Consider the following 55,745-nt stretch of genomic DNA (forward strand, 5'->3'; position numbering starts at 1 on the left):
CACCGGGATCTCGCACGCACGCCCGTCGTCAACCCGAAAAGGCTTCCTCCCTCTCCAGTCGACGAGTTGCAGCGCAGGATCTTCCCCGCGTCAATTCCTACGTAGGGCTCCAGCGTCGCGATGCCTTGCATCCCAAGCACCCCCGGCAGACCCACCGAATTGGTCGTGTACCCGCCCGAACTACCCGACAGGCCATAACGCAAATAAGGCCGCACGGTCTGCGGCCCCCCAATCAGCATCTGGGCACCCGAATAAAGCCGCTGCCGCGACCACTGCATCCGGGATACGCTATGAATCGATAGATCGGTGCGACCGACCGTCACGACGTCATCGACACTCACCCCGCCTTGTAGGACCACGAAACGCGCTAGCGGCAGTCCCGGGTAAGGTAGGTCCGCAGTGGCACCAAACCACCGCGTACCCTGCACCAACCCCAAATCGCTCGTCATCGCGCCCCCACTTAGCGTGCGCCGCGCCGTTGTGCCGAACTCCAGCATGGTCAATCGCGGGCTCTGCAATGGGAGCACCTGCGCATCGAAATCGTTTTCATATCGGGCAATATCAAGCTTGGCATGCGCTTCCAACTTCAAGGTCTGGTCGCGCCACATCGTGTAAGCTAGTTGTGCGTACCGGCTCGCATAGCTGCCCGTGCCTAGCACACCGAGCCCCGACGACAGGCCAATGATCTGCCCGTACTCTCCGCTACGCCAACCGAGCGTCATCAATGTCGGCCCGAGAGGCATGCTGTAGCTCGCCGAATAATTACCAGCGTGCGCCGCACGCTGCCGAAACGGCAGCGTGTGTGACGCAGTCACGCTCACCTGATCCGCGAGCCCCAACGCATTGTCGATTGTCGCGCTCGCCGAAGTCTCCAGACGACCACTCGAGGCATTACCGTAGTTATCCAAGGCCAGTCCCAACTGCCACGGTGCGCGCGCATGATTCATCAACTTCACCACGCTCTGCCCCAGGGCATCACCTGGCTCAATATCAGCGCTGACACTAAACGACGGCAAGCGATTGAGCTGTTCGACCCCCTGCTCGATCGCGCGCAGGTTGAGTATATGACCGACACTGAACGGGAATATCTGCGTCGGATGAATACCTCGCCAGCCAGGGTGTTCCACCCGATATCCCTGGATCGTTCCCTCGACCACGAGGACGCGCAACTCGCCAGGCGAGGCGAAAGGTTCGATCTGTCGGTAGGCGTGGGTCGTGATAAATCCGCGACTCAAATACCAGCGTGTTATCTGTCCGACCGCGGCTTCGACCTCGGAGTTCGTCAAGCAGTGTCCCAGCACTTGGGCTCTGATCGAGTCACGCGCAGCCGGCTCCAAGTGGGCCGCACCATCGATCCGCAGCGTATCGAATCGCGTGCATTGCGCCCCGCCCCCCACTGTCACCGGCATCCCGGTGGCCAGCCCCAGCGTCAACACTCCCAACTCGGCGCCCGACGTCACGGAGGAGACAGCGCTTGAAAGAATCAATGTTATATGGACTCCGAATCGAATGAATGATCCCTTGCCCAATTTCTCCTCCTCTAGCCTTACCGCCCTGTCTGTCGCAGACTGCCTGCCGCAGCCCACCCTCCCGACCAAGTGACGGCAACCTACTCCTGAATAGTCGCCGATTTGACCAGTTCTGCGACGTGCTGGGCAATCGCCTTGCGCATCGCCTCGACCTGCATCTCAGACTGCAACTGCATCTTCACCTGGTCAAACGACGCCATCTGCGTGGGCCGCTTCGACACCAGCTTCACAATCGTGTAACCCTCACCCGTCTTGATCGGCTGGGGAGTAATGTTCCCGACCGACAAATGCTCCAACGCTTGCGCAACCGGGAGCGGCAACCAACCGGTATGCCCTTGCACAGCCGGCGACTTGAAGCTCACCCACGCCAACGGCTGGCCAGCGGTTCCGTCCTTCGCAGCTCCGTATTGTCGCGCCACCGCATCGAAGGTCTCACCGGCCGTCAATTGCTGCATCGCCTTCGAAGCCGACTCCAGATCATCCAGAACAACCATCGCTAACTGGTACTCATCCTTGCCTGCCTCGGCAGCAAGCTGCTCGTACCGGCTCTTGACCTGTGACTCGGCGACCGGAGCAGTGTGAATACTCTCGCTCAGATAGAGTTGGACCTCGGCATTTTTTCTCGCCTCGAAAACCACTTTCTTGACTTCGTCCCGTTCGCCGTAATGCTTGCGCTCGGCCTCCTGATGCAAAATTTCCAGCGCCACAAGCGCTTGCAGCATCTGCCGACGCGTCTGCGGATTGTCCGGTTGCCGAGTGGCTTTTAGCGCCTGATCGATATCGCTGCTGGTAACGGTCACCCCATTGACCACAGCGGCCGCACCAGCGGGCAGCGCCTCGCTCTTCGCCGCTTCCTGCGAGAACCCGACCGAGGTCACACTTATGCCCCCAACCATCACAGCACCCGCCACCATCCATTTTTCAAACCACGTCTTTGCGCGCATCGTTCATTCCTCTTCAATTTCACTTTGACGCCGTGGGTAAGCTTTCACGACACTCTGCTATTTTTAACACTTAGGTATGGAACACAATAGTCATAACCGAACCAGGCAACGTAGGCGCATCTGAGAAAGTCCACGGTCTAGGCCATGCGCGACGGAATGACGCAAGCAGTAGCGGCGCTCCGCTACTCGGCTTGTCACAAAATGCAGCCGCGAAGACGAAGAAAACCCAATTCGGCGAGGATTTCTGGCAAGCGCTCGCAATTGCACGCAAACCGGCAAAAAAGACTAACCCAGACAAAGCTGCTTTCGACCACCTAACGCCGTAGCAGCAACAGCACAACCTTCTTCGCCTCGGACCCGAACCATTCGATGATCTGCAGCCTTCGTGACACGCGACCTGCATCACGCCTCCGCCAATATGGCACTGATCTGCCAAGACGAGCTTTCATAATCCAGCGCGTTACGCGCCGAACCGGCAGTGCGAACTGTATATTTGATCAAGCTTCTGCTTACAGGCAGCGTGATGAGCTGCGCCAACAGATGCCCAAAACCGGAACTACCATCAACTGCACTTTGCTGCCACGATTTCGTTTTTGGCCGTCTTACGGAGCGATTTAGCCAATCTCGCGCGTCAATTGCAACGTAGGTTTATTGGGAATTACTGCGCCGAATTACCCCCCGAGATCCCCGCGCCACACGAACGAGTGAACACCGATATCTAGACCATCACTTCAAGCTCATGCAAAACCATTACTCGGTTTGCTTATACTTGCGCCACATAGAGGAATTTACCGGGGACAGGCTTCGACGCACTCGACCAAACCAACTAGCGCAGTCGACTTAAAAGCAGCGCAACTCGCATTGCCGTTGCGGCGCCATAATATGTGACACGACGAAACCCTATTTGAAACTTTATCTTTTGTCCGTTACATTAACGAAGCAAAGTTCTCATTTTTCTCTCATTTTTCAACCGGGACACTGACGAAAAAAGCATAACGCACTAAAAAAATCCACGGCTGCCATTGGCAGCCGTGGTTCGCACATGCGAGTTGACCCGAATTACGCTTTTGAGGAGACAACTCAAAAGCAGCTAGATAATGTCAGACCGGCCATCTGTAGAGCAATTCAACAAATTTCACAGAGCTCACACGAGCTCGCTCCCTCTTGCGATCACAGGGGCGTACGATCTTTTCGCACCATCTCAAGCTTACAAATTGGCGCCGGTAGCTTCACGATGAAAACCGAGTCAAGGCCATCGATGAATTGAACGTTTTCCGCTTCTTGATTGCATACAACGCATCCTAGTGCTACTAAACTGAAATTTGAGCTCTTGGTTGAAGGGTGCCGCTGCATGAATCCGGACGCGCCGCGGCGACGTTTGCGCGCGACAATCGGGACAACGCCTCTGTTGACAATTCTGATTCCCGCCGAGATTCTCGATTTTACCTAGAAGAGCGGAGGGACAAGAGCAGTACGCACGAGCCGAAGGCGAACTACCGCGTCAAAAATTGGGCGGCGTACAACGCCTGACTGATCAAAAGAGGTAAACCCGCTACGTGGATCAACGAGAACACCCTTGCGAGCACGCCCGACGTCAAGCCGACGAGTGGTCGTGCGCGCTCGTACAGCGATGCACCGATTTAGGCCTTGTTTCGTCTGCAAATGCAAGCCCTACAGTGCTTTGCGCAGAACCTGCGAGATCTGGCCTTCGCCAGTTTGCCGGTACCGAAATACACGCCGCTCTGTCGCCGCGCACAAAAGCCTGACGCATAACTGCCGATCGTTCGCAAGGGGTACCCTATTCATTTGATGGGTGACAGCACGGGCGTGAACGTCTGCGGCGAAAGCGAATGGAGGTCCGCGCAGAATCAATTTTCTCATTTTCGAGAAATTTTAATTATAGTCAACTTAACATTATTTAAACATGGCGCCGCATTTGACGCGCTTATCATTGCAACGATTGGAACGCAGCCAAGGTTATACTCAATAACCGCAGCCGAGAATTTTTGCTCCGCATCAAATTATATGAAATCAAAAAAGTCACATCATAATATGATCGTGACACGAAAACCGGCATGTCACACGCCGACTTTTTGAGTCAAAAAGCCACAATTTGACTCAAATTAAACATTATGTGGCTATATTTTTAACGGAGACTCACAATGAATTTAGCTGATAATGTTTCTGCGGGATGTAACGCATACCAGATTTCGATTCCTGTTGCCCATGTGCCGGTGGATTCGATAATTGCTGCACCACTGATTGGGACAGTGCAGATTACGGCTTCGTCTGCACAGGGGCAACCAAATACCGGCGGCTGGAGCTCTGTTTCTACGAAAGATCAATACGTCAAACAAGCTGCGATCGCGGCAATCGTTCAAGAGCATAACAAGACTGGTCATAATATTTCGCTGCTGTCGATTAACTCGGCCCAGCAACAGGTCGTCTCAGGAGAGAACTACCAGCTCTCGATGACAGTGATGGATAACGGTATTAAGGAAAACGTGACTGCGACTATTTGGTCTCAGCCGTGGCTTCATAAAGAGACCTTGACCAGTTGGCAAGAAACGCCAGCAAAACACCCTCAACTGGCTCAGACGATTCAAGCAATGGCAAGCTTTGGTACAGCGCCGGCGTTGACGGCTATGTCGCCCGGTCAAACGGTTATCTCTGCGTCTACTCTACTTGCCACCTCCAACCACTAAACCGGGAATGCATTCAGCATGCGGCCATCACACCGCATGCTGACATGCGTACCCGCCGTCTCAAGCCGTCGATACGATGAATTTTTCTACAAGCGCCAATTCGGACCTCGGCGTCGACGGTCTCGTGTTTCTTGCCCGCTTTCATGGTTTGAGCACGAATTCCGCTCAGATACGCCATGAAGCCGCACATCCGCACGGCCTATTCAATGAGAACGCACTGGTACTAGCGGCACGGCGCCTCGGTCTGAAGGCACGTGTGGTTAGCGCGAAGGCCGCGCGACTTGCGCATCTCCCGTTACCCGCGCTCATGCTGTCTGGGGACGGGCATCACTTTGTGCTGTTGCGTTGCGATGATACCAGCGCCCTAGTGCTTGAACCGCACAAAGATGGGCCCGATATCATCCCGCTGGATAGCCTCAAAGCGCGCTGGAGCGGCCGGGTATTGCTGGTCGCGTCGCGGGCCTCGCTGGCGGGAGAACTTGCGCACTTCGATTTTTCCTGGTTCATCCCGGCGATTGTCAAGTACCGATGGTTGTTACTGGAAGTGCTCGGCGTATCGCTTCTGCTTCAGCTATTCGGACTTGTCTCGCCGCTGATGTTCCAGATTGTCACCGACAAGGTCCTGGTCAATCACACTTTCAGCACGCTGAACGTCGCCTGTATTGCGCTATTTATCTGCTCGACGTTCGAGGTGTTGCTCGGTGGCCTGCGCACCTACGTCTTTTCCCATACAACGAATCGCATCGATGTCGAACTCGGCGCGCGACTGTTTCGGCACCTCTTTGCATTACCGCTCAGTTACTTTGCCGCGCGTCGCGTCGGCGATACTGTCGCCCGTGTGCGCGAGCTGGAGAACATCCGCAATTTTCTGACTGGCCAGGCGCTGACTGCGGTCATCGACATCGCGTTTTCGTTCGTCTTCATCGGCGTGATGTGTCTTTACAGCGTGCGGCTGACGCTGATCATCGTCGCCTCGCTGCCGCTCTATGCGGCTATTTCGAGTGGTCTTGTACCGCCGCTTCGCAAGCGCCTGGACGAAAAATTCTCGCGCGGCGCCGACAACCAGTCATTCCTGGTCGAGGCGGTCACCGGCGTCGAAACCGTCAAATCGATGGCTGTCGAGCCGCAATTCATCCGCCGCTGGGAGGCCCAACTGGCGGCCTATGTCGCCGCGGGCTTTCGCGTCACGCAGCTCGGCAATGTCGGCCAGCAGCTGATCCAGTACGTCGGTAAGCTGGTCACGCTCGCAACCCTCTACTTCGGCGCCCGTCTGGTCATTGACGGCAGGCTGACGGTCGGTGGCCTCATCGCCTTCAACATGATGTCACAACACGTGGCTGGACCGGTATTACGGCTCGCCCAACTCTGGCAGGATTTTCAGCAGACCGGTATCTCGATGAAGCGCCTCGGCGACATCCTCAATACCCGCACCGAGATTCCGGCGAGTCAACAGGTCCCGCCCGCGTTGCTGGGCCACATTTCTCTCGATCGCGTCCGCTTCCGTTACCGGCCGGACGCGCCAACCGCGCTGGAAAATGTGTCGCTCGAGATCAGCGCCGGGCAAGTGATCGGTATCGTCGGGCGCTCGGGTTCAGGCAAAAGCACGCTGACCAAGCTGTTGCAGCGTCTGTATCTGCCGGAACACGGCTCAATCCGTATCGACGGGATTGACCTGGCATTGGCCGACCCGGCGTGGTTGCGCCGTCAGATCGGCGTCGTGCTCCAGGAGAATTTCCTGTTCAACCGCTCGATTCGCGAGAACATCGCGCTGGCCGATCCGGGTGCGCCGCTCGACGCCGTGATACGGGCGGCCGAACTCGCCGGCGCGCATGACTTCATCTGTGAGATGCCGCAGGCGTACGACACGATCGTCGGTGAACACGGGGCGAGCCTCTCCGGCGGCCAGCGTCAGCGGCTGGCGATCGCGCGGGCGCTGCTGACCAATCCGCGCATCCTGATCTTCGACGAGGCGACCAGCGCGCTGGATTTCGAGACGGAGCGGGTGATTCAGAACAACATGCGCCAGATCTGCGCGGGACGTACGGTGATCATCATCGCGCACCGCCTCACTGCGGTTCGGCACGCAGACCGGATTTACGCAATGGACCGCGGACAGGTGGTCGAACACGGCGATCACGACGATCTGATCGCGCGCGGCGGCTATTACGCCCACCTTGTTTCCCTCCAGAACGCGACAAGCTCATGAAGGATTTCGGTTTCTCCGCCATCGCGGCGCTTGCGCGGCGATATGCGGAAGTATTTGGCGCGGTCTGGGCCAACCGCGCCCAATTCGATGCGTCCCCGCGCTTGCCGTATGAGCTAGCGTTTCAGCCCGCCCATCTCGAGCTGGTCGAAACGCCCGTGCACCCCGCACCCCGGTGGACGATCCGCCTCATTGCGGCATTGGTGATACTCGGATTGATGGTTGCCATTTTTGGGAAGCTCGACATTGTGGCGACCGCAAAAGGCAAACTGGTCCCGAATGCGCGGGTCAAGATCATCCAGCCGGCGCTTACTGGCGTCGTGCGCGAAATCGCCGTCAAGGATGGGCAACGCGTCACTGCCGGTCAGACATTGATGACGCTGGACACGACGCAGGCAATAGCGGACGAAGATAAGGCAAAGGCGTCCAAATTCGACTCGGCGCTGGCAGCCGCTCGCGCGCAGGCGCTGCTCCGTGCGTTGCAGTCGAACGACACGCCGGAGATCATTCAGATCGAGGGCGCACCCTCTGACCGCCTGTCGGAAGCGCAGCGTTTAGCCGAGGGGGCTTGGCTGGAATTCCGCGACAAGCTGACCTCGGCACGTGCCGAGCTCGCGAAACGCGAGGCCGGGCTCGACAGCACGCGCGCCGAAATCGCGAAGCTCTCCGCCACAGCCCCGCTCGCGCGTGATCAGGCGAACGATTATCGCGCGCTGGCGGCCGATCAGTACGTCGCAAAGCATGACTGGCTGGACAAGGAACAGACCGCGATCGACCAGGAGCATGAGCTGGCCGCGCAACGCGGTCACGCGCGCGAACTCGCCGCCGGCATCGCCGAGCAGCGCGCCGATATCGAGGCAGCCGTCTCGCAGTTTCGTCGCGAACAGCTCGATGCGCTCGAAAAGGCCAACGAGCAGCTCACGCAGAGCCGGAACGACGAGACGAAAGCGCATACCCGGGCGGCATTGATGAACTTGACTGCGCCAGTGGCCGGCACCGTTCAGCAGCTCGCCGTCCACACGCTCGGCGGTGTGGTCACGACGGCCCAGGCGGTAATGGAACTGGTGCCGGACGACACGCTGGAAGTCGATGCGACGATCGAAAACAAGGACATCGGGTTCGTGAAGGTCGGCCAGCGTGCGGCGGTCAAGATCGAGGCATTTCCGTATACGCGCTACGGGCTGCTGGAGGGAGAAGTCATCTCGGTGGCGAATGACGCCGCCCAAGACAAGAAGCAGGGGCTGGTTTTCACGGCACGCATTCGCCTGAAGACCAACCAGATGCGAATCGACGACCGCTGGATTGCGTTGACGCCCGGTATGGCAGTGACAGCGGACATCAAGACGGGCAAGCAGCGCGTCGCGCAGTACTTCCTTGGCCCACTGGTCGAAGGTGCGAAGGAGAGCCTGCATGAGCGGTAAGCAGCGCATGCGATGGGTGGCGGCCGGCCTCATCCTGGCAAGCCTGCCGGCGCTGGCGTTCGACCCGTTACTCGCGGAACGGACTGTCCCGGATACACCTGGCGCCGGGATCATCGCCGGGCCGCACGCGTGCCACTTCGGGGCGCTGGACAAGCCGCTATTGCTCCCGGAGGCCGTCGCGCGCACGTTGTGTCACAACCCGAAGACGCGCGCCGCATGGGCGGCAGTGAAGGTGCAGGCGGCGGCCGTCGGCGTGGCGCGCGCGGCCTTCCTGCCGACCGTGTCCGGCAACTGGCAAGGCGTGCGCGATAACGCGGTGACTGACGTGACCGGCCACCCGGAACTCAGCTCCAATACGGCCGCAACGGTCCGCTCGCAGAGCGTTGAGTTGAACTGGCTGCTGTTCGACTTTGGTGGGCGCAATGCCGCTTTGCGCAATGCGGCGGACTTGCTGGCCGCCGCGCGAGCAACGCAAGACGCGACGCTGCAGGAGGCGTTCGCGACAGTCGCGAAGGACTACGATGCCGCGCAGGCCGCGCAAGGCGCGCTCGACGCGGCCCGGGATATCGAACGGATGACGGCCGACAGCGCAACGGTGGCGCAGGCACGCGTCGACCGCGGCGTCGCGCCGATTACCGATGCGCTTCAGGCGCAGACGCAGCATGAACAGGCCGTGTCGGATCGGACCAAGGCCGAAGGCGACCTCCAAGCGGCGCTCGGCACGCTCGTCACCGACATGGGCCTTGACCCGTACGCGTCGGTATTGGTGCCGTCGGTCACAGCGACGCTGTTGCCGAATCGCGAGTGGAGCGAGCCGGTCGCGCACCTGATCGATGACGTCAAGCAAACCCATCCGAGCGTGCGCGCCGCACAGGCGCAATTCGAGGCGGCGCTGGCCAAGGTCGACCAGACGCGTGCGGCTGGGCTGCCGAGCGTTAGTCTGGTCGCCAAGTACAGCCGCAACAACCAGCCGGCCAGCCTCGGGCTCGGAATCCCGACCTATCCAGCGACCGGGCACGATGCCTACGTCGGCCTGCAGGTGAGCATCCCGTTCTTCGAGGGCTTCGGACGGCATTACCAGATTGCGCAAGCGCGCGCGGAGGCCGAGCGGCAGCAGGACCTGCTGGATGGCGCGCGCGAGCAAGTGGCGCTCGATGTATGGCTGGCCTGGCAGACATTGCGAACGGCGAGCGCGAACGCAACCCAGAGCGACACGTTGCTCACGATCGCGCGGCGGGCGTTCGACGCCGCCCAGCACCGCTATCGGGCCGGCGTCGGCAATATCTTGGAGCTGTTGAACACCCAGACCGCCCTGGCGAGCGCGCAACAAAAGCGCATACAGGCCTTGGCCGACTGGCATAGCGCCCGACTGATGCTCGCGTCCCGCTTGGGGCGGCTCGACATGGACAGCGTCAACCACGAGGAGCGTATTGATGGATCCCAATAGCATCAAACCGGCGGCGTGTAACGAACGGGGGCGACTGCGATGATCAATCGGCTGCCGCTTCGGGCACCCAGTCGCCGCACGCTTGGCAAAGACATGCTGCTGCCAATGCCCAAGGTCAATGTCGACAGCGTCATGATCGAGGTCCATCTTGCTTTGAGCGCGCTATGTGCAGGGAAAGGCACGATGGAGCTCAAGGATCGCATGACAGTCGCTGTTTATATGACCTACTTCCTACGTGATGCGACGCCCGATCCCGACAACCTCGATCGGTACTTCGAGGCCGAAGCGGCGCTGGTTCGTTGCACCGCCCGCGGTAACGCTGGTCAGTCTTGGTCATTGCCGAAGGAGGATGCCGTCGCTATGCGCGAAATCGTGGTCCTGTACGACACGTTAACGTCGACACTGCCGCTGTTTCGGCTCGCACAGGCATGGAAACGTCTGGAAAAGTTCGCGAGCGATGGTCGTCCGTCTCCTCTGCCTGCGAAAAAACCGGGCGCGTAATTGGTCGCATGCTGGCTATCGGCAGCGGCGTAACGAAACTGCATAATCAAGGTACGTAAAACTGCACAACGAAATCGCCCCGCCGCCCGCTGCACTGCCCGTCCTGGGCAGCCCGGAGAGCGCAGTGCATGCGCGCATAAAAACCGTTCACTTTTGCGGGCAGGTGGGGCGGGGTCACAATTGAGCGCGCCAGGTCGAAACACGCATCCTTCGAGGCAGCAGGGCGTGTGCCGCATGGCCACTGTGACTTACAGCGGGCCCATCACGCGGCCGCCGTGTCGAGGCTATCGGTTGCCGATTAAAGTGACTGCAGGCCCCCCTGCGCTCGCTTATATCCCGATCAGCGATACGCAGAGCTTCCAGTTGTACAGTGTCACCCTGTCGACGTCCAGCTTTCGCGCCACCGCCTGTGCACTTCCTTCCCGTGTGCACAGTTCGTACACTGCGGCCTGCTTGGACGCCAATGACACGGCCGGTCTGCCCGCCTTGCTAACCATGCATTTCTTGGTTTCCGGATAGCGCTCACGAACCCACCTCGACAGTATCTCGCGACAGGGATAGCCCAATACCCTGAGGGTGAAGGTAATGCAGCGCCCGTGGTTGACGTAATGCTCGAGTGCCGAGTTCTTCTGCTCCTCTGAGTACTTCGGCTTTACGCGAACATACCCCTTCTGCAGATCGCCACTCTTTTCGAATTCGTCACACCACGCCTTGAGAGAATTCTTCGTCGGGTAACCCAACTGGCGAATGGTTGCCTTGATGCGCTTCCCGAGCTTCAGGTACAGCCCGACCGCCCGAACACGCTCTTCGTATGAATACATGGACTACCTCCAAAGTAGTCCAAGATTTTGGACGCATCCCAAAGTGGGGAGTATCTATCCGACGCTGACACGCGCCGTACGGACGTACGTCGGTAGCCGCTTTTCGGAAACGTGGTGAACGCATCGCGCACTCCATGTAAGCTATGCACACGTTTTGCTACACCAAAGGTGCGAGTGACGGATAGGGGAAACCGCTAAGGCTAGACGACGCGCTGCCGGAGAGAACGAATACTACGAAACACGTGTCAAATGATACGGATTGAAATCGGAGTGGTGTCGGACAGGAAGAGCGGCCTTCTCAGTGGGCTTTCCGCACCAAAGAACGAGCCTCATTCAAGAAATTCGTGAAACATCAATATATGAATCGCGAAATGCCTTTTCGAAACAATACGTTAGGCGAGGCACATCTCGTTGTACGATGTTCCACGAGATTCCGATATCCATGCCGTCGACCGCCTCAGATTTCCAACATTGCCTTCTCCACATCGAGATTTTCCACTCTTCTTTCCGAAATCGGAGAAGCGAATCTTGTTCATCTGAGACCGGCGGACTACGTTCACGTTCCGTGTGAATCGGCTCCCGACGGGTCGGTGAAAGTTTTACTTCATCGAACGGCGGTCACCAAGGCCGGCGCGCGGCATCGTATCGAATAAAGCAGTTTCCGTAGCCCCAGCAAACCCCTATGCCGACCGCCAACGATACAGACGTGCTCGATGTCGAGTTCCGCGAGCGGCTGGCTGCGGCGCGCCCATGCCGACCGCCCCGGCCGAAAGGCCGCCGCCTCGGCCTGCAGCACCTGGCCTTCTTTCGCGGCTATCTGGAAGAGCTAGATCTCACCGAGTTGGCCGACCAGTATCTCACATTCGGGCACGATGTCTGCAAAGCGGCCCCGACCCGCACCTGGCCTGGCCGGTCACTGCCTTCGTCGCCGCGGCCCGCAAACGCGGGGACTTTGCGACCGCCCGACTGCTGGCGATCCGGCCGGCCGCCCTCGCCGCAACGCCTGCGGCCGACGCTCCGGCTCTGGCCATGCCGTCGGTGGAGGACTTCGCCGCCGAGCACGATCCGGACGGTTTCTATACCGGGAAAGAGCTGCTCGACTTGTTCGCCGCCCGGCATGCCGGCGCGGAACCCGACGCCGGCGCGACCCTGCGTCGGCAGCAGATCAACGCCCGCCTGCGCGCGCGGCAGATAGCGGCGCTTGGTGGTCGAAGATCCGCTCCCCGCACCACGTGATCGATTGGTTCGATACCGCCATGGCGCTACGCCTCGCCGACGTCGGCCTCACCACGATCGGCAAGCTGGTCGAGACGATCAACGCAGTCGGCTGCAGCTGGCACCGACGCGTGCCGTGTCTGGGCGACGTAGGCGTGCGCCGCATCGTCGCGTGGCTGGCGCACTACGGGAACGTCGCCGGACTGCAACTGGCCGCCGGCGCGCAAACCCACGCGTCCGAAGGCATCCTGCCGGGGCCACAGCTCGCCGTAGGCCGCCCCGTCACCGCGATCGTGCCACGCGTACTGTTCTCGCTGCCGCCCGAGCAGAACGGCTAGCACGGCGTGCACCGCACTCTCGTCAAGAATAGCAGCCGCACGAACAACGACCGAGAGGCAATCGATTTCTGGCTCGCCGGATAGGGGAACCCGCATATGCGCCAACGCTACCGCACCGAAGCCGAGCGCCTGCTGCTCTGGGCGATCTTCGTGAAGCGCAAGGCGCTGTCGAGCCTCGCCACTCACGATGCGCGGGAATACATCAACGACTTCCTAACCGATCCGCAGCCTGCGAACCAATGGGTCATGACGGGCACCGACCATCGCGGTGATCTGGGCTGGCGGCCGTTCCGCCGACCGTTATCGGTCAAGAGCCGGCAGGACGCGCTGTCCGCGCGCAAGAAGTTCTTCGGTGAGCCGGTCGGCGCGCAGTACCTGGCTGACAACGCCTTCGCGAAGGTGCGTGTTCGCTGGGTCGAGGCACGACGCCGCCAGCAATGAGCGGCGCGGCGAACGAACGCTTCGTGCCGCTGGTGCCGGCAGTGCTCGACTTAATGGGCGACTATCTCGACCGCGTGGCCTGCCGCGTGATCCCTTCGCTCGCCCGGCTCCTACTCCGTTGATCGCGGCGCTGCTGTCGCATGCCGAGATCGGCCGGATACGAAGCGTAGCGAGGGCCAGCGAAACCGATTCGGCGCCCGAACTCGCGACGTGGGCGCGGCAAACCCGACCGATCCATCCGATCCAGCTTTATAAAGCGGTTAGGTAATTCTTCGCGAAGGCAACTGGCGCCCCGCTGCACGAGGACTCGCCCCATGCGGGGGTCTTCAGCGCGGCCAGTCCGCAGTGGCTGCGTCACACGTTCGTGTTGCACGCGCTCGCCAATGGCATGGGCCTGAAAGCGCGCGGAATTTTGACGGTCACGATTCGCTCGACACCATATCGATCTATGCGACTGCGGAGCTTGGTCGTCAGTACAGGAAGGCTAAGGTCTTCCTCAGACTGGCGGCGAACGAACGATTATTCCTGACTCGTGTGCAGATTGAATACGCGCCCCCATTGCCTTGGAGATAATGTGCATGGCAGCCCAGCACCGCGAACCTTTCCGTCGACCGTCAGGCAAATGACTTCTCCCAGATTAAGCCGGAGATCGGTCTGTCAGCGTTACCAAACTCCCAGATGATCCCCGAGTTTCCGCCCTAGTAACCCTCAATGTCCCAGATAGTCTGGGACATTGAGGCATTCGGTAACCTCCCGACAGTCGCGGGCTCCAGCCACGAACTCAGTATATAAGACCGGCGAGAGGAGCTATTCTTGGCACTCGGCTATGGAATTTGTTCACCAAAGTCTCTCCGGTGTGTCCCAAGTTGGGACAGCCTAGATCGCCCGCACTATCAACATCGCTGTCCCAACTTGGGACAGCGGTCTGTCCGACGACTACGCAACAAAGTCCGGACGAAAAAAACCGCTTCTTGCCGGTTTCTGATCCGGTAGCTAGCTTGCTGTACCGAATAACTCTGCTAGCAAACTCCGAATTCGCTCTTCCTGTCGAGCGTCAAGCATGCCGGGCTTGATTTTCACGGTAAAACCGCTCGAATCTTTAGTAATCGATCCTGCCTGGTTCTTGCCTGCAAAAATCTTCTCGATGTTCCGATCGCGTACCGAAGTCTCCTTGCCGCCACTCTCTACCGCCTGTCTAATGTTCCGCCCGAACTTCGTCTGATCTAACTCGCCCGAAACGACATCAGCCCAGTGAGTCTTTGCCGCAGCAACAGCGACATCTCCATGCTTCTTCAGAACCGATACAACGGCCTCCGCCGCAGTCGCGCCGAGGAGGTTCGGTTGGAGATCAAGATCCTTGATGATGAACTCGGGAAGGTCGGCAAACGACAGGAGGCGATACAGGTCCGACCGTGCCATACCGAGCGCAGCGGCCATCTGCGTTCGATTCGGAAATTCCCTCTCAGTCTGCCGAATCGACAATGAAATTTCATAGTCACTCAACCCATCTCGGACAATATTCTCGGCAAGCGCCAGCATCGCCATGTCTTGATCGGAAATCTCAACCTGGACGACTCGAATTGACTCCTTCCCGATAAGTCTATGAGCGCGCCACCGGCGTTCACCTGCAACAATCTCATAGCCATCTGAAACCGCCCTGACAACAATCGGTTGAATCAGCCCGCTCGCTCGAATGCTCGATGCCAGCTCGTTCAGCTTCGCCTCGTTGAAAACCCGACGCGGTTGCCAAGGGTTGGGGCGAATATCCGCCACCGACACCTCAGCTGGAGCAGCAGCCGCAGCGGCCTTCTCCAGTTCAGCGATTCGCTCCTGTGCCGTGGCAAGCGCGCTAGCCATTCCCGGCCCAGTTCGTGGAGCCGTTGGCTTCCGGTCTGGGCTCAGGTCAATATCTTTCGCGGAACGCAGCTCCGCGGTCTTCGCCATCATCTTTTCGCGGATGCTGCTCATTTCCCTTTCCTCCATTCCTCCACATACGAATCGTCAATCCAACGGCAGTAGTCCATCAACGGCTGTCGGACTCTCGCAACCGTCTTAGCCACGCTATCCGACCGACTGAGATCGAACACCGTTGAGAATGCCAAGGCGCCATTACTCATCACCGAGCTGGCCGGAATCTCTGTCGTATGCAACCAATCTCCATATGCGCGTTGCGCCCAAGACCGTACGACTGGGGCAGACGATGTGACGCCGTAGTCGACCTTCGAGAGGACAACGGAGATAAAGTCATATGTCTTCTCAACCTCGTGTGCAGCGAAGCCCTGCGCAACGTCCGCAAACAACGACCAAAACGACACAGATGAAATGAAATCCAAGCTCTCTGGGACCAACGGCATCACCATCGAGTCCGCCGCCATCAATCCGTTCAAGGTCATGTATGAGAGCGAAGGGGCTGTATCGAGCACAATGTAGTCGTAATGCTTTCGAAGGGGCTCAAGACCTTGTCGAAGAACAGACCAGAACTGATAATTCGGCTTCGACTTCTGCATCGCTGGAAGAAAGTACTCCGCGTGGTGCAGAAAGTTGTGTGCCGGGATGAGATCGATCCCATCCCAATAGGTCGACTGAATTACTGCACCGAGCCCGCCCTCGACATTTTGGTCAAAGATGTACGGAAGCACGGTATCGTCCTCGGTGACGTCTTTCTCCGCATAAAGCCCGCAAAGCTCCGAAAGAGAGGCCTGAGGATCCAGATCGATCACCAACACTTTTCGACCACGAAGACTCAAACCTTGCGCAATGCACATGGTCATCGTCGTCTTTGTCGAGCCGCCCTTGAAGTTTGCGATGGTCAGCACTTTACCTTCGTGATCGCGCGTACCCGTTACGAGAGGAGTTTGGTAAATATCCGATACCTGCTGGACCCATGTTCGCACTTCAGCGAGCGAGAAGAGTCTTGTCCGTCCAGTCCCATTGGCCACGCCTGGTGGCAATGTTCCACCTTCCTTTGAGGCTTCATAGTGAACCTTTGCTCGATCGATTCCGCAAAGTTCGGCAAGTTCCGATGTCGTGAAGACCGGCGCAGTTTTTCGGGGCCGGGGTGCAAGAATCTGATCTCGTAGCTCGTTCGTCATGACCGCCAATCGATCGGCAAATTCGCCGAGCCTGGGAAGATTCACACGTCGGTCAATTTCAGGCAGCTCACTTAATTTCATTGTGTCTAGAACCTCCGTGATAAACGGAAAGAGTATGTTTCTACGGTTTTGACGATTATCTCCGCAAAACCGTAGAATACGCGGTAGCTTCCCCGATGACCAGTGAATTCGTCACCGGGTACCAAAGAGCCAGTGACTCGACAGCAAATACAATATTGAACGGGGCAGAGGTAGCGCCACTCGGCCGGCATCCGCAAGCCTTCAGCGCATCAGACGACAAAGTGCCAACGTAAGCAACTGGCGTTCATCGACAGCACAAAACACCTCACCTTTCGATTGCTACCGAAAGCTGTAGCTGCATGTCCACGACAGAGCCACACAAAAAACCTCACCTTTCACAGCCCCTTTTGGTGGTTATTTTGAACGTTGGATGCTGAAAAGCGCATCGCATGGCAACCGTGCGGGCCTCGTTTTTGACGAGAAGCACAAGAGGTGCTGTGACGCAGCCCTATTTTTTGAGACATGTTTGGTGTTTCTGTGGTGGGTTTTTATCTAAAACATAAACCAACCAACAACCCACAGCGATACAAGAATCTATTTAAATCAATAACTTAGTCAACCTTGGGTGAGGCGAATTGTGCTGATGGTGCTGTGAATTGATCCGCAAGGTGTGACGATTTCCCCGCAAAGGTGAGGTAAAAAGGCGCGCAAGGTGAGATGTTTAGGCGGGAAGGTGAGGTGATTTGGCGGTTGAGGTGAGGGATGTTGTGACCAGGTAGCAGGGAAGGTGAGGTAATCTGTGTTGACAGGTCACTATCGCCCGCATAACCTACCGGCCAACATCACAACCGATCTGGAGCGACGACCGAATGACCGAAGTAGGGCAACTCGCCACGTCGAGGCAACTCGCGTTGGCGCTATTCGAAGATGCCACTGCCGAGGGACTAGCGGTTGACGCAGCTCGCTCTGATGTCGGGTTCGCGCGAAAGAACATCCTTATCCGGATCGTAGACCTTGGTGTTTCGGCGCGTCGTCTGATTGATGCGGCTTACTTTATCGTTGCTCAGGAAGATCGCGTCCACGACCTGTACGACGTTGAATTGGACTACTTCAAGTGGTTGATGCGGTATTCAAGTCGTAACAATGCCCATCTCGAGCAGGTCATTACCGAAGCGCAAAAGGCACTGATTCAAGCGACCACCGCTCCGACGCCGGAGGGCGATAAGCCCTTTGGCTCAGTGCAGCTTATCGGCCGAGTTTCGTTCCAAGGGGGGAGATTCCAGTTCCGCATCCCAACTGACCTGATTTCGATAATCCGAGGTCCAGGCAAGTCCCATTGGCTAAGCCTGCGGATTACCTCACTGTTCACGCTAAGCTATGCGCGGGTCATGTATGACCATCTCCTTCCGTTTGCGGACGAGGGGGGCACCGATTGGCTGACTCTTGACGAACTTCGCGGTTGGCAGGGGGAAATGGGCGCCAATGCTCTTGTCTTCAAATACTTCAAGCGGGATTGGCTAGAGCCCGCGGTGAAGCAAATCAACGAACTTTCCGACATTACATTGGAGTACGAAACAAGAAACGAACCGGGATCGCGCAAGATCGGAAGACTGCGCTTTCGGATTGCTCGGAAGGACATTGCGGAGCGGGTGCTTCACACGTACGAGGAAGCTCAAGAGATCTATCGCGTCTTGAAGCAAGAGTTCGGGCTATCGAGCGATCAGCTGAACCAGATTGGCGCCAACCGCGGGACATATACCGACGATCGTCTCCGCCAAGCGATCGAGCGAACCCGGTTCAGCTTGAAGCTCGGAAAGGTATCCAAGAGTCCTGCGGGTTTCTTCATGAAGGCATTGAAGGAAGGATGGGTCGTCTCTGACGCAGAACGGGAAATGATAACCGTCCAACAGACGCTTGCGCTGGCAGAGCAGCGCGAGCTGGACGATAAAGTGAAGACCCAGTCCATTGCGGCGCTTAACACGGCCGCTCAAGAAACGAGCGCCAAAGATCGCATGCGAGAAGAGGCGCGCGCCGGCCGAGCCCAGTACGATGCAGCGGAGCAGAAGCAAAAGGACGAATGGCTGCGCACGTACCTCTCGTCATCAGGCGGGAAAATTATGCTGAGGCGCTTGAAGTTGAATCCAGAGATCGTTGATGAGGCAACGGTGCTTGGAGACGTCGATCTCGTAGGTGACTTTTCGCGATTCGTTTTCAACAAGACAAAGTCAAAAGCGAAAGCGCCGGGCTCGCGAGGTCGAGCGGCATAGCGATCGGCCTACTGTTCTCGAAGGGGCCATCCCTTCACCGACGATCTCAGTAGGTGACCTCTCCTACGATCTCGACGCCTACTCGTCTGCAAGACTCCGCCTGCAATCGTGTAGCAGCAGTATTCCTGTGCGCCCGCGGACACGTTCGTAAACGCGCCAGTATGTCCGTTCAGCCGAGTTAGAAAAATTTTGCTGGCCAGTCGGGCGAACCCGGGAAAGCTTGGGTTCATTTGGCGCGCAGGATTGCAGTAATGAGGTGGGCGATGTCGGGCACCTTCCGTAGCACCGAGGACAGTTCGTCTGACTCCACGACGAGGTGTGTACGGTTCGCTGATATGGAAACCGTTACTTCACCCGCACGCGGCGGAGCACCGGTAAGTAGCGCATGCTCGATCTCCTTGATGGATAAGCCAACGGGCATCTGTCGAACCCGCTCATCGACGATGGCGCTCCCCAAATGTTTCGAGATGAAATCAAGGCTGTTGGCTACGGAAAACGTGATCCGACCGTCACCGCCGACCGCATCGACAATAGCTCTCGGAAGCCGAGCAGCCGTCATGGACCGGGAAACGTTGGATGTGGACACTTTGAGATCTGCTGCCATCGCCGCTTGGCTTGACCAGAGACCCTGCTCGAGCATCGCCATATAGAACTGCCCGCGGCGCAATATCGAAGTCCCGTCCGCCCGCAATCGTCTGTGTATCGAAATGGCTGCTTCTCGGTCCGGTACGCTGTAAGCGCAGAAATCGTCGGTCATGGTGCGTGGTGATTACGGAAGTAATAAGGAAGAATCCTGGTGGTTATGCTGAGGAATCTCAACGATTGTTGTGTGTATTGAAATATGACCCTCAACCGGTTGAGGGGGAGGAGCGCCCGCTGCGCACTCGGGTCTTTCGGCTGGAGCGGCGTAAGCTTTTGTTTCTTAAACGAGTTCCCGCAGTGGGCCAACTGATCGCCGAACGTCGCGGCAAGCATTGCACGCGTGCAATTTCTGCAAGTTGCCATCTCGTAGAGGATTCGAACGGTACCTCACAAACGCATATGTGCAACCGGCAAAAGCTCACGATTTTGATAGAGCTTTTTGCCGAATACCCCTCAACCGGTTGAGCGCGCCAGCTGCGCGACCCGGCGCGGTCCGTCGTCTCGAAAAGGTCCCTGAAATCACGGCTCTTTTCCCAGGTGCCGTTGTCGCCTCGGCTGTTCCAATTGATCCGTCCCAATTGGAACTCCGTGATGCGACTCCCCAGACTCTTTCCCCGTAGCAAGAAGCAGGTCGCCCTGTCGCCGGCGCCCGGCCATTACTCGAACGAAGATCCCGAGACGATCATCTTCGATCAGGGGACCCGTCTGCGCGTCGAAGCCAATCACTGGAAGACCTTTTGTTTCGTCCTTGCGATCATCGCTGGTGGCGCCGTGTACACCCGGCAACCGCCGCCGTCGGTGGTGAGGGCCTACGGTGTCTCGTCCGATGCCGGCGGTAATCCGTTGGTCAAGCAACTGGCCGCGTACAACCCCGACGATCAAGCGAAACGCACGGCGATCAAACAGGACGTCGAGCACTGGTTCACGATCGAGCCGGTCCTCACCGACGATATCCGTACCTCACGCCTCGCCAAGAACATCAACGCCGTCAAAGCAAAGATGGTCGGTAACGCGAAGAACCAGTTCGCGTCTTGGATCAGCGAGGACAAACCGTTCGACCAGATCACCACCAATCCGAAGCTGGTCCGTGAGCCGAAGGTCACCAACGTCTCGTTGTTGGAGGATTCGACCGTCGTCGTCGAATTCACGACCTCGACCCGGCAATCGCCCACCGACAAGCCCGTCGATGTCCGCTTCGCGCTGACGATGCGCTACCAAATCATTCCTCCGACCGCGGAAGACGTACTCGGCACGAATCCGTACGGCCTTTACTACCCGTTCTTCACTTTGCAGAAAACCGGCGCATGAAACGACCACGTTCCCTCCTGATCTGGGGCACGCTCGCGTTGATCGCGGCGTCGGCCAATGCGTTCGCCGTAAAGACTGCCGCAAGTCCTGTGTCGCCGATTCCCGGTTTCGATGTCGGCAGCATTATCGGCGACGCGATGAGCCCCGTGAACCCGTACAACTCAGGCGCCGACCCCATCACGATGCCTGGCGACGCACGCATGGCCGTGTTCCCGTACAGCCGCGACCAGATCTATCGCGTGATGACGGCGCCGCTGAAGCTCACGACGATCGAGCTGGAGCGGGGCGAGAGCTTAATCAGCGAGCCGGCGATGGGCGATTCGGTGCAGTGGGTCATCGATACGGACGGCGCAAACCACGTGTACGTGAAGCCCACGAAACCTGGCCTCGTCAACACGCTCCACCTGAGCACGAACAAGCGCGAGTACGAGCTGACCCTTGTCTCGTCGCCGCTGGGCGGCCTGTTCTATCAGAACGTCCGCTTCAACTACCCGAATTCGCTGATGGCGAAAGTGCGCACGCGCGGGAATGCCGGCGGCGACGATCGCGATACCGACCACGCTGGCCAATCAGATTCCGGGCCGATCGGAGTCTCCCCGGACAAGCTGAACTTCGAATACACAGTTTCTGGCACGAGCTCGCTCAAGCCCGAAACGGTCTTCGACGATGGCACGTTCATCTGGATCCGGATGCCGCCGCGTACGCCGTTTGCCGTGCCGACCATCAACGACGGCGGCGACATCGTCAGCCCGAACTTTATCCGGCGCGGCCCGTACATCGTTATCCAGCGACTTGCAGATGAAGTGAAGCTCACGCGACCGGGCGAGGAGGTGACGATCACGCGCGGCCGTCGCGGCCTCTTTGGGTTCTGAGGTCGGTATGGCAAAGCAGATCGATCCGAGCAGCCCGGAGGAGAAGGCCTTGTTCAAGGGCAAGGTGCCCCGCAACGTCATGATTGCGGTCGGTGCGATTGCGGCCCTTGGTATTGGCTCGCTGGGCTTCTACACGCAGACCGTCGAAGCGAACAAGGCAGAGGCAGAAGCGCTGAAGGCAAAGCGAGAACGAGCGGCCGAAGCGGTCGACAAAAGCAACGCTGACAAAGCTGACGTCGACAAAATCATCGAGCAACAACAGGCCGAAGCCCGTCGGCGCGCGGCGGAAGCAGCGGCCGCCGCAAGCGCCGCCGCGTCCGCAAATGCGAAGAAGCCGACCTTGTCTGCAGACGCGGTCCTGCCGAGCGCAAGCGCGGGCGAGCTCAAGGCGGCAAACGACCAGGACACGATCTACGTCTCGCCGATCTTCCGCCCGGGTGTCAAGGTGAAGGACGCGCAGCCGCAGCAGCCTCAATTGCCGAACGGCATGATCTCGCCGCAACAGATGCTGCTTCAGCAGGCGGCCGCTCAAGACGCGGCGATGAAAGAAGCTACCGCGCAGGCTGGACTCGCATCACGCGGTGGGCAGGCGGCAGGAGCGATGACGACGCAACAACGCGACAACGCATTCATGCACGACGTCGCGCAGTTGAGCGAGGGCGACAAGGATTTCGCGCGGACCGGCTTTGTCGGTCAGTCGCACGGTTGCACGCTGTCGCCGCCGGCGAAGATTCCGGTTCTCTCGAACGAGGCGTTGAACTCGGATCGCCCCGGCACGGCGTCGCTGATCGTTGAAAGCGACGTGTACGCAAACAATGGCGATGGGCGTTGCCTCGTGATTCCGTGGGGCACAACGATCGTCGCGCCCTACAGCTCGGACATTCAGCCGGGCCAGGAGTCGATTCTCGTCGCCGGCGCGGAGATGCGCCTGCCGAACGGCAAGCACGTGCCGCTGTACGGCGCGCAAGGTGCCGACGGCGACGGCACGGCTGGCTTCAGTGGTGACGTAAACAACCACTTCTTCAAGATCTACTCGACCTCGTTCCTCACGGCCATTCTAGTTAAAGCGTTCTCTAACAGCGACCAGAGCACGACGACTGGCCCGCTCGGCGTCACCACTGTGGGCAGCACGGGTGGCCAGATCGCGGCGCAAACCGCGCAGTCGGTGCTCGACCGCTACAAAAACATCCCGCCGACAATCTCGTCGAAGCCGGGCAAACGGCACTTCATGATGAAGATCAATCGCGACATGGTGCTCGAGCCGTACCGGGAGCCGCGATGATCAAGCACTTGATTTTTGCGACCGCGATGGCATCGGCGAGTGCTTATGCGCATTCGGCCGTGATCGCGCAGGTCATCAGCCCCGTGAGTGTCGTCATCCAGGACGGCGCGGTGCGACGCGTCGCGATGCTGCCGGGGAAGCCGGTCTATTACTGCGGCCTCGATGCGTTCGTCGAATGGGCGTCTCCGCTGATCGGCCAGCCCGTGCGCAGCTCGAGTGACGCCGGCGTCACGGTCTCGATCGATGGGCGTGATGTCGCATTGGACGACCTGTTTATCGACCGCGGTTGGCTCCAACCGCTCGTACTGGATGACGGCGCGCAGGCGGCACTCGCCGAACGTCGAGGTGGATGGGCGTGCTCCCGTGCGGTCGTGCCGTTCGAGCTGCTGCACACCAACGTCGATCCTAAGATCCTCGCCGGCATCGCGCTGAACGAATCGAACTACCGCGGCCGTGCGTGGCCATGGACCCTGAACGTTGCGGGTCAGGGCTTCTTTTTCAAGTCGCGCGAAGAAGCCTACAAGGCGATCGAGACGCTGCTTGCGCGCGATCGCTGCGATTTCGACGTTGGCCTGATGCAGGTGAACTGGTGCTACCACGGCAAACGCTTTGCGTCGGCATGGGCTGCGCTCGCGCCCGCGACCAACGTCGCGGTAGCCGAGGCGATTCTGACCGAGAACTTTGCCCGAACTGACTCGGTGGCGAAGGCGGTCGCCTATTACCACAGCGCGAATCCCAATCTCGGTCGTTCGTACCTTGCACGGTTCGTTCGACACCTTTCCTTGATCGAGGCAGGCCTTTGAAGCACACGACCAAGATTTTCGCGTGCGCCGCATCGGCGATCGTGTGTGCGGCCGCATCGGCGGCGAATACCGACCCGTTCGACTTCGACTACGACATCCTCGGCGGCATCTCCGAGCGGCCGGCGCTGATTTTCAACGACGAGACGAAGACCTATATCCAGCCGCGCGCGGGGCAGGTCATCGTCGCCGAAGGTGGGCATACCGAAGGTCCGTACGTCGTCGTCGAGGGCACGCCGGCGTCGATCACGTACAAGGTCGGTACCCATTCGGCCACGGCCCGCTGGAAGAAGGCGAACACCTTCATCGGCGGCACCGGCGCACTGGCTGCGATGAAGGACGATCAACCGGCCGGTTTCGATGGCTTCACGAACCGATTGGTGCTGATCGGCACGCGCTCCGCGCTCGCGCCCGTCCGCGCGCTGCATGCGTCGATGCCGGTCGGTAACGTGGTCAAGTCGCTCGTCCCACAGGGCTGGACTGGTTCCGCGCAGAAGGACGTTGACCTGACGACCTCGGAGCTGTTCGCGACGCGCGACGGCGAGAACTGGCTGCAGGCGCTCGATCGCTTGATGACGCAAACCGGGCTGTACGCGGATGTCGATTTCGGTGAGCGACACGTGCGGCTGCATCGCGACGCGCCGAAGTCTGCGGCGTTGAACTATGCGTCGTCCGGCCATGATGCCGACGAGGCCGGTTTGAACCGCGTCGTCGCGCGTGTTACCGCGGAGCCTGCACCGGTGTCACGGCTGGCCGAACGCTTTGGCGCGCAGGCTATCCGTGATGGCGACGACACGCATATGCAGATCCGCTTCACGGCGAAGCCGGCAAAGACCGTCACGTTCAAGACACCGGACGGGAAGGCGCTGCGTACCAGCTGGGACGAGGTCAAGAACGTGATGACGATCGACCGCGCGGAACGTTTCATCGTGGCTGACGCGACAAACCACGTCGAAGTGACGCGGGACGCGAAGACTGTCTACGACTTCGACCAGCCGAACCCGGCAAAGCTCGAGGCCGTGTTCGATCGCGACGGCCGCACGTACTTCAAGTTCGCGGAATCGGTCGTGCGGGTCGGTGTTACGGATGCGCGGAACCTGGGCATCGGCGAGCAGAAGGGCCGCTACTTCATGTTCGAAGGCACGTCCGACCTGTTCACCGTGACAGCAGACGGCAACACGATCCACGTCAAGCGGCGTAAGGAAGTCACGTATCGCGAAGCGCCTGACGCGTCGCTGCAGGCGAGCGGGGGGCCGACGCCATGAAGCACATCGTCTCGATCGTCGCCACCGTGATGGTGATCGCCGCATTGCCCGCCCGCGCAGATTGCCTTGATGACGCGGCCGCCTTTCATCGTGTCAATCCGCGGCTGCTGCGCGTGATTGCGCAGCACGAGTCGGGCATGCGGGCCAATGCAGTGAACCGGAACACGAACGGCAGCGAAGACATCGGGCTCATGCAGATCAACACGTCCTGGCTCCCGACGCTTTCCCGCTACGGCATCCGTCGCGAGCACCTCTTCAACGGCTGCGTGAGCGCATATGTCGGGGCGTGGATTCTCGCGTCGAACGTGCGCCGGTTCGGGCCGAACTGGAAGGCAGTCGGTGCCTATAACGCGGTGACGCCGTCCAAGCAGCTCGTCTACGCCAGCGCGATCTATCGCCGCTTTATGCAACAGGGTCGGTAACCATGCAGAAGACACATTCGAATCAGGCGCGAGCACGCGCGATCGTAGCGGTAGCGCTTGCCGCCCTGAGCGTCGCGGCGATTGCGGCCCCCCAAGCAGCGACGAGCTCGATTGATGCGGACGGCTGGCAGGTGCTTGCGTCGACGCCGAAAGCGGCACCGGCAGCGGCCGACAGCACGAAGCGAGAGCCGTCCCTGCCGGCGCCGGCGACCGACGTCGCCGCTGTCGAGTTGCCGGGCGTGAGTGCCCCAGCCGCGAATGGCACGCTGACTTTCTCGGTGACGCCGGCTGACGTGAATTTGCGCGATGCGCTCGACCGTTGGCTGCAGCAGCAGGGCTGGCAATTGGCGTGGAAGATCGACGACGACCTGCCGCTCGAATTCAACGCGTCTTTCACGGGCGACTTCACCTCCGTCCTGCAGCAGGTGATGAAGGCGACGAACCACATGCGCACGCCGACGCGCGCGTGCCGCCACTCGAATAACGTCATCCGCGTGATCGCACGCGCGGGCAACTGCCAGGACTGAGAACCATGCGCGTTCACCTTTTGAAATCCACGGTCGCGATCGCGGCCGCCCTGATGGCCGCCGGTTGCGCCGTGACCCAGCAGGACGTCAACGACAGCTACGACGCGGCACATCGCACGATCTCCGATGCGCTTGGCAAGGGGCCGGCGCCGATGGCGCTTGTCGAGGACGTGCCGACCGCGTTCTTGGGTGACCGGCTGGTGCCGCTCGCCTACGAGGCGACGCTGCCTGCAGTGTTCCGCGACAAGACGGTTACGCTTCCCGCAAACCTCGGCATCAAGCAGATCGCCACGCTGATCTCGACCGCGACGGGATATCCGGTTCATCTGAGCCCGGACGTTTTCGTGCCGCGCGATTCGCTGGTGCCGGGCCAGACGGAGTCGAAAGGGCAGAACAACACCGCGCGAACCGAAGAGCCGGTCTACCGGCAGGCGTTCTCCGGCAAGGCCGGCATGTACATGCGGAACATGACGACCGACCTTGGGCTCGACTGGTCGTTCGACGGCAGCACGATCAACGTGAATCGGTTCGTTACCCGGATGTACCAGATCGCGGCGATCCCGGGCAAGGTGTCGATCAAGTCGACGATGAGCAAGGGCATGGACACGTCGACCGGCAACCAGTCCGGCAGCGGCGGTGGTGGCAGCTCGGGTGGCAACACCGGTTCGTTCTCCGCCCAGACGTCGACTGGCCGCGAAGGCGATTTCGATCAAATTGCGGCGATCACGGCGGAAATCGACAAGCTGAAATCGCCGATGGGTCGCGTGAGTGTGAATCCGCAAAGCCGGCTGGTGATGGTTTACGACACCAAGGAAGCGGCGGACAACATCGGGAAGCTGCTGAAGCATGAAAACGCGATCTCGACTCGCCAGGTGGCCATCACGGTCCGCACGATCCAAATCGCGTTGAACAGGGGAAGCCAGGCGGGCATGAACGCGGACGTCGTCTTCAATGCGATGCATGCCGGTCTCGCGCGCTACGCGATCAGCTTTACCTCCCCGACGTCGCTCGCGACGGGTGGTGGCTCGGTCGGCGTATCGGTGCTGCGCCCGGATGCGCCGTTCTCCGGTACCAATGCGGTCGTGAACGCCCTGAACCAGTACGGCCGCACGGTGCAGGACAACACGATGACCAAGATGACGCTCAATGGCCTGCCGGTGTCGGTGGCGTCGTTCAAAAGCGACGACTACCTGCGTTCGACCACGCCGTCGTCGGGTTCGTTGACGGCGACGTCTGGTGGTGTTCCGGGCCTGACGCCGGGCACGATTACCACGGGCGATTTCGTGAATGTCCTACCTGCGGTCAACGATCACAACCAGATCGTCCTCGCGTACTGGGCGGACAGCTCGAAACTCAACGGTCCGTTTACCAGCGCGGGCGCGGGATCCGGTCAGACTCAACAGCAGATCCAGCTCGCGCATACGGTTGGCACTAAGGACGACCAGACGATTGCACTGTCGGACGGGCAAACCATCGTGCTGTATGGCGCGATCACGGATCAGGCCGACAGCACGACGAATACCGGCATCGCCGGCCTCACGGGGAGCTGGAACAAGGCGAAGACGTTCCAGGTCATCATGCTGAAGGCGACGGTCGTCCCGTCAATGTGATCATGATGCACATCACGGAACCCCTGCCGACCGACAAGCGCGCACGCCTTGTGTTCGGGATCGACTGGCGGGCCTACCCGGTAAAGGGCGGGAAGGCCGAACGCCGGCGCTACGCGGATGCATTCGGCGCGACGCATTACGTCGAGTTCAAAGTCGGCTCCGACCTGATCGGCGGCTTTGCTATGCCGGATACCCCCGAAGTGAAAGGTTCTCGCCTGTACTCGGGTGCAGCGCGTGTCGCTCTCCATGAGCGCATCAAGAGCCGGGCCGCGGCCCTCGTCTTGCTGCAGGATGGTCCGCGCGTCTACCTGATGTTCGTAGTGCGCGGCGCGGTGCGCAACGACGAAGTGCTGTCTCCGGAGGCGGCGCAATCCCGGCGTCTGGAGATCGAGCAGGAATGCCTGAAGGGCAATCTGAAGCTCGACACCCTCGGTACGGGCGATCGAATCGGCGACGTCGATGAGCCCTTTCAGGCGAGCGAGCTGCTCGCGAACGGAAAGGTCGGTCGCATCACGAAGCTCCCGATGTCCGTGCCGACCATGGTTCCGATCATCGCGATCGTGGTCGGCGGGTTGTTCGGCGTTCCCAAGCTGATGGATGTGCTGTCTCCGCCTCCGCCGCCTCCTCGGGCCCCAACGTTCGCGGAACAGTACGCGACGGCCGTTCAAGAGGCATTCGCGCGCCTGCAACCGCGAGCATCCGAGCTCGGACCAGCGTTGCTTGCGGCCGTCGGCGGGAAGGAATCGGTCATCAAGGGTTGGCTGTTCCAGGAGGCCAACTGTCCGTCGGCGGGATTCTGCACGATGAAGTTTCGCCGGAATGGGGGGACCTTCGCGGGGTTTGCGCAAGCTGCGACCGCGGACATGCGTCCGGTCACTTTCGCGCGTGATGGTCTATCGCTCGAATGGCGAGGACCGGCTGTTCCGAAGGTCGCGTCCCTGAAGGAAAGTGAGTCGAAGAGCTGGCCCACTTTGCAGGCGTTTATCGACATGCTTCAGACGCCACCGCAACGCATGTCGTCGAAGGTCCTGGAGCTTCGCGCCTACGGCTACGTAGTCACGCTCGATGAACCGCGGTCGCTGATAGCGTCGCCTGGCGCCGTAGAAGGGGGGCGTGTCGGGCCGTTGCTCAAACAGGGTGGCTGGACGATCGAAGGCTTTCGATGGCAATCACCGTTGCTCGCCAAGCTGCCCCCGAACATGACGCTCGAGTCGCTGAAAGTCGACCTGCGTCTCAATGAAGGTGCGACAGCGGCCCCCAACAGGGAAACGGGCGAATCGTCGTATGGCGTTCACTTCACCGCGAAGGGTAAATACTATGTTTTCGATTAAGCACGCACTCGTCGCGGCGGGCGTTGGTATCGCCGCGTCCGCTCATGCCGGCCCTGTCGGTACCAGCCTGTCGATCGACGACATCGACCAACTGGCGCGCGCAAATCTCGCCCGCCAACTCGGCGGAGGTGCGCCCGGCGTTGGTATGTTGCCGCCCGGTGCGATGTCGCAGCCGCAGCCGGGCATCGTCGCAAGCGGTGTGACAGCTGACGCTCAGCCGAAGCCGGTAGAGAAACCTCTCCGCCAGCCGCGTGCGCATGCCGAGCCGGTTTCGTTCCTTGGTGCGTTTAACGACGAGACCGGAGGCCACGTTCTGTACTCGTTCCGCGATGCGATCTACCCGGCGCGCGTCGGCGCAACGTTGCTCAACGGCTGGAGCGTCAAGAGCGTCGACGGCTATGCGGTGACGGTGGCCGAGGGGAAGCGGACGTGGAAAGAGCCCATTCGCGGCGCCGCGCCGATCCAGTCGCCGGCAACGAACGCTGTTCGTTCGCTCGTGGATCTTGGTTCGCCGTTGCCCGCCGGCGCGCCGTTGCCAGGTATCCCGCTCGGAGGCACGCAATGAGCCTCTTTGCGGAGATGGAATCGCAGGAGCCGGAGAAGCGTGGTTTGCTCGGCCGGCTCAAGGCATTCAAAGCGGGCTTTACCGATAGCTCGTCGGGTGCAATGCCGATCGTCGGACGAGAGCCGGTGGACGGCGTTGAATCAGTCGTTGAAGTCGATGGTCCGCGCGAGCCGCGTTTCAAGACGACGAGCAAAGCAGTGAACCCGCGCCAGGCCGGTCAGGGTCAGCCGATGACGATGGGCATGATGCTGCGTCGCGCCCAGGATGAAATCGAAGACGTGTCGGTGTTCGAGGAGGACCCCGCGTCGCCTCGTGCTGGCGCCGTCGATGTCCCGCCGGTTTGCGATGTTGGGACTCAGAAACCCGACGAAGCGCGCACGACCGTCAATTCCGATGCCACGCGTTCCACAGTCGAGGTGAGGGTTGATTCGATGGCGTCGTCGGAACCCGGGGCGGACCCGGTGGCTGCGCGTACTGATGCGCCGGTGAATGGGGCACCACGTGCGCCCGAGCCGTCCGATTCTCTGGACGCGGAAGCAGTGAAGGACCGCGAAGCCGCATCGTCCCGACCGGCTGGTTACGACGATCGGCCGACAGTGCGCCGAATCGGCACGGACGTGGCCGAGGCGCCAGAGGTTTCGATCGAGACTGGTAGGCCGCGTTTGGTGCATGCAGACGCGCTAACGTTCAAGCGGGTGTTGTGCCAGCGCGATGAAAACGCTGCGCTGGCCGTCACCGAGTCGGCACGCCGCGAGTTCATTGCGGTCGAGCTGCAGGCTGGAATCTCGATCGTGGTGTCGACGCAGCGCTTCCACGAAAGCCAGTTGTACGCGACCTATCTGAAGGATCTCGCGCGCGCGGACATTTCCGTTCATGAGGAGATGGTCGCTAGCGAGGAGGTGATTGCTGCGCTCTACACCAAGGAGAAGCAGCGTGCGGCTACGGCTGTACCGGAATCGTCCCGGGCCATCGGCGCGTTTCGCGACGTAATCGAAGCAGCGAAGGCGTATGGGGCAGGTGACGTGCACTGGGAGTACCGGGATTTTTCCGATGCCGTTGAGCTCCGCTTCCGCGTCGACGGTGATCTGTATGCGTTTCGGAAGATGCCGAAGGCGCTGGCGGTACGTGCGCTCGCGGCCACCTATCAGGACCTCGTCCAACGCAACACCAACTCCGGCGAGTCGTTCCAGCCGACGGCACCGCAGTCAGCGATGATCCCGCTCGTGGCGCATACCGATCTTGTCAACATCCGGTGGCAGAGCGCGCCGCTCGTCGGCGGATTCGATGTCGCGCTGCGCTTGCTCGATGGCAATTTCAAGCGCGTGAAGGTACTCCTTCCACACGAGATGGGCCTGGAGACGAGCCAACTGGAGATTCTGGAGAGTCTCGGCAAGGTGACCGGTGGCGCCACGTTCCTGACCGGGGAAACCGGGTCGGCAAAGACGACGTTGCTGCGCGCGATGTCGTATCTGGTGCCGAATCGTGACCGCATCAAGCAGTTCGCGGTCAACGAGCCGTCCGAGGTGCCCGCGCCGTGGTTGTCCGACATTTCGATCCAGCGCAGGCCGAACGAGACGGAGGTGGACGCTAACCGAAAGATCGTCGAGGTGATTCGCACGTTGATGCGAATGGATCCCGACGATCTCACGATCGGCGAGGTGCGGGACTCCGTTCTTGCCGGTTTGGTCGCCGAACTCGCGCTGACGGGCCACCCGGTTCGCACGACGCTGCACGGAAACAGCATCCTCGGCGCGGTGATGCGATTGGTCGGTGGCCGGCTCAAGCTGCCGATGGATGAAGTGGCGTCTGGCAGCTTCCTGAATGCGGTTGGCAATCAGAAGCTGATCCCGATTCTTTGCCCGCACTGCAAGCGGCCAGCGCGCGACGTGCTGGCGCCGCAGCAGATCGCGACGCTCGAGCGCAAGTTCGGCCTCGACACCTCCACCATGGCGTGCCGGGACGAGGACGGGTGCGAGCACTGCCGCCGCCCGGGTCTGTTCACGCGCACCGGCAAAGTGGCGGCCGGCATCAAGGGGCAGACGCTCGCGATGGAACTGTACAGGCCGACGTCTGAGTTTCTCGAGCGTGTTTCCGTACGCGATTGGCGGGGCGCCGAGCAAGTGTGGCGCAGCAGCCGGAAGAGCAATTTCGCGGACGCCGACATGACGGGCAAGACCGTCTACGAGCACGCGCTGTACAAGGCCTCGCGTGGTCTCATCGATCCGCGGTTCATCGATGAATCGATGTGCAGCTTCGATGCATATCGCGTGGCCCCGGACGCGGATGGAGTGTTGCCATCGTGATCAAGTCGCTCATCTACTCCATCTTCATGGTGCTTCCGGCGAAGGAGCGTCTACGCCTCGCAACGCTTCGATTCCGAGCGATGCGCGAAATGTTCTTCCGGGAGACTCGTCTTGACATCGCTAAAAAGGGGCTGCGTAACAGCGAGACATTGCTCGAACGGCTGACGACGCTAGAGGTGCGCCATCGCTCACGAAAAAACCTCTCATGGCCGGTGTTCCAGAAGATCGCCCAACGTATGCGCGCCGGTGACGATTTTGCGACTGCCATCAAGCCGTCCATCCCGAACGACGAATTCGTGTTGCTCGAACTCGCGGGACAGTCGCCCCGCGACGATGCCGCGATTCGAGGGCTGGAGCTGGCCGAGATGGCAGCGCACGCGAAGCGCGTACTGTCGTCGACGACGTCGCTGCAGATGGCGTATCCGGCCTTCCTGCTGGTCTATCTCTATTCGTTCTGTGTGCTGTTCGGCGCGCACATTCTGCCGGCGACGCTGGACGTGAAGCCGCTTGAGAAGTGGTCCTCGTTCGGCCAGTTCATCTACGCGGTCGACACCTTCTGCGCCGACTACTGGTGGCTGACGTCTGCGGTCGTCGTGGGATTGGTGGTCGGGTATTTCCAAACGCTGAAGCATTGGACGGGCGAGTTTCGGAACCGCGTCGACGCAATGCCGCTGATGTGGCGCAATCGGCGAGATCTGCGTGCGGCGTTGCTGATCGTGTCGTTGGCGGGCCTGTTCGACTCGGGCCTCACCCTGCGCGCCGCGCTGGACAAGCTCACCAAGTCGGCTGACCCGTGGATGCGTTGGCACCTGCGCCGGATGAGCGCGCGGCTGACGGCGAACCCCGACCAACCGATGCTCGCACTCGATACCGGGATCTTCTCGGAAACCACCATCGACATTCTGACTGACGCGGCCGGGCGAGATCAGTTTGTCGAGGCGGTGAAGAATCTTGGGCAGACCTCCCTCGAGCGCGTCGTCGAGGCGGTACGACGGAACGCAAAGATCACGCACTACGTGCTGCTCGCTGGAGTCGTGCTGGCGTTCCTTGTCTTCGGCCTGGGATCGTATTTCGCAACCGGTGCTGTCGCTTTCGATAGCGCACCGCCCTCTATCAACCAGAATTTCTAGGAGCCCTGTTATGAACGAGATCAACAAGCAGCAGCCGCGCAAGCGCCCTTACATCGGAAAGGGCCGTCGCAAGCAGAAAGGGGAGCTGTCGATGATCGAGGCCGCCGGCGTGATGGCGGCCGGCGCACTGATAGCACTGGTCGTCTACATGGGCTGGGGATTCGTGATGGACCGCCTTCATGCGATGCAGTTCAAGAGCGAAGCGCAGTACTTCCGGAGCGGCATTCAGGACGCGACTGCGAGCGAGATCGACTTCTCGTCCGTCACGATGCAGTCGCTTACGCAGGGGCGTGCATTCGATACGGCGGGTCGACGGCTGAATAAGACCTCGGGCGCGCTGACGGGGCTTTTCGGTGGGAGCGTCTCAGCAGCGCCTGCAACGGTGACGGCGACGAATGACGCGGTTGCCGTGACTTATCCGGTGCCGGCGACCGTCTGTGCGCTTTCGGCGGATGCGGTCTCTGCTACTTACACGATGGTCAAGGTGAACAACACGACGATTTCGAGTCCGACGACGGCCTATAGCTCGAACGCGGCGACCACGGCGTGCTCGTCCGCGGGCGCGACCGCCAGCATCGTGATGTACGCGACGAAGAGCAACTAAGGACCGACAGATGCTCAGCATTATTGAAGTCGTGGTCGTGCTGGTCGCTGCTGGGCTCATGACGTTGCAAGCCATCCAGCACGACGTCGAGACGCGCCGGCATGACGTGTTGAGCGTCGAAGGGAAGAACCAGGCGACGATCAACGCCGCGTTGTCGAACTGGGTGACGGACAAGTACGGCACGTTGGTGGCACAGATGGTCGGCGGGAAGTCCACGCCGATCACACCGCCGACGTTTGCAGAACTGCGCGCTGGTCAGTACCTGAAGGCGGACTATGCAGCAGGGCCGTTCTGGGGCGGGTCTTACATGATCCAGATGAGCGTCGGCCCAGACGACTGCGGAACCGGCACGACGTCGTGCAAGGTCAGCTACGTCTTCTATTCGTCGCAGCCGGTGACGAGACGCGGAAGCCCGGACGTGGCCGGCGCTGGGGTCGTGGCGCAAGCAGCAGGAACCGGATTCGGGTTCTCGACGAGTCAGAACCCGGCGACGATCAAGGGACTGAACGGGCAGTGGACCGCGACGAATCCGGTTCCCGGCGCGCCAGCTGGCATCGTGATGGCGACGAACGGACCGTCGTCGGATGGGAACGCCGTCTTTATCCGGCGCGACGGCTCACTGAAGTGGACGGGCAGTCAGGACGTCAACGGCGTCGATCTGCACAACGTCGGCAACATCGACGCCACCGGGACGATCGCAGCGCCGACGCTTGCTGCTTCGAACGTTGCGGTCAGCAACGCGGTACGAAGCCCTGGGACGCTGGCCGTGCAGAACGCGGATGGGTCAGCGCCGGCGCCGATTGCGACAGGCGACAGCACCGTAAATGGTCAGCTGCAGGTGACGCAGACCATCACACCGGGCGCGGTTGCAACGCCGCGCGCGTGGTGCCCGACAAATGGCGCGATAGCACAAAACAGCGATGGACGTGGGCAGATGCTGTCGTGTCAGGACCACGCCTGGTTACCGATTGGTGGGCCGGCGCTCCGGCACGGATACTTCATGGTCCAGAACGGCTGGGGCGTTCCAGCGCCGAGTTGTGCAACCGGAGGAACACCGCAAATCGTTTTCAGCCCGGTGAGCTTCTACGTGAATCCGACGGCGACTGTGAACGTTTCAGCCTCGGGCAGCGGCCCGTGGACAGTGTTTATTACAGACGGGAACGGCAATGGGATCGGCGGCAGCGCAGTCGTTGAAACGTATTGCTCGTACTGAGGGGAGAGGCAAGTGAAAAGTTGGAAGAAGTGGTGCTTGGCCGTGCTGCTGTCAATTGGGGCGAGCAGCGCATTTGCAGACGGTTCGTGCCAGTCTGGGTTCAGTCTTCGGTCGTATCCGTTCTACGACAAGGCCGGTTCGTATATCGGCATGCGGCAGGCTTGCGCGCCGATCCCGTGTACGCCGGGCTATCAGGATTCGACGTGCGCCGCGCCGTTGCGTAATGGGGCAATTCCACAACCCCAGTGCCAATCCGGCGCGGGTTGGACGATGGTGGCTGCGGCCGTATGGCAAGGATCGCGATGGTCTGAGCCACAGTGCAATTACGTTGCTCCCCCGGGGTGTCCGAATGGCTGGGGAACGGCGAGCCCGGCGACGTGGACCGGTACAAGCTGGACCGCGCCTGTTTGCACGGCCCCAGCGCAGGACCCTTCGACCCGAGACTGGGCGACGATTTGCAACGATGCGTCTCGGACCTATTCGGGCGGAAGGTTCAAGGTCACGTTTCAGGTGGGAGATTTCCACCAATACCAGTTTGGCACTGGCGTTGTGACAATGATAGGCAGCCACTGGGGTAGCGGGCCATACTACGTAAACGGTGACTACCAAGGGACGGATTACGAATTTCTTTGTGCCGTTCGAATCGACAACGGGACGATCTACCAATTCTACGCAACCCCGATCTCCGGATATCAAGGCGGATAAAAAAAGCGCCCATCATGGGCGCTTTTGTACTCGGTCGGCTTGAATAATCAGCCGACTACGTTACCGGTCGTAAAGCTAAAGTTCCGTGAGAAAGCGGTGCCGTTGCTCGTCCCGGTGATCGTCACGCTGTAAGAAGTGTTCGGCAGCAGCGGGGACGTCGGATAGGCGACGGCCTGGTACTTCCCAAGCAGCTTGTTCGGATCGCTGTCGGAATTGAGTACCTGGACAGCGATGGCGCCCGACGGCCCCGTAATCGAAGCGGATTGCAGAATGATCACGTCGGTGAGATTGCCCATCACGCTGATCGGGGTCCCCCAGCCCGTGTTCGATACGTTCGGCGGCATCGGGATTTCACGGGTTTCCTTGTATGGTACGCCCGTCACACCGTCGCACGGGAAGGTTGCCGGTGCGTTCGAGATGCTTTTACTTGCGACGTTCAAGATGCTCATGGACAACCAAGAGGTCGTGAACTGGGAGGTACCACTGCTGGCTTGCGTCTGGTACTCACCTACGCCGACCGTGTCGATCGGGAACGTTGCGACATCAGAGTGATATACGCCGCCCAAGAGCGAATAGACCGCTTGCTGACCATACTGCGTGTCGCTGAAACTGCCGGTGCCCGTCGCAACACCGACGCTCACACCGAGGCCGATGGCTCCTGCAGGGAATTTAGCGGCTGCAGCGCGGTCGACATACGTCGCACCAGTAAAGCCCTGATTCGCCGACACTTCCGAATCGGTTACCGCGCCGTTGAGACCCATGTACTTCGCATGATTCTGCGCCGCTTGGTCGAGAACAGTATTTTGCTTGAGCGCCGGGAAGCCACACTGGGTGCGGTACTGGTTCAGGAGATTCAGCGCTGCTAGCTGCGCGCTACCGGCCGCGTATTGAGTGCTGTCGACCGTACCGGGGACCGTCGTCGACGGGGTGCCGGGGTTGGACGGGTTCGGATTGTTGCCAGTCGAGCCGGTGTTCGTGCTGCCACCATCGCCACCGCCACCGCAGGCCGCGAGCGCGAGCAGCGATGCCGCCGCAAGTGCGGAAAGGCTGATGGTCGTGATCTTCTTCATTGTTGGTCCTCGTATTGTTGTCGGGTGCGCACCTTGCGAGCCCTTGAATCCATCCTACCGATGCGGCGGCGAAGTCAAGTTCGCGCGGCCGACGGCCCAGTTTTTGAAATGGCTTGGGCGAGCCAAAAAACGCCAATTCTAAATTACGGTTAGATTTCGTCAGACTTAATGGCGAATCGCCAAAAAAATTCCCGCCATCGGGCGGGAGTCAAGCCGTGCCGTCATTTGGACTTGCGGCGCTTCCAGTGAAATATCCGCAGGCAGATGAAGGCCACGCCCAGCAACGCGGTCGATTTGTACGGAATTGCCTTTGAGACGGCGGGGACGGCTGCCGCGCCGACGTATATGCAGGTGAGGGCGACCAGGACCTTACCGAACCACGGTTTGGCGAGCATTCCAAGCATCGGGGTAGGCTGATTCCCAACCCAATCGGGATAGGCCTCATTGATCTGCTCGAGTTCGAACGACTCCGCGCTTGTCACCCGCTGCGCCTGATAGAACCGTTCATAACGCTCAAATCGGCCGTCACCGCGGCCGTCCAGCCAGGCGGCGTTGCTTTCGGCGACCAGGTAGGCGAGGTCGTCCATGTGCCCTCTAGTGAACGCAGGCTGCTGCCCAGGGCAGCGCGGCTCGGACGTCGACGATGACTCGGCCGTCTGCCTCGGAGTAGTACTGCTCGGTTTCGGCGTCATACCAAGCGAACTGCGGTCGGCGATCGCCGTTGATCACGATCAGGCTCGCCGGCAGGTCCGGAAGGGCGTGCAGAGCCGCGCGCTCGTCGTTAGTCGGCATTGCGCGACCTCGCCTTCGTGCTCCGCCGCTTCGCGCCAAGCTGCCCGGTGCAGGCCGGGCAGTCAAAGCTATGGTGCATCTCAATCTTGGTATCGTTGTTGCTGACGATGTATTCCGTCCGGCAGGTCCGGCACGGTGCGATCGTGAGCCGGTTGTCGGCGGCCATCGCCCGCGTCAGGTTGCAGCCGCGGTCGACGGAGATCGCGTGCTGCCCGCCGAAGATTTGCTGGTAGACGTCGTTGGTTGCGATAAGCGCTTGCGGTGCGTTGGCGCCGGACGCGAGCGCCGCGCGGTACAGCCACGTGAAGATCGTGCCGTGCAGGCGATTGGTCGGCGTCTCGACAAACCAGTTGAGCGAGTTCGGCGTGTTGCCGCACGGTGAGCTGGTGCCGTGCATCTCGACATACCGTTGACGCATCGCGTTCTGATTCAGGCGAAACAGGCTGGCGGCCGTCGACGCGCGGCATCCATATGCCATCAGGGCATGTGCGTACGTCTCGTTCTTCTCGCGGGGCAAGCGCAGTTCGCTCCAGCCGGCCTTGCCGGGCGCACTGTTCATCCTGATCGGCGACGTCGCCATGATCTGGTGCGCCACCATCTCGTCGGTCAGATCGCTGGCGGTGAACTGATACCAGAACGTCGGAGTGTTGAAGCGCCAGCGAAACAGCGGTAGGCCATTCATTCGACCGAGTGCGATACGCAGCTTGTAGGTCGGGACGGACGCGAGGTAGGTAACCACTTCGGTCGTCACCCCTAGAAGGGGGGCGGCAAGTACGCTGAGGTGAATGACGCTCGTGACCAGATCAAGGAAGATCCGGTTGTGCTGTTCGACCGAGTACTTCGCGAGCGCGTCCAGCGGCGGAACCTTGCGAATAAGCTGGTCGACCGCGACGGTCGTGGGTGTGTCGTCGACGAAGCAGCGCCAGTCCTCGACCGACTCGAGGGTCGGCGCGACCATCAGGAAAGGCGTGCGCAGGAGGTTGCGCAGCGACTCTTCGTTATGTTTGACGTGGTCGATCTCTTTGCGTTCGACGGCGAGAATGTCGTTGAAATCGCCATTCATTTCGAGCAGCCACTTCATCTGATCGACGAGGTCGAAGTTTGTCACCTGGATGCGCTCGGCCAACCAGCTGGGTACGTACAGTCGCTCGATCGAACGGTAGGTCTCGCGCGAGTTTTTCTTGTCCATTTTTCTGAGTCTCTCTTCTACTGCACAACAATAAAGCGTGGCCCCGCGCAAAGTCAGACGCGTGCGGCCGCCGTGACCTCACCGTGGAATTTGCCGATCAGGTCACTGAAGGCCTGGAACAGCGGCTTGAAACGGGCCGGGTTACCGTCTGCCGTCGCGAGCAGCTGCGCGCTGTGATAGTCCTGAACGAAGGAACTGAAGGTATCGATCAATCCACGGATCCTCTTTTCGAGTACCTCGCTCGCTTCGATCGACGCGCGGTGCTCCTGTGCACGCGCCTCGAGCTCGGAAAGTTCCGCTTGAGCCTGCTCCAGCTTCGCGCTCGCGGCCTCGAACTCGGCCAGCTTGGCGTTCATCGCATCTTGCAGGGTCGTGTAGGCTTCCGGCAGCGTCGGCACCGGGACCTCAGTCTTCACCGGGTTTGCTTTGAGCTTGACGATTTCGGAAGTGAGCTTTTCGACTTCACGTTCCTTGGTCGCGATCGTGTGCTGCAGTGTGCTGACCTGTTTGCCAGTCGAGGCGAGCGAAACCTGAGTTTCCTGCGCTTTTTCTTTCTCCCTGGCTTGCTCCTGTCGCACGTTGATGAGTTCGGCCGACAGGCGCTCGATCTCTTTCTGCGCGTCGTCCAGCCGGCCGAGGGAAGCATGCAGCTGTGAAGTTGCCTCCTCGATGCTGTTGTCCTTTCCGGCGATCTGGTCTTCCAGCGTCGCGATGAGCTTTTTGACTTCGCTCTTCGTGAGCGTCGGGTCATCGCGCTTCGCTTCGATTACTTTCTCGATGATGTCGTCGCCGATGTGGTTGTGCACCAGCAGAGACATATCGCTGTACGTCAACATTTCGACCGCGCCGATGTTGCTCGAAAACTTGTTGTAGACACGGATGTACAGGCTGACCGACGACTTCGACTTCTGGAAAACCTTGGTGAGGAAGGAGTAGACCAGCTCGGCGGCCCGGTTCCTGACCTTCTGGTTGTCGCCTTGCGTGCTGACGAAATGGCCGATGACGGAGGCATGGATGTGAGCGAAGTTGCCCCCGATCCGCATGTGCTCCTGCAGGATCTTGCGAGTCGAGTGAGCGACTTCCTCGCTTTCCTGAATGATTGTTCTAATCAGACTGTCCGGCAGACCGGTGAACGTCTCGCGAGCGGCGGTGGTGAGTTCGAGTTGGTCCGGCACATGGGCGAACGTGGCTTTCAGTTCGAGATCGCCGTCCGCCGACGTGGCATTGTCGGGAACGGTAGGGTTGAAGTTCTCGTCGTCTTCAGGTTTCTTCGACGGCTTTTTGGACAAAGCACTCTCCAGTAGAGGATGGGCCTTCCCTGGCACGGGTTCGGCGGATTGCCGGATCGGGTGATGCCCGTCCGACGGAAATGAGACCTGGCGGCCTGCACCAGCTTACGCGGCGCTTTTCAATGCCAAGGAGCGAAAGCTGCACGAAACAATGTGTCTTTCGCCAAATGGCGCGCGTCGACTATCTGAAACGAGAAGTTACAGATTGTTAGAAAATGTAAACCGGTGGTCATATGTTTACGGATGAATCTCCGGCAACTTTATGGCGGTGAGCCGATAGCGCCGCTCCGGTCGGGTCGTCCACGCTCAGGCGGCGCACGACGCCCCACGCAGCCTGCACGTTGATGTTCGGATTTCCGGACTTCGCGTGTCGATCCCGTTGGGTACGCAACCAGTAGCCCAGATCGCGCAGCGTGACGAGGGCAAGCGGGAGGTCGGGGGATAGCGAGCAGTTGTCGTTCGCGAAGACGCCGAGACCCTGGACGTTCCAGACGGTCGGCAACGTGCCGCGGAGGAAGGCAACCTTCGCCCGGTTTTGGGCGATCGGCGATCGACGCTCCTCGAGCTTGCCGCTCGGCAGGTTGCACACGACCGCATCGGCGCTGCTTCCAGGTGTGATGGCGCCGGCCCAGTTCTTGGTCTCGATCACGAAGATGCCGAACGGCGTGAGGACGAGATGGTCGACTTCGGCGGTCGGAAACTCGGTGCCTGGCGCGTGAAGCAACAGCAGCGCAGTGGGATGGACGTAGAAGTCATTGCCGCAGAGCTGAGACAGGACGCGGCGCAACTCGCCCAGCACGCGCGCCTCGCCAGCATCGCCCGATGCCTGGCTGCGGGTAGCCGGGAGCGTCGATTGGCGACGGGGATGTGCCTTCGGGTAGTGCTTGGCCAGTACCCAGGCACTGGCGACAACGATGAGAATCCAGAACATTTGGATGCGCCTCGATTGATGAAGTGACGCACCCAGTTTGTCTGGGATTTTTCGAAGTCAAGTTCCGGAGAAAGCTATACGATTTTCTGGAGCATTCTCGGTTTTGCCCCACAACTGGTTGCGTTCGGACAATGCGGCCAAAGCTGCACACGATTGGTGAGCATTCCGCGTGCACCGCACGGTGGTGCGGCTTACCCTACCTCTATCACGCGTTTCCGACGCATCGACCTACCTGAGCCAACCGGCTCTGCCATTTCGCGGCTAGCCCGCGCCTTCCCTGCAATCGGCCCTGAGTGATTTCGTGCGCTGACCAATGAGGTCGCGGACGAAAGCGCTTCGCGCCGATTTCCTTGCTCGTCCCGAGCATCGAAACCACCGGGCGTTGTCCGGACATCCCCTTGTTCGATTTTCTCTGGAGAGAAACATGTTGAAGTCCCTGTTCAGCGGCGCATTCAAATCGCCTGTCAAGCTCGTCGCTCTGTGCTTCGCGGCCTACATCGCTGCGCACTCGATCATCGTTCTCGTTTTTTTGGCTATTGCTGCAGTTCACCACTTCAAGAGCAGCGCGAAGGTTGCCCCGCGTCAGTCGGATCGTGACACTGCGGATCGCCACGATGTTGACGAAAGTCCGCGGCACGCGAAGAGCGGCCCTGTCACGACGGCGAAAGCCGAAGCTCCGGCGCCGGCAGTCTCGCAACGTCAGTATGCGAAATCCGCTGTTGTCATCCCCATCAAGGCTTCGTCGATCCGGACGAATGCCCAACACCTGAAAACGGGCACGAAGTAAGCCGCCCCTGTCTGCCCGCGCGAAGCAATTCGCGCGAGCGCCCCCATCTCTCACCGGGAACCACGTTCCCGGTAAGGGGAATGAGGTGCCCGGTTGATATCCGGAGCACGCTCATGAAACCGCAAGTAGCTGGCTGGCAGCTCGACATGTTCGGCGGTGATTCGCCGATTCTCATCACTCCACCCAAACCCGATCCTTTGCCGGATCCCGATCGCTGGGAACCGCACGTGCGGGAAAAGCTCGCCGAGGCCGTGGTTTTCTTCGCCCTCGACAGCCGGCATAGCGACAACGTCCCGGAGGCGTTGATCGACTGCGCCGAAATGCTCCATCAACGGCTGTGCAACCGGCCGGTGGACAAGGTCGATTACTACGCGACCCTCGGCTGGATTATGGAGCTTTGGACGGGAGCGATTCCGTACTCGGTCGTCTGCGCACTCGGCCGTGTCCGACCGCGCGCGATGCAGGACGCGATCCGCGACGTTCCGTTGCTTAACTATGACTTCAACCGACTCAACCGCTGGTGCAGCGGTCAACTGTCGCTGGAGGCGCAATGGGCGGCGTAGCCATGTTCTTCACGCGCGTGCTCGCTCAAGCCTTCCCTGGCAGTCCGCGGGCATCGGCGTCGACGGCCGAGCAGCCCTCGTCGGCATGTGCCAGCGCGAAGCCTGTTGGCACTGGCGCCGAAAATGAGACGCTCGTGACAATCGCGGGAATCGTCCATTTGTTCATCGACGAGGGCGACTGTGTCGTCGAGTTCGTACCGGCATTCGATGAGGCACCTGGCGACACGATGTTCGGCACGAAGATCCTTCCGGCGCTCGCGCCGCACTGGGCGATGTTGCAGCAGCACCCGGCCTCGCTTAAGGACGCGATCGCGACAGCGATCCGCCGCACAAGCGTACCGGCCACTGGCGCTATGGGCATCCCATCACCAACCACAGCTTTGGAAGCTCGATCGGCACGCTCGTCGGAGGGCGCGGAAACGCCAGCCGACGTTGAGCGCGAAGTCGGTCGCCAGACGTCTGGGGGTGAATCGGGTGGGTTCCGTTCTTCACGTCGAGGTAGCGATGCCGAAACCGGCCGTTCCGCTCCGGTCGAAGGCCGGATTAACGGCTGGGGCGAAGAAACCTTCCCCGACCGTCGACCAGGCAAGTCTCAGAGTTATCGGTCGTTTGCCCTTCGCCTCCAGACGAGAGGGGGCGAACAGGTATTGCAGGGCGAAGGCCTGAAGGAAGCGATCAGCGAGTGTGGTTGCCGCGTTGGCGACCGCGTATCGGTCAAGCGCCTGCGCAAGATCAAGGTGCCGGCGTTCCACAAGGCAGACGGTTCACCTATTTACAAAGATGGCCAGCAAGTCATGTGGGACAAGTGGCTGTGGTCGATTACCAAGTGAAGGAGTTCTAGATGGCATCTGTTAACAAAGTGATCATCGTCGGCAACCTTGGCGCCGATCCGGAAGTGCGATACCTGCCCAGTGGCGACGCGGTCGCGAACGCTCGAGTGGCCACGACCGATCGCTACAAGGACAAGGCGAGCGGCGACTACAAGGAAATGACCGAGTGGCATCGCGTCTCGTTCTTCGGCCGATTGGCCGAGATAGCGAGCGAGTACCTGAAGAAGGGTAGCTCGATCTACGTCGAAGGCCGGATCCGCACCCGCAAATGGCAAGGCCAGGACGGGCAGGATCGTTACTCGACCGAGATCGTCGCGGACCAGATGCAGATGCTCGGCGGTCGTACTGGCGGCAGTCGCGGTGACGGCGGTGGCCATGGTGGCGATAACGAGTTCGAGCAGGGTACGCGTCGTCATGCGAGCGCCCCGGCCTCGCGCCAGCCGTCCGGTCAGCCGCCGGCAAGCGCCGCGGCACGTCCGCAACACTCGGCGCCCCCGCCGGCTCAGACCCAGTCGTATGGAGGCGGCGGTGGATTCGCTGACATGGATGACGACATTCCGTTCGACTTTTGGTACCCGCGGAAAGCGTGGGCTGCCATCTGATCCCGGAAAAGCTCACCATTCTGCTAGTCGCTCCCGTTTTCTCTCACCTATAGCGTGCGACGTGCCTTCGGGCACGTCACACGCCGTATTCCTTCCCTCCCACATTTCCCTGTTCCGCTGACGTTGCTGAACCAAGCCGACGCGCCCGCGCGCGGCTTCGTTGAGCAAGCGTTTCTGCGCCTGTCTCAGGCATCGAACAACCCGCAGTCCAACTGGAGAGATCCGTGAACGTGAAGTGTTTTTGCCTTTCGTCCCGCTCTGGGCTCTCCATGACGCGTCGATTCGACGTGCCGTTGGAGTCCGCGGCGGTAGGAAGGTTTGTTGATCCATCTGTGCTGGCTATCCGACCGGTGGCGAATGCACGCGTTTTCGCCGTTGTGCGAACGGAGGACGAATCATGGGAGAGCTGAAGAAGCTGAATCTCGCGGCCATAGACTGGCCCAGTGTTTTTCCGCATTACATCGACAGTCGATTTTTGAACGGAAAAGGGCGTTGGTGGGCGTGCCCGCTTTGCGATGGGGAAGAGACCTTCCGGCTCTATCCAGCCGAGAAAGACCCCCGCGGTGGTTGGCATTGTGCGCGCTGCCTGAAAGGCGGTACCGGCGTACAGCTGATTCACGAGGTGACCGGGAAACCGTATCGAGAGATCTACTACGAGCTCGGAACCGGCAACTACAACGGTGGTATTCCGGTCGCGGTGGTCCGCAAGGCAAAGCCGGTCCCGGTCCGGCCTGAAAAAAGCGACGAGCAGAAGTGTCGTGAAATGCAGGCCGCGTGGGACGGCGCCGCTCCGGTGTCGGTTGATTCGCCCGCCTGGACATACCTATCGAAGCGCATTCCTGGGCTACGGCTCGAGTGGATCGGACGCGACGTGCGCTGCCACCCAGGCTTGGAGTACGTCGACGCCTTCGGCAAGAAGCGGGGGAAGTTTCCCGTGATGCTTCAGCGCGCGCGATCGCAAGCCGGGAAGCCGCGGCGTGTCCATCGCACCTACCTCACGGCCGACGGCGAGAAGGTTCCATTTCTCACGAAGAACGGGAAGCCTCGAGCGAAGCTGGAGATGAGCGCGCCGGCCGGCAGTTTCGGTTCGTCGGTGCGGCTCAACACGACGCGCTCTCGCACGCTAGCGCTGGTGGAGGGCGCCGAGACTGGTTTTGCGGTCGTCGCGCGATACGAGAATCGCATCGAGGTCCGCTGCCTGCTGAATTGCGGTGGCCTGGAGCATGCCGATATCAACTGGAACGACTACGACCACGTGATCATCTACGCGGATCGAGACAAGGTGGATCACCGGCGCGGATTCAGGCCGGGTGAACACCATGCGCAGCTTCTTGCTGAACGAATTCGTGCGCACGGCAAGCGCGTTTCGATCGTGAAGTCGGTGGTCGAGGGCGTGGATTTCTGTGACGTGTGGAAGTTGCAGTACCAACGGCGCGCGCAACAGCGTGACCATGTGCGCGCTAGGCAACTGGCGCGTGAGGAAACGCGGAAAAGGAACCTGACGCGGATCCGTACCAGTGGAATGTGCGCAGCAATGTGACTTTGGCGCCGGCAGTAGCCGGCATTCTTTTCATTCTTACCCGGTGGGGATACGTCCCCTCCGGGCCGTATTGCGCCGGGCGACATCACGAGGTGAATGATGGGCTCGTTTCGACTGGTGCTGGATGAGTTTGAAGTGATCGAGGTGCCGCCCAAGGTGGCCTCAGAGGGGGCAGCGGACTTTTCCGAAGGTCCTCGCTTCGACGTGATCGACCGGCTGCTCGAAGGCGACGATCGCTACATCCTCCGGGATGAAGCGTTCCAGCCGGCGGTCGATTTTTGCATGGCGTGGCTCGAAGAAAAAGAGAAGAGCCGAGCGCACTAAACCTGAAGACAAGCGACTTCCCTCGGGAAGTCGCTTTTTTTTGCTCAGTCGCCCACGATAACCAGGACGAGAAGGAGGATGAGCCTGAATACTCGCCACGCCCCGGCGGCCCAAAACGTGCCGATCGCGCCAACAAGAAGAAACAAACGGGCGATGTCGCCCGCGCCGTGGTTGTGCATGAAGGCGCCAGCCACGAAGATCAGCGAATAAACCAAGACCAGAACGAGGCGACGCAGGACAAACGGAAGGGCCCGGAATCCACGGATGACCGTGGACGCGGTGCTGGCGACGGAGTTCATTGCTCGTCCTTGGCATTGGCCATATGGGCGTGCCATGCCTCGACGCAGTATTCGGCAGCAATCGCGGCCGCCGCGATCGCCAGCCAAAAGTAGGGGGATGCGAGCTTGTGAATCAGTTCACCGTTGCGAATCCACTCGATCAGTTCCAGCATCTTCTTCTCCTTATCTATCGGTGCAAGACGTGGCACACGTTTTGAACACCTACCTCGTACAGCAATTCTCTCAGGTCTATACAAAAAGCAAGCCACGAAAAAGCCGACCGATGGGCTGTCACGCCCATACCCCGAGCTGATCGTGAAGCGAGTCAGCGAAGCCGGCGCCGTCAAGACTCCCATCGCCAACGCTGAGTACCTGAAATGCGTCGCTCTCGTCGGCGCCAGTCGCGCGCGCTTGCGTAGCCCGGGGTGATGCGGGCGCGACGAGCGGCGCGGCCACTGCAGGCGTTACGACGAGCGCCTGCCCGGTCAGTTCGTGACGAAGCGCTGATTCGGCCAACGCCTTGAGGACGGCGGCCCGGCGACGGGCAGACGGACACGCGCTCAACCGCTCGAACAGCAGCGGCGAAACGAGCTCGTTGATCGTGATTGTCATCTCGATCTTGTCGCTCATGCCCCCTCCTTACCGGCGTTCGCGAGCGACGTTCGATTCCCCGACCAGCAGGAACCCACGAACGTTCGCGAGGCACGGCGCATCGATGACTTCAATCCGCACGCGCGGAAACGCCCGCCGGAGGATGGCCGCATAGAGGGCTGCGCCGCCGCCGGACAGGATGATCGAACGTACGTTCGCCAGGCGGCCGACGTTATTCTGGATTTCCTTCACGACACCCGAGATCAGAGGCTGTGCCTGCTCGAGATAGGGGGCGAGGTCGATGTTGGTGCCGAAGAAGTAGAACGGCGTCTGCTCGCGCAGCGCTTTGTCGATCCGCTCGATGTCCTCGACCGCGTCGCCTTGGTCGCGTGCGATCAGCTGGGCGATCCGCTGATAGATCTGCGATGCGCCGCCCGGCATACCGCCGCTCCGCTTGTCGTCCATCGTGAAGCCGCTCGCGTAGACCCAATCGGTCGTGAAGTAGCCAACGTCGATGACGAGATGCTCGACGTCCCGCCCGAAGCCGCCTTGCCGGTTGCTGGACGCGAGGACAAGCGAGCCGAGCGGCTGCGGGATGACCATGACCTTGTCGATCGTCACGCGACCCGCGCCGAAATCCAGTTCACCGGTGAAGCGCTCCTTGAGTTCGGCCGCGTACTTCTTCATGTTGTGGACGGGCAGGCCGAGCACCAGGCGTTCGATCTGCGAAACGCCGGAGAAGTGGATAGCACCAAAGAGCAGAGCGGCGTAGTTGTCCGAGAGCACGTAGTCGTCGGCCAACGCGCGCCCGGTGTTGCCGTAGGCAGCGGTGAGCGAGACATCCGGCCCGACCTCGTACTCGACCTGGTCGATCACGATGGTAGCGACCTTGCGTGCGGTCAGGACACCCTCGCCGTACCCGGCGATGGAGCGGCTGGCCGCAAGCGGCGCAAGGGAAGGGAACATGCTGGCGGCGACGGAGCCGTTCGCAGCACGGTGAGCGTATTTCGTGTTGCCGTAGCCGACGTCGATTGCGAAGACTGCAGTTTTCAAGGGCGACTCCTTTGGTCAATGATTCATGGAAGGCAGATGCAACGTCGAACCTGGAGCCGAACTTCGATACAGCCACAGCACCAAAGTCCCAGATAAAGTCGGACATTGAAAACGGGCCGCTATCGAAGTCGGACATAAAGTGGGAGATTGCAACGGCGAGCCCTTGAATCTCCCGGATAAAGTCCGAGATTGCGTGATTCAGTCTATCGAGCGGTACGCAAAGTCAAGTTTTGGAAAGCGGCGCTCTTCCCGCCAGCTTTCGCGCGGCTGAGCGTGACAAAACCGCCTATTCTGGGCATCACCTACCGCGTCATCGACGCATCGAAACCGAGCGCCAAGCGCTCACACCCCTCCTTCCGGCCCGCTTTGGGCCTCCAACGCAGTGAAATGTCCGGGCCGCACATTGACGCGGCCTTTTTCTGAAGCAAATCAAGTACACAGTGGTCCACCTTGAGGACCCCTGGACAGTGCGATATCCATACGATCGGCGGCGGTTTGCCGCAATGGGACGCAATGAGGACATGTGGACACCGGACACCGGACAGTCCACGCAACCTCGATTGCGTCTACGCGCGCCCTTTCAGCGAACGAGCTGGGTGCGTTCAGGAAGCCCGATACACCGCGGCGGACATGAACGTGCTTGGGGGCGGGGGAAGTCTTGCGAACCGGAGAGACCGGCGTCGCGATTCCCTGATTGGAAGAACGAACGGTAGGCGCAGCCGTAACCCAAATGCGCAACAGGAATTGCCCGGCACGTAGCCCGGCGCCGGCGACCGCGAGGTTCGTCGACGCCGAGACGCGCAAGCGTCAGGCTGGCAGGGTAGCCACGAAGCTGGACTGGGCGGAGGCAATCCGCGCAGCGCGTCCGACAAGCGGGCGCGAAATGATCGGTGACGGTTTGCGCGAAGCGCGGGCCGCGCCGGTCATGGCAGCAGGATGGACGGTCGGAACGCATGTACTTCCCATGCGTCGGGCTGATCGGATGGAATCGCTAAAGGACGGGAAGCAGCAAGACCGCGCCGGCGGATACCGGCGGAGCCATACGCGCGAGCGAGGGCGAGAGAAGTAGCCGTTGTCGCATCAGGTAGGGACGCGCAACGGACGGTAAAGGTGAACGTCTATGGGGGCGCCGCGAGCGCTCCAGACCGACCAGCACCGATTGATGTGGGGAGCGTTTGCGCGAAGCGATGGACGCCGGCGGATTACGGATCGATCGCGTTAGCGGGATCGGCCGCGCACCGCTGCGCAGCGCAAAGCGGTTCTTGACCGAACGGCCGCGCATCGTACGATGGATTCGCGAATGGCGTCTGTGTCGGTCCTTGCGATCGTGGTGGACGATTTCGCGAAGCGCGATTGGCCGGCTGCCGCCGCGGCGAAAAGCGGGGCGCTTAGACGATCGATCGAAGATAGGAAATGGCGGGTGAATTCCGCCAGGTGTAAGCGGCATTGACCGCAAGGAGTACAAGGATGGCTGCGATCCTCAACGTTCGGGCTGTTGTGGGCCGCTATCGACTGTCGCCCGAGTTTCGCGACGCGTTGCTGGTGCTGTTCGATCAGCATGTCGCCGAGATTCACAGCACGACCCGGATCAGCAAACGATCACTGTCGATCAAGACGCAGGAATACCGGGCGACGGCGATCTGCAAGGCCTTCGTCGAATTGCGCGAGGGTGGTTTCGCGCTGCAAACGCCGTGGTCGCTGAAGACCAAGCACGTCGAGTACCTCGTTGACCGTTGGGTCAAGGATCAGCAGTCGGGCGGCACGATCGAGAACAAGCTCACCTACTTGCGAGCGCTTGCACAGTGGCTTGGCAAGGTGAACCTCGTCGGCACGCTCGGCGACTACGTCGATCGCCGAGAGGCGGGCCTCGAGCGCAGCTACGTGGCGACCGCGGATAAGTCGTGGGTGGCGAACGGGGTTGACGCGGTCGCGAAGATCGCAGAGATCGCGCAGACATGTCCGTACACCGCCGTGCAGCTCAAACTGCAGGCAGCGTTCGGGCTGCGTGTCGAGGAGAGCTTCATGCTGCGCCCGGTAGACGCGGTTCGGGATCCGCATATGCTTGCGGTGACTCGCGGAACGAAGGGCGGGCGGCCGCGCGAGGTACCGATCGAGAAGAAGATCGCGATCCTGGAGGAAGCGGCGCGCTTGAGCAACAGCGTTACGGGATCGACGATTCCCGTCGGCCGAACGCTGAAGCAGTGGCGAGACTGGTACTACTACGTGCTCGCCAAGCATGGCGTAACCAAAAGCGGCATCGGCGTGACGAGCCACGGCCTGCGTCACGAGTATCTGCAGGCGCTCTATGAACAGGTGGCCGAGGTGCCGGCGCCGATCAAGGGTTCGGCGGCACGTCCTGATCCTGCCGCACATGAGGATGCCAAGCGCCGGGTCGTCGAAGCCGCCGGCCACAGCCGTCCGTCGAAGGCAAACGCATATCTGTCGACGTTCGCCCGGCAGACCGAGCTGAAGAAACCGTTACCGAGCGACGCGGAAGCGAAGGCTGCGCTTGAGGCGGCTGCCGGCAACAAGAGCCGCGCTGCGGCGGCGCTCGGGATTTCGAGGCAGGCGCTGTATCGATTGCTTGCATCGCCATCGCCACGCCAGTGACGGTCGCCGCGGGTTGCTGCCGAGATCATCGTCGTGCTCGTGCGATGCGTACGAGGTCCGAGCGATAAACGCGGCGGATCGAAATGCGGGTTGGGCAACAGGGAGCGCCGTCTTGTCGAGGCTGGCGTTAGGAGGGGGCGTCGGAGAATGAGGCGAGAAATAGCCGGTGTAACGCCTGCTGGAGGGAAGGCGGGCTCGGTAACATAACCTTGTCTCTCAGGTTCTGGCACAGGCCCTCGGAAATCGCTAGAACCATCGTTAAGCCGGCGCAAGCCGGCTTTTTTTTATTCAATGCGCGCGCCGTCGAACATTGCGAACGACTGCGTCGAGTATTGGCTTGATGTGCTGTGCAAGCTTCGGGTGCGCATGGAGGAATCGCGCGAGCGGTGGCGATACCCGGTAGTACGTTCGGATCGCCCATCGGCCCGGCTTCGTGGTCCGGAGGACGTTGTCTCGGAATCCACGGAGAGCAAGGACCTCTGGTGCGTCGTAGTCGCCATAGACCGCGGACGCGATGAAGCACATGCCGAACCGTTTGAAGGTGGCTGCGCAGTACGGACATACCGAGCGCTCCGGCCGGCCTCGATGCGTGATGATCCGCGGGACCATCTTCTTTTTACATGCTATGCATTCGACGCGATCATCGCGATGTTGCGAGGCGGGTGCTCGCGATTGCCTCTCGACGATCCGCACTTTGGCCGCGCGCGGACCTCGGTTGTTTGAAGTCGCGTCGAACTCGACAATATCGCCGTCGCGTGGCGCTTCGGCCCCGATGACGTCGCTGACGTGAAAGAAATAGTCGGTGGCTGCTTCCCCGTGGATAAAGCCGTGGCCCTTATCCTTCGAGAACCACTTTATGGTTCCTCGCATGGTTCTGATTTTGTAGTTGGTTGGTCGAGTTCGTAATGATATCCGTCCGGCGCTTGGTCGCCCGACGTGTTGTGTCGTGCACCGCTACCACCGATCTCGGTCGGGCATGGCGTCTACCGCGATCGCGATCCTATCTTCAAACAGAAAATCTCGGTGCTCGTTCGGCGAGTGGATTTTCGGAAACTGGACATAGTCCTGGCCGTCGACCTCGATCCACTTCGCCAGCTGGACCAGTTTTCGATATCGTGAGGCGTCTTCCAGCACCGGTGCGATCGGCCACGTGTCGAAGGTGACGACAGTAGCATCGACGAGGCGCTGCGCCAGCATCTTGAAGATCGGACCGATCTCGTCCCAGTCTCCTTCTGCTCGGGACAACAGGTCGAGAACCAGCTGCGCGTCGCAGGCGCCGAGCTCTCTCTCGATTAGGTTTCGAAGGTCTTCAGCCGTTACCTTCGGTCGACTCAAGCGCCGGTTCCATGTTTCGGCACATCGGTCTTTCGCGGCCGCTTCGTCATCGCCGATCGCTTCCCACTGCGTCGACATGCCGCAATCAGTGCAGTAGATGCAGACCAGAGGCTCGGTCCGAGGCGCCTCAGGGGGGCGTGCTTGTACGTCACCGATGCGTGGTGGGCCGCCGAAGCGGCCGAACTGGCTAAAGTCGAATAGGCGGTTGTCGTCGCCATCAACGAGTCGTTGCGATCGGCCGACGGTCGGCCGGCCGCCACAGTGCTCACATGGATAGAGCTGTTCGATCATTTGTCGGAAGGTTGTAAGTTTCTCGTCGCCGGCATTATTGCTGGTTTTGCAGGTCGGCAATACCGAGAAAAGCGCGAATACTCTTTCCGGTAACTCTTTACCCGTCGAATTAATAGCGTGAAGCCCGCAGTTCCGCAACGCGAATAAGGGACAGGAGCGAGTCGGTGGACGTGTCGCATGTGTCGCTTGATTCGGAGGCTGCGACGACGATCTGGCCGGAATCGGTAGGAAATACTCGTTGCGCGGATTGAAGATCCTCGACGAACCAGAAATGCCATGCCCGCGCGTAGTGCCACCAGGTGCCGGCGCGATCCAGTTCGTCCCAGGACGCTCGGAACTCGAGGATCGCTCCGAAGCTCGTAGAGACCGCGCACCGCAGGCCGCGAGCGTCGGTCACCGCGACCGCGAGCTGGCGGCCGCCGGAGAACGAGTCGGGTTGGCGACATGCCATTGAGAGGGCAGGAAACTGCGCACTCCACTGGTCGGTGCGGGAGACCGCGCGATGGAGAAACAGCGACTTACCGTGCATAGGAGGCATCCAGGTTGAGAAGATGCCTTCATCTTGCCGGCGGCGCGGCGAAGTCAAGGCCTGGTGCTTCGTCGGGCGATGGGGGGGAACCGGAGATCGGCCAGCTGAGACCTGTCGATATCCCACTCCACGGCTTGGATTCCGCGCGATGTGCGAAGACGTTGCTTTTCCCGCTTGCGCGTCTCGTACTCGGCCACGCCATTCATCCCGTAGACCTCAATGTGGGTTGGCTCCGCGGTGTCCGTTAGAACGAAGTCCGGCAGCATGTCGGCGCCTTCGTTGAGCCGAATAGGCTTGTCGAAGGCCCGGCCTTCGGCAACGAGCCGATTTGCCATAGCGACTTCGTGGATGGAATCGCATGTGATGTACGTGGACGAGCAAAGCATCGCTGCGAGCTCGACTACAACGTGATGCCCCTTCGGGGTACGCTCGATCACGAGAATCGCGACAACTCGGGCGCTCCCGTCGCCGAGGGCGCGCATCGCGTGGCCGTATCGCTTCTCGGCGAGCGCGATCAGCTCGGTATTGCAGTAGTACCGCTTTGCGCTCTGTCGCAATGTGATCGAGCGCCCGTAAGGGGTCACGCCAATTTCTGAGATCTCGCCGATGACCAGGCCGCGATGGTTCGTGCCGTCGCGCTGGACAACGCGTGCGAGAAAAGCATCGAACTCGGCGTTGATGGCGGTGCGATCTGCTTCCTGGAACCTGCGCATGACGTGCAGAACCTGCTCGGCGGGCTCGCCGTTGATCAACGCGTCGCTGATCTCGGCGAGAACACGCGCATTGCAGACGCCCCAGTTCCGCGCGCGGTCAACACCGGACCAGCGATTGAGCCCAGCAACTTGCCAGAGCGTCTGCAGGAAGCCGAGGAGGGGCGCCGAGCGGCGCGAGGTAGTCGGTGCGCCAACTTGTCGCGGTCCCTTTGACACTGCACCGACGGTGCGCTGCGTGAGCGCGACGTCGAGTTTCGCTCGCAAGCCAGCTGCGGTGGCCACGAAGCCCGGCAGGGCCTTCCCGGATTCGTTGCTCCCGTCACTCGGATCCTTGTGGAACGAACAAGACAGGCGGTCGTGCAACGGTCCCTCGTCCGGCCACCCGGCAAGATGGAACAGGCACCCGTATCGGCGGATCTGGAGGCGCAGCGGAGCGGTAGTGCCGCGGCAAAGGCACTGCGCGTAGCCCGGGTTGATCTTCGCACGCTCGAGTTGACGGACAAAGGCGGCTGGGTTTTCCTGGACGTCGTCGAGTGGGATGGCGATTCCCGAGAACGAGACCTTGACAGGCGATTTTTCGGTCGTCATCGGGCGCTCCGATCAAATGCCCCTGAGGTCTCGACGGTTTTGCCGTACCGGGCGAGCAACCGGTCGGCTCCGGGCGTCGAATCCGTCGCGGCTCGTGCAGCCTCGCGCTGCTCGGTGATGCGCAGGTCGATCTCGGTCAGAGTCGCGAGGGTGACGTTGCCACGGGCCACATACTCTGCTGCAACTTCGACCTTCGACCAGTCGGGAATCGACTCGCTATCAGCGATAGCGCCGAGCATTCGATCAGTGAGCGTGCCGCGGTAGATCGCTGTCCGGTTCGCGGCACGTAACGCGAAGGAAAATAAGATGAGCCCGGCTAGAATTAGCGCTATCGAACTCGTGTTGTTTCGACCTGCCGCGGAGAGGACGATCAGCGACACCATGCCGACGCAGGTGACGATCATTCCCGTGATCTGAGCGGTGCGTGCCGATGAGTTATGTTCAAGTTGACGAGCGAGTTGGCGGAGCGTCGTGGCGTCTTCTGGTGAACAGGAGTTCGAGGTCGTCATGCTTGGGCTATATCCATTCGTTGATGGGGGGATGCGAGAGCCGCGGCGGGATGTACACCGTTCCGGTGTCCTTGTCGATCAGCAGCCATTGCCCGTTGGCGAGCCGTGTCACGTGGCAGTGTGGGTGGCGCATCTCCATGATTCGCGTTGAGCGGCCGCGCTCGTAGCGCCGAATGGTGGCCATGACGAGACGGACGGTACTGGCGGCCGCAAAAAGCAGCCCGGCTGCTGCCAGTATCGCGAGGCATGGCCAGGCCGAGCCGCGGCCGAGCTGGGTGATCAGTCCGGTGGCGATGGAAGCCGGCGCCGATAAGGTCGAAGAGAACACGATCGAAAATTGAAGCGTACGGTTTCAGCTAGCCAGTCGCCGGCGAAGCGCGGCGCGATCGTGCCCGAAGAGCCCGAGCCCGATCGCGAGTCCTCCGGCAACAGTCACGACGATCGCATAGAACACCCAGAGGCGTTCACCAAGATCCCGAGCCAGTGCCGCGATCGGACGCTGCTCGATTCCTTTCGACTGGCAGATCGGAGAAGCCGGAAGCGCATGGTTGGGAACTTTGTCCTGGCATACCTGGATCGAAAGCGAACCGGGCTGCGCGGGTGGGTTATTCGCAGTCTGCGCGGCGAACTCCAAAATTTCTCGTGGGATCGTCTGAAACGAGAAGTTGCTGTACAGCGCGAGAGCGGCGCAAAGACTCACGCTCGGACACACGAAGAAAATGTAGAAGGCCCACTTCCCAACGAACAGGATGTAGCTGGCGAGATGGCGGGCGCGGTCCAAAGGTACGCGCATGGGTTGGTTGGTCATTTTGCAGGTGCCCAATTGGTTCGACAGGGAGCGGCGGATGCGCCCACCTCAACCATGCAGCCGGCGGCCACCGGAGATGGCTGAAAAAGCGCACCATTTTTCTGGAGCTTTCTTCCAAAGCTCCCTCAACCGGTTGCAACTACCCCTGTTGCCTAGAAATTGAGCATCTGGTCGACGGCTCCGGCCCTACGGGATCTGCGCTCGTTTTCCACAAGGTTGTCCAACGCTTTTGGGGAAAACTCGCCCGCGGCAACAGAGACGAAAGCAGTACGCAAACAGTCGTCATTTCCACGTTGTGGCCCGAAATGATGCGGCTACGATCATCGTGCACACCGCGTCTTCGACGCATCGACAAGCAGCCACCTCGCGTGGCACCAAACCTTCCTACACAACCCGGTCGGGGCATCCCCGGTCAGGGCGGTGCTCCGTTTTCTACTGGTGGAGCACATCATGTACAACGCTTTGATCGAGCAGTTCAAGTCGGCGCAGGCGACTGCGGCCGATGCCTATCGCGCAGTCGCGGCGGCAGAAATCGCCTTGTTTCCCGGGTTCGAAGATTACGAGCGTGCCACACGCTCGCGACATGAGTTCAAGGTCGAGCGAGAGTTGACGAAGTTCTGTGTCAGCCTTTCAGAAGTGGTAGTGCGAGTCGCGCAGCGCGAAGTGGCGCCCCCCGGCACGCGTATCGAGATCGACCGACGTGCCGAGTTGGAAGCGGCAGGCATCGATATCGGCGAAGCCATCGAATCCGGCGCAACGCCGGATTTGGACGCATTCTGGTCGCATCTCAAGCAAAAGTTCGCAGGAGATGCCGGCGCATCGATCGCGTATCAGCAGGCCGCCAAGGCGATTATCGACGGGCTTTGGCTGAAGCCGACGACAGAGATGAAGCGAACAAACAGCGGCATTGTGATCGAGGCGTCTGTTGCAAGCGAAGCGTCCTTCAGCAGCGGCGGGTGGCGTCGGGTTAGCTACTACTCGCAAAGCCAGGTTGCAGCC

At 60.6% G+C, this 55,745-nt stretch carries 55 protein-coding genes and 1 pseudogene (1 of these 56 running past the window's edge); 33 read left to right on the plus strand and 23 right to left on the minus strand.

Annotated elements, in window-relative coordinates; genetic code table 11:
- Together AC0KUR_RS33815 and AC0KUR_RS33820 are read right to left on the minus strand one after the other, a co-directional pair.
- Positions 1 to 1,433: ShlB/FhaC/HecB family hemolysin secretion/activation protein (locus tag AC0KUR_RS33815; RefSeq protein WP_473377064.1), on the minus strand; the 1,433-nt coding region annotated here is incomplete at its 3' end.
- Positions 1,434 to 1,609: 176 nt separating this feature from the next.
- Complete coding sequence (locus AC0KUR_RS33820; RefSeq protein ID WP_226159387.1) at positions 1,610 to 2,473, minus strand: peptidylprolyl isomerase; 864 nt, start codon at positions 2,471 to 2,473, stop codon at positions 1,610 to 1,612.
- A 1,647-nt stretch (positions 2,474 to 4,120) separates the two neighbouring features.
- On the opposite strand from AC0KUR_RS33820, the gene AC0KUR_RS33825 reads away from it, so the two are divergent.
- The 6 genes from AC0KUR_RS33825 (at position 4,121) to AC0KUR_RS33850 (ending at position 10,750) form a co-directional block, all read left to right on the plus strand.
- On the plus strand, positions 4,121 to 4,246 hold the full coding sequence (locus AC0KUR_RS33825) for a hypothetical protein (RefSeq protein WP_473377065.1): 126 nt from the start codon (positions 4,121 to 4,123) through the stop codon (positions 4,244 to 4,246).
- Positions 4,247 to 4,635: 389 nt separating this feature from the next.
- Positions 4,636 to 5,178, plus strand: coding sequence for a cystatin domain-containing protein (locus AC0KUR_RS33830; RefSeq protein ID WP_473377066.1), 543 nt, complete (start codon positions 4,636 to 4,638; stop codon positions 5,176 to 5,178).
- Between the two features lie 76 nt (positions 5,179 to 5,254).
- Complete coding sequence (locus AC0KUR_RS33835) at positions 5,255 to 7,384, plus strand: type I secretion system permease/ATPase (RefSeq protein ID WP_226159385.1); 2,130 nt, start codon at positions 5,255 to 5,257, stop codon at positions 7,382 to 7,384.
- Positions 7,381 to 8,802, plus strand: a complete 1,422-nt coding sequence (locus AC0KUR_RS33840) for an HlyD family type I secretion periplasmic adaptor subunit (protein ID WP_473377067.1) — start codon at positions 7,381 to 7,383, stop codon at positions 8,800 to 8,802. Before AC0KUR_RS33835 ends, AC0KUR_RS33840 begins: the two co-directional genes overlap by 4 nt.
- Complete coding sequence (locus tag AC0KUR_RS33845; protein ID WP_226159383.1) at positions 8,792 to 10,249, plus strand: TolC family protein; 1,458 nt, start codon at positions 8,792 to 8,794, stop codon at positions 10,247 to 10,249. Before AC0KUR_RS33840 ends, AC0KUR_RS33845 begins: the two co-directional genes overlap by 11 nt.
- Positions 10,250 to 10,288: 39 nt before the next feature.
- A complete protein-coding gene (locus tag AC0KUR_RS33850) occupies positions 10,289 to 10,750 on the plus strand; it encodes a hypothetical protein (protein WP_226159382.1) in 462 nt (153 codons plus the stop codon).
- A 356-nt stretch (positions 10,751 to 11,106) separates the two neighbouring features.
- Here AC0KUR_RS33850 and AC0KUR_RS33855 read toward each other — a convergent pair.
- Positions 11,107 to 11,571 (minus strand): annotated as a pseudogene (locus tag AC0KUR_RS33855) (IS3 family transposase); the annotation flags it as partial.
- Positions 11,572 to 12,600: 1,029 nt separating this feature from the next.
- Between AC0KUR_RS33855 and AC0KUR_RS33860 the strand changes: the two are divergent.
- From AC0KUR_RS33860 to AC0KUR_RS33870, 3 genes are all read left to right on the plus strand, one after another.
- Positions 12,601 to 12,807, plus strand: coding sequence for a hypothetical protein (locus tag AC0KUR_RS33860; protein WP_226158780.1), 207 nt, complete (start codon positions 12,601 to 12,603; stop codon positions 12,805 to 12,807).
- A gap of 20 nt (positions 12,808 to 12,827) precedes the next feature.
- A complete protein-coding gene (locus AC0KUR_RS33865; RefSeq protein ID WP_264164209.1) occupies positions 12,828 to 13,124 on the plus strand; it encodes a phage integrase family protein in 297 nt (98 codons plus the stop codon).
- A 96-nt stretch (positions 13,125 to 13,220) separates the two neighbouring features.
- Complete coding sequence (locus tag AC0KUR_RS33870; RefSeq protein WP_473377068.1) at positions 13,221 to 13,565, plus strand: hypothetical protein; 345 nt, start codon at positions 13,221 to 13,223, stop codon at positions 13,563 to 13,565.
- Positions 13,566 to 14,558: 993 nt separating this feature from the next.
- Here AC0KUR_RS33870 and AC0KUR_RS33875 read toward each other — a convergent pair.
- Positions 14,559 to 15,533 (minus strand): ParB/RepB/Spo0J family partition protein, encoded by a 975-nt coding sequence (locus AC0KUR_RS33875; protein WP_226158777.1) that lies wholly within the window; start codon positions 15,531 to 15,533, stop codon positions 14,559 to 14,561.
- The gene (locus tag AC0KUR_RS33880) at positions 15,530 to 16,738 is read right to left on the minus strand and encodes an AAA family ATPase (protein ID WP_059669010.1); all 1,209 of its coding nucleotides are present in this window, start codon (positions 16,736 to 16,738) and stop codon (positions 15,530 to 15,532) included. The genes AC0KUR_RS33875 and AC0KUR_RS33880 overlap by 4 nt, the downstream gene beginning before the upstream one ends.
- 809 nt (positions 16,739 to 17,547) lie before the next feature.
- Between AC0KUR_RS33880 and AC0KUR_RS33885 the strand changes: the two genes are divergently transcribed.
- Positions 17,548 to 18,945 (plus strand): replication initiation protein, encoded by a 1,398-nt coding sequence (locus AC0KUR_RS33885; RefSeq protein WP_226158776.1) that lies wholly within the window; start codon positions 17,548 to 17,550, stop codon positions 18,943 to 18,945.
- A 226-nt stretch (positions 18,946 to 19,171) separates the two neighbouring features.
- Here the strand turns inward: AC0KUR_RS33885 and AC0KUR_RS33890 are convergent, their stop codons facing one another.
- The gene (locus AC0KUR_RS33890; protein ID WP_473377069.1) at positions 19,172 to 19,702 is read right to left on the minus strand and encodes a hypothetical protein; all 531 of its coding nucleotides are present in this window, start codon (positions 19,700 to 19,702) and stop codon (positions 19,172 to 19,174) included.
- 5 nt (positions 19,703 to 19,707) lie between these two features.
- Here AC0KUR_RS33890 and AC0KUR_RS33895 point away from each other — a divergent pair, with 5 nt between their 5' ends.
- The 15 genes from AC0KUR_RS33895 to AC0KUR_RS33965 all read left to right on the plus strand — a co-directional run bounded on the left by AC0KUR_RS33895 (position 19,708) and on the right by AC0KUR_RS33965 (position 34,819).
- Complete coding sequence (locus AC0KUR_RS33895) at positions 19,708 to 20,052, plus strand: hypothetical protein (RefSeq protein WP_473377070.1); 345 nt, start codon at positions 19,708 to 19,710, stop codon at positions 20,050 to 20,052.
- Positions 20,053 to 20,178: 126 nt separating this feature from the next.
- On the plus strand, positions 20,179 to 20,895 hold the full coding sequence (locus tag AC0KUR_RS33900; protein WP_175907322.1) for a VirB8 family type IV secretion system protein: 717 nt from the start codon (positions 20,179 to 20,181) through the stop codon (positions 20,893 to 20,895).
- Positions 20,892 to 21,767 (plus strand): TrbG/VirB9 family P-type conjugative transfer protein, encoded by an 876-nt coding sequence (locus tag AC0KUR_RS33905; RefSeq protein WP_175907324.1) that lies wholly within the window; start codon positions 20,892 to 20,894, stop codon positions 21,765 to 21,767. The genes AC0KUR_RS33900 and AC0KUR_RS33905 overlap by 4 nt, the downstream gene beginning before the upstream one ends.
- Before the next feature lie 7 nt (positions 21,768 to 21,774).
- Positions 21,775 to 23,049, plus strand: a complete 1,275-nt coding sequence (locus AC0KUR_RS33910) for a TraB/TrbI/VirB10 family type IV secretion system protein (protein WP_473377071.1) — start codon at positions 21,775 to 21,777, stop codon at positions 23,047 to 23,049.
- Positions 23,046 to 23,852 (plus strand): transglycosylase SLT domain-containing protein, encoded by an 807-nt coding sequence (locus tag AC0KUR_RS33915; RefSeq protein ID WP_473377072.1) that lies wholly within the window; start codon positions 23,046 to 23,048, stop codon positions 23,850 to 23,852. The genes AC0KUR_RS33910 and AC0KUR_RS33915 overlap by 4 nt, the downstream gene beginning before the upstream one ends.
- The gene (locus AC0KUR_RS33920) at positions 23,849 to 25,114 is read left to right on the plus strand and encodes a TrbG/VirB9 family P-type conjugative transfer protein (RefSeq protein ID WP_473377073.1); all 1,266 of its coding nucleotides are present in this window, start codon (positions 23,849 to 23,851) and stop codon (positions 25,112 to 25,114) included. Before AC0KUR_RS33915 ends, AC0KUR_RS33920 begins: the two co-directional genes overlap by 4 nt.
- Positions 25,111 to 25,536, plus strand: coding sequence for a lytic transglycosylase domain-containing protein (locus tag AC0KUR_RS33925; protein WP_226158768.1), 426 nt, complete (start codon positions 25,111 to 25,113; stop codon positions 25,534 to 25,536). Before AC0KUR_RS33920 ends, AC0KUR_RS33925 begins: the two co-directional genes overlap by 4 nt.
- Positions 25,537 to 25,538: 2 nt before the next feature.
- Positions 25,539 to 26,063 (plus strand): toxin co-regulated pilus biosynthesis Q family protein, encoded by a 525-nt coding sequence (locus tag AC0KUR_RS33930; protein WP_473377074.1) that lies wholly within the window; start codon positions 25,539 to 25,541, stop codon positions 26,061 to 26,063.
- A 5-nt stretch (positions 26,064 to 26,068) separates the two neighbouring features.
- On the plus strand, positions 26,069 to 27,673 hold the full coding sequence (locus AC0KUR_RS33935; protein WP_473377075.1) for a type II secretory pathway protein: 1,605 nt from the start codon (positions 26,069 to 26,071) through the stop codon (positions 27,671 to 27,673).
- A gap of 2 nt (positions 27,674 to 27,675) precedes the next feature.
- The gene (locus AC0KUR_RS33940) at positions 27,676 to 29,004 is read left to right on the plus strand and encodes a hypothetical protein (protein ID WP_473377076.1); all 1,329 of its coding nucleotides are present in this window, start codon (positions 27,676 to 27,678) and stop codon (positions 29,002 to 29,004) included.
- Positions 28,991 to 29,569: a hypothetical protein gene (locus tag AC0KUR_RS33945; protein ID WP_473377077.1), complete on the plus strand. Its 579-nt coding sequence runs from the start codon at positions 28,991 to 28,993 to the stop codon at positions 29,567 to 29,569. Before AC0KUR_RS33940 ends, AC0KUR_RS33945 begins: the two co-directional genes overlap by 14 nt.
- Positions 29,566 to 31,872, plus strand: coding sequence for an ATPase, T2SS/T4P/T4SS family (locus AC0KUR_RS33950; protein ID WP_473377078.1), 2,307 nt, complete (start codon positions 29,566 to 29,568; stop codon positions 31,870 to 31,872). The genes AC0KUR_RS33945 and AC0KUR_RS33950 overlap by 4 nt, the downstream gene beginning before the upstream one ends.
- Positions 31,869 to 33,002 (plus strand): type II secretion system F family protein, encoded by a 1,134-nt coding sequence (locus tag AC0KUR_RS33955; RefSeq protein WP_473377079.1) that lies wholly within the window; start codon positions 31,869 to 31,871, stop codon positions 33,000 to 33,002. The genes AC0KUR_RS33950 and AC0KUR_RS33955 overlap by 4 nt, the downstream gene beginning before the upstream one ends.
- Positions 33,003 to 33,012: 10 nt before the next feature.
- Positions 33,013 to 33,606, plus strand: coding sequence for a type 4 pilus major pilin (locus AC0KUR_RS33960; RefSeq protein WP_226158761.1), 594 nt, complete (start codon positions 33,013 to 33,015; stop codon positions 33,604 to 33,606).
- Positions 33,607 to 33,616: 10 nt separating this feature from the next.
- Entirely contained in the window at positions 33,617 to 34,819 is a 1,203-nt protein-coding gene (locus AC0KUR_RS33965; RefSeq protein ID WP_473377080.1) for a hypothetical protein, read from the plus strand.
- A 752-nt stretch (positions 34,820 to 35,571) separates the two neighbouring features.
- Here the strand turns inward: AC0KUR_RS33965 and AC0KUR_RS33970 are convergent.
- From AC0KUR_RS33970 to AC0KUR_RS33995, 6 genes are all read right to left on the minus strand, one after another.
- Positions 35,572 to 36,594 (minus strand): CAP domain-containing protein, encoded by a 1,023-nt coding sequence (locus tag AC0KUR_RS33970; RefSeq protein ID WP_473377081.1) that lies wholly within the window; start codon positions 36,592 to 36,594, stop codon positions 35,572 to 35,574.
- Positions 36,595 to 36,815: 221 nt separating this feature from the next.
- Positions 36,816 to 37,181 carry a hypothetical protein gene (locus AC0KUR_RS33975; RefSeq protein WP_473377082.1) on the minus strand — a complete coding sequence of 122 codons (366 nt, stop codon included), beginning with the start codon at positions 37,179 to 37,181 and terminating at the stop codon, positions 36,816 to 36,818.
- Positions 37,182 to 37,188: 7 nt separating this feature from the next.
- Positions 37,189 to 37,386, minus strand: coding sequence for a hypothetical protein (locus AC0KUR_RS33980; RefSeq protein ID WP_473377083.1), 198 nt, complete (start codon positions 37,384 to 37,386; stop codon positions 37,189 to 37,191).
- Entirely contained in the window at positions 37,376 to 38,575 is a 1,200-nt protein-coding gene (locus AC0KUR_RS33985) for a FlhC family transcriptional regulator (RefSeq protein ID WP_473377084.1), read from the minus strand. Before AC0KUR_RS33985 ends, AC0KUR_RS33980 begins: the two co-directional genes overlap by 11 nt.
- Positions 38,576 to 38,628: 53 nt before the next feature.
- Positions 38,629 to 39,864 (minus strand): zinc ribbon domain-containing protein, encoded by a 1,236-nt coding sequence (locus AC0KUR_RS33990; RefSeq protein WP_473377085.1) that lies wholly within the window; start codon positions 39,862 to 39,864, stop codon positions 38,629 to 38,631.
- Between the two features lie 229 nt (positions 39,865 to 40,093).
- Entirely contained in the window at positions 40,094 to 40,795 is a 702-nt protein-coding gene (locus AC0KUR_RS33995) for a nuclease-related domain-containing protein (protein ID WP_473377086.1), read from the minus strand.
- Between the two features lie 424 nt (positions 40,796 to 41,219).
- Here AC0KUR_RS33995 and AC0KUR_RS34000 point away from each other — a divergent pair, with 424 nt between their 5' ends.
- The 6 genes from AC0KUR_RS34000 (at position 41,220) to AC0KUR_RS34025 (ending at position 45,441) form a co-directional block, all read left to right on the plus strand.
- Entirely contained in the window at positions 41,220 to 41,582 is a 363-nt protein-coding gene (locus AC0KUR_RS34000; RefSeq protein WP_473377087.1) for a hypothetical protein, read from the plus strand.
- Positions 41,583 to 41,695: 113 nt separating this feature from the next.
- On the plus strand, positions 41,696 to 42,145 hold the full coding sequence (locus AC0KUR_RS34005) for a hypothetical protein (RefSeq protein ID WP_226158752.1): 450 nt from the start codon (positions 41,696 to 41,698) through the stop codon (positions 42,143 to 42,145).
- Positions 42,133 to 42,975 carry a hypothetical protein gene (locus tag AC0KUR_RS34010; RefSeq protein ID WP_473377088.1) on the plus strand — a complete coding sequence of 281 codons (843 nt, stop codon included), beginning with the start codon at positions 42,133 to 42,135 and terminating at the stop codon, positions 42,973 to 42,975. Before AC0KUR_RS34005 ends, AC0KUR_RS34010 begins: the two co-directional genes overlap by 13 nt.
- Before the next feature lie 11 nt (positions 42,976 to 42,986).
- Complete coding sequence (locus AC0KUR_RS34015; protein WP_473377089.1) at positions 42,987 to 43,577, plus strand: single-stranded DNA-binding protein; 591 nt, start codon at positions 42,987 to 42,989, stop codon at positions 43,575 to 43,577.
- Between the two features lie 397 nt (positions 43,578 to 43,974).
- The gene (locus AC0KUR_RS34020; protein ID WP_473377090.1) at positions 43,975 to 45,117 is read left to right on the plus strand and encodes a DUF7146 domain-containing protein; all 1,143 of its coding nucleotides are present in this window, start codon (positions 43,975 to 43,977) and stop codon (positions 45,115 to 45,117) included.
- A gap of 96 nt (positions 45,118 to 45,213) precedes the next feature.
- Positions 45,214 to 45,441: a hypothetical protein gene (locus AC0KUR_RS34025; protein ID WP_226158749.1), complete on the plus strand. Its 228-nt coding sequence runs from the start codon at positions 45,214 to 45,216 to the stop codon at positions 45,439 to 45,441.
- 44 nt (positions 45,442 to 45,485) lie between these two features.
- On the opposite strand, the gene AC0KUR_RS34030 is transcribed toward AC0KUR_RS34025, so the two are convergent.
- From AC0KUR_RS34030 to AC0KUR_RS34045, 4 genes are all read right to left on the minus strand, one after another.
- Positions 45,486 to 45,740 (minus strand): hypothetical protein, encoded by a 255-nt coding sequence (locus AC0KUR_RS34030; protein WP_473377091.1) that lies wholly within the window; start codon positions 45,738 to 45,740, stop codon positions 45,486 to 45,488.
- Positions 45,737 to 45,892, minus strand: a complete 156-nt coding sequence (locus AC0KUR_RS34035; protein ID WP_172441916.1) for a hypothetical protein — start codon at positions 45,890 to 45,892, stop codon at positions 45,737 to 45,739. Before AC0KUR_RS34035 ends, AC0KUR_RS34030 begins: the two co-directional genes overlap by 4 nt.
- Positions 45,893 to 46,010: 118 nt before the next feature.
- Complete coding sequence (locus AC0KUR_RS34040; RefSeq protein WP_473377092.1) at positions 46,011 to 46,349, minus strand: hypothetical protein; 339 nt, start codon at positions 46,347 to 46,349, stop codon at positions 46,011 to 46,013.
- Positions 46,350 to 46,358: 9 nt separating this feature from the next.
- Positions 46,359 to 47,363, minus strand: coding sequence for a PRTRC system protein D (locus AC0KUR_RS34045; protein ID WP_473377093.1), 1,005 nt, complete (start codon positions 47,361 to 47,363; stop codon positions 46,359 to 46,361).
- A 1,467-nt stretch (positions 47,364 to 48,830) separates the two neighbouring features.
- Between AC0KUR_RS34045 and AC0KUR_RS34050 the strand changes: the two genes are divergently transcribed.
- The gene (locus AC0KUR_RS34050; protein ID WP_473377094.1) at positions 48,831 to 49,973 is read left to right on the plus strand and encodes an integrase domain-containing protein; all 1,143 of its coding nucleotides are present in this window, start codon (positions 48,831 to 48,833) and stop codon (positions 49,971 to 49,973) included.
- A gap of 288 nt (positions 49,974 to 50,261) precedes the next feature.
- Here the strand turns inward: AC0KUR_RS34050 and AC0KUR_RS34055 are convergent, their stop codons facing one another.
- From AC0KUR_RS34055 to AC0KUR_RS34085, 7 genes are all read right to left on the minus strand, one after another.
- Positions 50,262 to 50,843: a cold shock domain-containing protein gene (locus AC0KUR_RS34055; protein ID WP_473377095.1), complete on the minus strand. Its 582-nt coding sequence runs from the start codon at positions 50,841 to 50,843 to the stop codon at positions 50,262 to 50,264.
- An 84-nt stretch (positions 50,844 to 50,927) separates the two neighbouring features.
- Positions 50,928 to 51,599 carry a Lar family restriction alleviation protein gene (locus AC0KUR_RS34060; protein WP_473377096.1) on the minus strand — a complete coding sequence of 224 codons (672 nt, stop codon included), beginning with the start codon at positions 51,597 to 51,599 and terminating at the stop codon, positions 50,928 to 50,930.
- Positions 51,600 to 51,708: 109 nt separating this feature from the next.
- Positions 51,709 to 52,128 carry a hypothetical protein gene (locus AC0KUR_RS34065; RefSeq protein ID WP_473377097.1) on the minus strand — a complete coding sequence of 140 codons (420 nt, stop codon included), beginning with the start codon at positions 52,126 to 52,128 and terminating at the stop codon, positions 51,709 to 51,711.
- 53 nt (positions 52,129 to 52,181) lie between these two features.
- Positions 52,182 to 53,429, minus strand: a complete 1,248-nt coding sequence (locus AC0KUR_RS34070) for a DUF1173 family protein (protein WP_473377098.1) — start codon at positions 53,427 to 53,429, stop codon at positions 52,182 to 52,184.
- Positions 53,426 to 53,938 carry a hypothetical protein gene (locus AC0KUR_RS34075; protein ID WP_473377099.1) on the minus strand — a complete coding sequence of 171 codons (513 nt, stop codon included), beginning with the start codon at positions 53,936 to 53,938 and terminating at the stop codon, positions 53,426 to 53,428. Before AC0KUR_RS34075 ends, AC0KUR_RS34070 begins: the two co-directional genes overlap by 4 nt.
- Positions 53,939 to 53,945: 7 nt before the next feature.
- Complete coding sequence (locus tag AC0KUR_RS34080; protein ID WP_473377100.1) at positions 53,946 to 54,266, minus strand: hypothetical protein; 321 nt, start codon at positions 54,264 to 54,266, stop codon at positions 53,946 to 53,948.
- 24 nt (positions 54,267 to 54,290) lie between these two features.
- A complete protein-coding gene (locus AC0KUR_RS34085; protein WP_473377101.1) occupies positions 54,291 to 54,746 on the minus strand; it encodes a hypothetical protein in 456 nt (151 codons plus the stop codon).
- Positions 54,747 to 55,196: 450 nt separating this feature from the next.
- Here AC0KUR_RS34085 and AC0KUR_RS34090 point away from each other — a divergent pair, with 450 nt between their 5' ends.
- Positions 55,197 to 55,745, plus strand: the 5' portion of a protein-coding gene (locus AC0KUR_RS34090; protein WP_473377102.1) for a hypothetical protein. Its footprint extends 240 nt past the window's final position; the window shows 549 of its 789 coding nt (coding positions 1-549); it begins with the start codon at positions 55,197 to 55,199; the stop codon falls past the right edge of the window.

The sequence above is a fragment of the Burkholderia sp. YHN3-13 genome, assembly GCF_055810675.1.

What these genes read in the sequence shown, in the direction of transcription:
- AC0KUR_RS34010 (WP_473377088.1), top strand. Translation starts at nt 42,133, where the DNA reads ATGGGCGGCGTAGCCATGTTCTTCACGCGCGTGCTCGCTCAAGCCTTC.
- AC0KUR_RS33835 (WP_226159385.1), top strand. Translation starts at nt 5,255, where the DNA reads ATGAATTTTTCTACAAGCGCCAATTCGGACCTCGGCGTCGACGGTCTC.
- AC0KUR_RS33915 (WP_473377072.1), top strand. Translation starts at nt 23,046, where the DNA reads ATGATCAAGCACTTGATTTTTGCGACCGCGATGGCATCGGCGAGTGCT.
- AC0KUR_RS33995 (WP_473377086.1), bottom strand. Translation starts at nt 40,795, where the DNA reads ATGTTCTGGATTCTCATCGTTGTCGCCAGTGCCTGGGTACTGGCCAAG.
- AC0KUR_RS33965 (WP_473377080.1), top strand. Translation starts at nt 33,617, where the DNA reads ATGCTCAGCATTATTGAAGTCGTGGTCGTGCTGGTCGCTGCTGGGCTC.
- AC0KUR_RS34025 (WP_226158749.1), top strand. Translation starts at nt 45,214, where the DNA reads ATGATGGGCTCGTTTCGACTGGTGCTGGATGAGTTTGAAGTGATCGAG.
- AC0KUR_RS34035 (WP_172441916.1), bottom strand. Translation starts at nt 45,892, where the DNA reads ATGCTGGAACTGATCGAGTGGATTCGCAACGGTGAACTGATTCACAAG.
- AC0KUR_RS33820 (WP_226159387.1), bottom strand. Translation starts at nt 2,473, where the DNA reads ATGCGCGCAAAGACGTGGTTTGAAAAATGGATGGTGGCGGGTGCTGTG.
- AC0KUR_RS33970 (WP_473377081.1), bottom strand. Translation starts at nt 36,594, where the DNA reads ATGAAGAAGATCACGACCATCAGCCTTTCCGCACTTGCGGCGGCATCG.
- AC0KUR_RS34055 (WP_473377095.1), bottom strand. Translation starts at nt 50,843, where the DNA reads ATGCGAGGAACCATAAAGTGGTTCTCGAAGGATAAGGGCCACGGCTTT.
- AC0KUR_RS34085 (WP_473377101.1), bottom strand. Translation starts at nt 54,746, where the DNA reads ATGACCAACCAACCCATGCGCGTACCTTTGGACCGCGCCCGCCATCTC.
- AC0KUR_RS33865 (WP_264164209.1), top strand. Translation starts at nt 12,828, where the DNA reads ATGGCGCTACGCCTCGCCGACGTCGGCCTCACCACGATCGGCAAGCTG.
- AC0KUR_RS33945 (WP_473377077.1), top strand. Translation starts at nt 28,991, where the DNA reads ATGTTTTCGATTAAGCACGCACTCGTCGCGGCGGGCGTTGGTATCGCC.
- AC0KUR_RS33860 (WP_226158780.1), top strand. Translation starts at nt 12,601, where the DNA reads ATGCCGTCGGTGGAGGACTTCGCCGCCGAGCACGATCCGGACGGTTTC.
- AC0KUR_RS33890 (WP_473377069.1), bottom strand. Translation starts at nt 19,702, where the DNA reads ATGACCGACGATTTCTGCGCTTACAGCGTACCGGACCGAGAAGCAGCC.
- AC0KUR_RS33980 (WP_473377083.1), bottom strand. Translation starts at nt 37,386, where the DNA reads ATGCCGACTAACGACGAGCGCGCGGCTCTGCACGCCCTTCCGGACCTG.
- AC0KUR_RS33940 (WP_473377076.1), top strand. Translation starts at nt 27,676, where the DNA reads ATGATGCACATCACGGAACCCCTGCCGACCGACAAGCGCGCACGCCTT.
- AC0KUR_RS34005 (WP_226158752.1), top strand. Translation starts at nt 41,696, where the DNA reads ATGAAACCGCAAGTAGCTGGCTGGCAGCTCGACATGTTCGGCGGTGAT.
- AC0KUR_RS34065 (WP_473377097.1), bottom strand. Translation starts at nt 52,128, where the DNA reads ATGCACGGTAAGTCGCTGTTTCTCCATCGCGCGGTCTCCCGCACCGAC.
- AC0KUR_RS33910 (WP_473377071.1), top strand. Translation starts at nt 21,775, where the DNA reads ATGGCAAAGCAGATCGATCCGAGCAGCCCGGAGGAGAAGGCCTTGTTC.
- AC0KUR_RS33830 (WP_473377066.1), top strand. Translation starts at nt 4,636, where the DNA reads ATGAATTTAGCTGATAATGTTTCTGCGGGATGTAACGCATACCAGATT.
- AC0KUR_RS33960 (WP_226158761.1), top strand. Translation starts at nt 33,013, where the DNA reads ATGAACGAGATCAACAAGCAGCAGCCGCGCAAGCGCCCTTACATCGGA.
- AC0KUR_RS34000 (WP_473377087.1), top strand. Translation starts at nt 41,220, where the DNA reads ATGTTGAAGTCCCTGTTCAGCGGCGCATTCAAATCGCCTGTCAAGCTC.
- AC0KUR_RS33975 (WP_473377082.1), bottom strand. Translation starts at nt 37,181, where the DNA reads ATGGACGACCTCGCCTACCTGGTCGCCGAAAGCAACGCCGCCTGGCTG.
- AC0KUR_RS33900 (WP_175907322.1), top strand. Translation starts at nt 20,179, where the DNA reads ATGCGACTCCCCAGACTCTTTCCCCGTAGCAAGAAGCAGGTCGCCCTG.
- AC0KUR_RS33985 (WP_473377084.1), bottom strand. Translation starts at nt 38,575, where the DNA reads ATGGACAAGAAAAACTCGCGCGAGACCTACCGTTCGATCGAGCGACTG.
- AC0KUR_RS33870 (WP_473377068.1), top strand. Translation starts at nt 13,221, where the DNA reads ATGCGCCAACGCTACCGCACCGAAGCCGAGCGCCTGCTGCTCTGGGCG.
- AC0KUR_RS33885 (WP_226158776.1), top strand. Translation starts at nt 17,548, where the DNA reads ATGACCGAAGTAGGGCAACTCGCCACGTCGAGGCAACTCGCGTTGGCG.
- AC0KUR_RS33930 (WP_473377074.1), top strand. Translation starts at nt 25,539, where the DNA reads ATGCAGAAGACACATTCGAATCAGGCGCGAGCACGCGCGATCGTAGCG.
- AC0KUR_RS33950 (WP_473377078.1), top strand. Translation starts at nt 29,566, where the DNA reads ATGAGCCTCTTTGCGGAGATGGAATCGCAGGAGCCGGAGAAGCGTGGT.
- AC0KUR_RS33845 (WP_226159383.1), top strand. Translation starts at nt 8,792, where the DNA reads ATGAGCGGTAAGCAGCGCATGCGATGGGTGGCGGCCGGCCTCATCCTG.
- AC0KUR_RS34060 (WP_473377096.1), bottom strand. Translation starts at nt 51,599, where the DNA reads ATGATCGAACAGCTCTATCCATGTGAGCACTGTGGCGGCCGGCCGACC.
- AC0KUR_RS34020 (WP_473377090.1), top strand. Translation starts at nt 43,975, where the DNA reads ATGGGAGAGCTGAAGAAGCTGAATCTCGCGGCCATAGACTGGCCCAGT.
- AC0KUR_RS33880 (WP_059669010.1), bottom strand. Translation starts at nt 16,738, where the DNA reads ATGAAATTAAGTGAGCTGCCTGAAATTGACCGACGTGTGAATCTTCCC.
- AC0KUR_RS33905 (WP_175907324.1), top strand. Translation starts at nt 20,892, where the DNA reads ATGAAACGACCACGTTCCCTCCTGATCTGGGGCACGCTCGCGTTGATC.
- AC0KUR_RS33875 (WP_226158777.1), bottom strand. Translation starts at nt 15,533, where the DNA reads ATGAGCAGCATCCGCGAAAAGATGATGGCGAAGACCGCGGAGCTGCGT.
- AC0KUR_RS33850 (WP_226159382.1), top strand. Translation starts at nt 10,289, where the DNA reads ATGATCAATCGGCTGCCGCTTCGGGCACCCAGTCGCCGCACGCTTGGC.
- AC0KUR_RS34015 (WP_473377089.1), top strand. Translation starts at nt 42,987, where the DNA reads ATGGCATCTGTTAACAAAGTGATCATCGTCGGCAACCTTGGCGCCGAT.
- AC0KUR_RS33935 (WP_473377075.1), top strand. Translation starts at nt 26,069, where the DNA reads ATGCGCGTTCACCTTTTGAAATCCACGGTCGCGATCGCGGCCGCCCTG.
- AC0KUR_RS34030 (WP_473377091.1), bottom strand. Translation starts at nt 45,740, where the DNA reads ATGAACTCCGTCGCCAGCACCGCGTCCACGGTCATCCGTGGATTCCGG.
- AC0KUR_RS34040 (WP_473377092.1), bottom strand. Translation starts at nt 46,349, where the DNA reads ATGAGCGACAAGATCGAGATGACAATCACGATCAACGAGCTCGTTTCG.
- AC0KUR_RS33840 (WP_473377067.1), top strand. Translation starts at nt 7,381, where the DNA reads ATGAAGGATTTCGGTTTCTCCGCCATCGCGGCGCTTGCGCGGCGATAT.
- AC0KUR_RS34070 (WP_473377098.1), bottom strand. Translation starts at nt 53,429, where the DNA reads ATGACGACCGAAAAATCGCCTGTCAAGGTCTCGTTCTCGGGAATCGCC.
- AC0KUR_RS34075 (WP_473377099.1), bottom strand. Translation starts at nt 53,938, where the DNA reads ATGACGACCTCGAACTCCTGTTCACCAGAAGACGCCACGACGCTCCGC.
- AC0KUR_RS34050 (WP_473377094.1), top strand. Translation starts at nt 48,831, where the DNA reads ATGGCTGCGATCCTCAACGTTCGGGCTGTTGTGGGCCGCTATCGACTG.
- AC0KUR_RS33925 (WP_226158768.1), top strand. Translation starts at nt 25,111, where the DNA reads ATGAAGCACATCGTCTCGATCGTCGCCACCGTGATGGTGATCGCCGCA.